The 57671-nt window shown below is 47.8% G+C and carries 35 protein-coding genes, 1 tRNA gene and 4 pseudogenes (1 of these 40 only partly in view); 18 read left to right on the top strand and 22 right to left on the bottom strand.

Features of this window, described 5'->3' with window-relative positions; all coding sequences use genetic code 11:
* Positions 1 to 31 precede the first annotated feature (31 nt).
* On the bottom strand, positions 32 to 1018 hold the full coding sequence (locus tag ACVKSX_RS13665; protein WP_242459394.1) for a hypothetical protein: 987 nt from the start codon (positions 1016 to 1018) through the stop codon (positions 32 to 34).
* Between the two features lie 135 nt (positions 1019 to 1153).
* Entirely contained in the window at positions 1154 to 2137 is a 984-nt protein-coding gene (locus ACVKSX_RS13660; protein ID WP_163762740.1) for a tyrosine-type recombinase/integrase, read from the bottom strand.
* 68 nt (positions 2138 to 2205) lie between these two features.
* Between ACVKSX_RS13660 and umuC the strand changes: the two are divergent.
* Positions 2206 to 3239 (top strand): annotated as a pseudogene (gene umuC / locus ACVKSX_RS13655) (translesion error-prone DNA polymerase V subunit UmuC); the annotation flags it as partial.
* A gap of 108 nt (positions 3240 to 3347) precedes the next feature.
* Here the strand turns inward: umuC and ACVKSX_RS13650 are convergent.
* The 5 genes from ACVKSX_RS13650 to ACVKSX_RS13630 form a co-directional block, all read right to left on the bottom strand.
* Complete coding sequence (locus ACVKSX_RS13650; protein WP_163762741.1) at positions 3348 to 3734, bottom strand: hypothetical protein; 387 nt, start codon at positions 3732 to 3734, stop codon at positions 3348 to 3350.
* Positions 3735 to 3785: 51 nt separating this feature from the next.
* Positions 3786 to 4340: a hypothetical protein gene (locus ACVKSX_RS13645; RefSeq protein ID WP_163762742.1), complete on the bottom strand. Its 555-nt coding sequence runs from the start codon at positions 4338 to 4340 to the stop codon at positions 3786 to 3788.
* A gap of 82 nt (positions 4341 to 4422) precedes the next feature.
* Positions 4423 to 5004, bottom strand: a complete 582-nt coding sequence (locus tag ACVKSX_RS13640; protein WP_242459395.1) for a DUF4145 domain-containing protein — start codon at positions 5002 to 5004, stop codon at positions 4423 to 4425.
* 234 nt (positions 5005 to 5238) lie between these two features.
* Complete coding sequence (locus ACVKSX_RS13635; RefSeq protein WP_163762743.1) at positions 5239 to 5952, bottom strand: tyrosine-type recombinase/integrase; 714 nt, start codon at positions 5950 to 5952, stop codon at positions 5239 to 5241.
* 165 nt (positions 5953 to 6117) lie between these two features.
* Complete coding sequence (locus ACVKSX_RS13630) at positions 6118 to 6399, bottom strand: hypothetical protein (protein ID WP_163762744.1); 282 nt, start codon at positions 6397 to 6399, stop codon at positions 6118 to 6120.
* Between the two features lie 811 nt (positions 6400 to 7210).
* Here ACVKSX_RS13630 and ACVKSX_RS13625 point away from each other — a divergent pair.
* The gene (locus ACVKSX_RS13625; protein WP_163763188.1) at positions 7211 to 8848 is read left to right on the top strand and encodes a hypothetical protein; all 1638 of its coding nucleotides are present in this window, start codon (positions 7211 to 7213) and stop codon (positions 8846 to 8848) included.
* A gap of 207 nt (positions 8849 to 9055) precedes the next feature.
* On the opposite strand, the gene ACVKSX_RS13620 is transcribed toward ACVKSX_RS13625, so the two are convergent.
* On the bottom strand, positions 9056 to 9349 hold the full coding sequence (locus tag ACVKSX_RS13620) for a hypothetical protein (RefSeq protein ID WP_163763189.1): 294 nt from the start codon (positions 9347 to 9349) through the stop codon (positions 9056 to 9058).
* On the bottom strand, positions 9349 to 10173 hold the full coding sequence (locus tag ACVKSX_RS13615) for a ParA family protein (RefSeq protein ID WP_163763190.1): 825 nt from the start codon (positions 10171 to 10173) through the stop codon (positions 9349 to 9351). Before ACVKSX_RS13615 ends, ACVKSX_RS13620 begins: the two co-directional genes overlap by 1 nt.
* Before the next feature lie 821 nt (positions 10174 to 10994).
* On the opposite strand from ACVKSX_RS13615, the pseudogene ACVKSX_RS13610 reads away from it, so the two are divergent.
* Positions 10995 to 12264, top strand: a pseudogene (locus ACVKSX_RS13610) (RHS repeat protein); the annotation flags it as partial.
* Positions 12265 to 12440: 176 nt separating this feature from the next.
* Here the strand turns inward: ACVKSX_RS13610 and ACVKSX_RS13605 are convergent.
* Positions 12441 to 12812 carry a type II toxin-antitoxin system RnlB family antitoxin gene (locus ACVKSX_RS13605; RefSeq protein ID WP_163763191.1) on the bottom strand — a complete coding sequence of 124 codons (372 nt, stop codon included), beginning with the start codon at positions 12810 to 12812 and terminating at the stop codon, positions 12441 to 12443.
* Between the two features lie 24 nt (positions 12813 to 12836).
* Here ACVKSX_RS13605 and ACVKSX_RS13600 point away from each other — a divergent pair, with 24 nt between their 5' ends.
* Together ACVKSX_RS13600 and ACVKSX_RS13595 are read left to right on the top strand one after the other, a co-directional pair.
* On the top strand, positions 12837 to 13379 hold the full coding sequence (locus tag ACVKSX_RS13600; protein ID WP_242459383.1) for a GNAT family N-acetyltransferase: 543 nt from the start codon (positions 12837 to 12839) through the stop codon (positions 13377 to 13379).
* A 621-nt stretch (positions 13380 to 14000) separates the two neighbouring features.
* Complete coding sequence (locus ACVKSX_RS13595) at positions 14001 to 14612, top strand: ParB/Srx family N-terminal domain-containing protein (RefSeq protein WP_163763192.1); 612 nt, start codon at positions 14001 to 14003, stop codon at positions 14610 to 14612.
* A gap of 552 nt (positions 14613 to 15164) precedes the next feature.
* On the opposite strand, the gene ACVKSX_RS13590 is transcribed toward ACVKSX_RS13595, so the two are convergent.
* From ACVKSX_RS13590 to ACVKSX_RS13580, 3 genes are all read right to left on the bottom strand, one after another.
* Positions 15165 to 16088 carry a carbon-nitrogen hydrolase family protein gene (locus ACVKSX_RS13590; protein ID WP_163763193.1) on the bottom strand — a complete coding sequence of 308 codons (924 nt, stop codon included), beginning with the start codon at positions 16086 to 16088 and terminating at the stop codon, positions 15165 to 15167.
* 70 nt (positions 16089 to 16158) lie between these two features.
* Positions 16159 to 17100 (bottom strand): LysR family transcriptional regulator, encoded by a 942-nt coding sequence (locus ACVKSX_RS13585; protein WP_163763194.1) that lies wholly within the window; start codon positions 17098 to 17100, stop codon positions 16159 to 16161.
* A gap of 739 nt (positions 17101 to 17839) precedes the next feature.
* Positions 17840 to 17968 carry a hypothetical protein gene (locus ACVKSX_RS13580; protein WP_277950705.1) on the bottom strand — a complete coding sequence of 43 codons (129 nt, stop codon included), beginning with the start codon at positions 17966 to 17968 and terminating at the stop codon, positions 17840 to 17842.
* 125 nt (positions 17969 to 18093) lie between these two features.
* Between ACVKSX_RS13580 and ACVKSX_RS13575 the strand changes: the two genes are divergently transcribed.
* The 4 genes and pseudogenes from ACVKSX_RS13575 to ACVKSX_RS13560 form a co-directional block, all read left to right on the top strand.
* The gene (locus ACVKSX_RS13575; protein WP_163763195.1) at positions 18094 to 18264 is read left to right on the top strand and encodes a hypothetical protein; all 171 of its coding nucleotides are present in this window, start codon (positions 18094 to 18096) and stop codon (positions 18262 to 18264) included.
* Positions 18265 to 18420: 156 nt separating this feature from the next.
* Positions 18421 to 18711 carry a hypothetical protein gene (locus ACVKSX_RS13570; protein ID WP_163763196.1) on the top strand — a complete coding sequence of 97 codons (291 nt, stop codon included), beginning with the start codon at positions 18421 to 18423 and terminating at the stop codon, positions 18709 to 18711.
* 563 nt (positions 18712 to 19274) lie between these two features.
* On the top strand, positions 19275 to 19646 hold the full coding sequence (locus tag ACVKSX_RS13565) for a hypothetical protein (protein WP_242459382.1): 372 nt from the start codon (positions 19275 to 19277) through the stop codon (positions 19644 to 19646).
* An 87-nt stretch (positions 19647 to 19733) separates the two neighbouring features.
* A pseudogene (locus ACVKSX_RS13560) lies at positions 19734 to 20892 on the top strand (RHS repeat protein); the annotation flags it as partial.
* A gap of 402 nt (positions 20893 to 21294) precedes the next feature.
* On the opposite strand, the gene ACVKSX_RS13555 reads toward ACVKSX_RS13560, so the two are convergent.
* The 6 genes from ACVKSX_RS13555 to ACVKSX_RS13530 all read right to left on the bottom strand — a co-directional run bounded on the left by ACVKSX_RS13555 (position 21295) and on the right by ACVKSX_RS13530 (position 37606).
* Complete coding sequence (locus tag ACVKSX_RS13555; protein WP_354439119.1) at positions 21295 to 26430, bottom strand: RHS repeat domain-containing protein; 5136 nt, start codon at positions 26428 to 26430, stop codon at positions 21295 to 21297.
* 61 nt (positions 26431 to 26491) lie between these two features.
* The gene (locus ACVKSX_RS13550) at positions 26492 to 29038 is read right to left on the bottom strand and encodes a hypothetical protein (RefSeq protein ID WP_163762688.1); all 2547 of its coding nucleotides are present in this window, start codon (positions 29036 to 29038) and stop codon (positions 26492 to 26494) included.
* A gap of 5 nt (positions 29039 to 29043) precedes the next feature.
* A complete protein-coding gene (locus ACVKSX_RS13545) occupies positions 29044 to 31929 on the bottom strand; it encodes a hypothetical protein (RefSeq protein ID WP_163762689.1) in 2886 nt (961 codons plus the stop codon).
* 14 nt (positions 31930 to 31943) lie between these two features.
* Entirely contained in the window at positions 31944 to 33338 is a 1395-nt protein-coding gene (locus ACVKSX_RS13540) for a hypothetical protein (protein WP_163762690.1), read from the bottom strand.
* A gap of 743 nt (positions 33339 to 34081) precedes the next feature.
* A complete protein-coding gene (locus tag ACVKSX_RS13535; RefSeq protein ID WP_163762691.1) occupies positions 34082 to 35542 on the bottom strand; it encodes a hypothetical protein in 1461 nt (486 codons plus the stop codon).
* Between the two features lie 75 nt (positions 35543 to 35617).
* A complete protein-coding gene (locus tag ACVKSX_RS13530) occupies positions 35618 to 37606 on the bottom strand; it encodes a hypothetical protein (RefSeq protein ID WP_163762692.1) in 1989 nt (662 codons plus the stop codon).
* 503 nt (positions 37607 to 38109) lie between these two features.
* On the opposite strand from ACVKSX_RS13530, the gene ACVKSX_RS13525 reads away from it, so the two are divergent.
* On the top strand, positions 38110 to 40485 hold the full coding sequence (locus tag ACVKSX_RS13525; RefSeq protein ID WP_242459379.1) for an autotransporter outer membrane beta-barrel domain-containing protein: 2376 nt from the start codon (positions 38110 to 38112) through the stop codon (positions 40483 to 40485).
* 246 nt (positions 40486 to 40731) lie between these two features.
* On the opposite strand, the pseudogene ACVKSX_RS13520 reads toward ACVKSX_RS13525, so the two are convergent.
* Positions 40732 to 41800: pseudogene (locus ACVKSX_RS13520) on the bottom strand (integrase core domain-containing protein).
* A 1255-nt stretch (positions 41801 to 43055) separates the two neighbouring features.
* Here ACVKSX_RS13520 and ACVKSX_RS13515 point away from each other — a divergent pair.
* The 6 genes from ACVKSX_RS13515 (at position 43056) to ACVKSX_RS13490 (ending at position 50169) form a co-directional block, all read left to right on the top strand.
* Entirely contained in the window at positions 43056 to 43673 is a 618-nt protein-coding gene (locus ACVKSX_RS13515) for a helix-turn-helix domain-containing protein (protein WP_163762694.1), read from the top strand.
* 1030 nt (positions 43674 to 44703) lie between these two features.
* Entirely contained in the window at positions 44704 to 46164 is a 1461-nt protein-coding gene (locus ACVKSX_RS13510) for a winged helix-turn-helix domain-containing protein (protein ID WP_354439115.1), read from the top strand.
* Positions 46165 to 46928: 764 nt separating this feature from the next.
* Positions 46929 to 47777 (top strand): helix-turn-helix domain-containing protein, encoded by an 849-nt coding sequence (locus tag ACVKSX_RS13505; protein ID WP_163762696.1) that lies wholly within the window; start codon positions 46929 to 46931, stop codon positions 47775 to 47777.
* A gap of 560 nt (positions 47778 to 48337) precedes the next feature.
* On the top strand, positions 48338 to 48973 hold the full coding sequence (locus ACVKSX_RS13500; protein ID WP_163762697.1) for a ProQ/FINO family protein: 636 nt from the start codon (positions 48338 to 48340) through the stop codon (positions 48971 to 48973).
* Positions 48974 to 49015: 42 nt separating this feature from the next.
* Positions 49016 to 49091 (top strand) — tRNA-Ile (locus tag ACVKSX_RS13495).
* A 622-nt stretch (positions 49092 to 49713) separates the two neighbouring features.
* Entirely contained in the window at positions 49714 to 50169 is a 456-nt protein-coding gene (locus ACVKSX_RS13490; protein WP_242459351.1) for a cupin domain-containing protein, read from the top strand.
* A 1607-nt stretch (positions 50170 to 51776) separates the two neighbouring features.
* Here ACVKSX_RS13490 and ACVKSX_RS13485 read toward each other — a convergent pair.
* Both ACVKSX_RS13485 and ACVKSX_RS13480 read right to left on the bottom strand, forming a co-directional pair.
* A complete protein-coding gene (locus tag ACVKSX_RS13485) occupies positions 51777 to 55046 on the bottom strand; it encodes an ATP-binding protein (RefSeq protein ID WP_163762698.1) in 3270 nt (1089 codons plus the stop codon).
* Positions 55047 to 55321: 275 nt separating this feature from the next.
* On the bottom strand, positions 55322 to 55945 hold the full coding sequence (locus tag ACVKSX_RS13480) for a response regulator (protein ID WP_132500118.1): 624 nt from the start codon (positions 55943 to 55945) through the stop codon (positions 55322 to 55324).
* Between the two features lie 690 nt (positions 55946 to 56635).
* On the opposite strand from ACVKSX_RS13480, the gene ACVKSX_RS13475 reads away from it, so the two are divergent.
* Together ACVKSX_RS13475 and ACVKSX_RS13470 are read left to right on the top strand one after the other, a co-directional pair.
* The gene (locus ACVKSX_RS13475; protein WP_132500119.1) at positions 56636 to 57166 is read left to right on the top strand and encodes a fimbrial protein; all 531 of its coding nucleotides are present in this window, start codon (positions 56636 to 56638) and stop codon (positions 57164 to 57166) included.
* Positions 57167 to 57412: 246 nt separating this feature from the next.
* Positions 57413 to 57671, top strand: the start of a protein-coding gene (locus ACVKSX_RS13470) for a fimbria/pilus outer membrane usher protein (protein WP_163762699.1). Its footprint extends 2303 nt past the window's final position; 259 of the gene's 2562 nt are visible here — the first part of the coding sequence; the start codon lies at positions 57413 to 57415; the stop codon falls past the right edge of the window.

Genomic DNA, 57671 nt, shown 5'->3' with positions numbered 1-57671 from the left:
CGGATCGTCGATAACACGAGGATTGAAGTCGCTACGGAGCAGGGGGCGCATCCGGTGTGGAAAGATGACGGGCAGGGCTGAATCGCAGGCGGCCCCAGCCCCAGTTGTCGTAATCAATCATAAATCGGTGCAGTGAAAAGATAAAATGCGCCCTGGAATGCGGCATCATGGGCTCACCGGATCGTACCGATTTTCGGGTGCCTCGTGCCGTGCCCAGCTGAAGTTCGTCCACGTTCATCCGGCCTACCGCCGCGATGAAGCTGGCGCAGGTTTCCATGGTCCAGTCTGTCGGTTCCCGGATCTGCGGATGCTCACTGCCAAGCCAGAGGCCAAAGCGCAGAATAAAGCTGTACTGGCTTTCACGGGTGCGCGGCCTGAGCACAGACGTTTCGCGCCAGCGCCGGCACCAGTGCACCCAGGTCGGATCGATTCCTTCCGAAGGCTTTTCGTACCATTTTGTATAGTTTCGCATCCGTATCGGGGCGCTGATAATACCCAGCGCAGCGAGGCCGTGTGAAACCCGCCCGATATACTGGGAAGTCCCTGCGTCCATGCCGGACTGGACCTGCCACAGCAGTTCCGGCGTAAATGTCTCAAGCCGCGGATCCCTGTTTACGATCATCAGCGTAGCCAGCATGCCTGATATGTGATTTTTCTGACTTGCAGGCGCATAACCCAGCGACGTCAGCGTATCGGTCAGCCGGTGCAGTTCCTGATGATAAATAAGCTGGCCAAAGATGGCGCAGGCACAAAGCGCCGGTTTCCGGATATCGGGCAGGCTTAGCGGGTCATGCAAATCTGCCAGATACCAGGTAAATGCGGCCATCAAAAGGCGGCCCTCCCTGACTTCCCGGCAGAGCGTCTGCCAGCGTTCCTGCGGCCAGCACCAGCAGGGCATGCCGGTTGCATGCATTTCGTGCAGCAACCCGGCCATTACCAGCTTGGCGATTTTGCTGCTGCATCCGCTTCCGGCGGCAATATCCTTCAGTGGCCTGATAAGGTCCGGTGCAGGTTTCATCCGCAGCATACGGGTCCGACTCTGAGCGCTGCTCAGTGCCGTCCGTTCAGTGGAGGTCAGTGACGCCTCAAGCCGGTATTCAGCAATATCGCGAATGGACGCCAGATGCTTTCAATCGGTGTGTGCGGGCTCATATTATTTCTCCGGACTGAAAATGAGGTTCGCCATCATGATATCTGCCGCTTCAATCGCACCCGCCACCCTGGCGGCAAGATCCCGACACGACAGATGAATATAAATCTGGATGGTCACCGTATCGCGGTGCCCCGCATAGGTCGCAAGCTCGTGCAGCTTCCAGCCTGTGCGGGCCAGATGCGCCAGATGAAGGTGCCGGAAGGTAAGGGTTGAGATTGACGACATCCCGGACTCAAGCGCCCATTTCCGGACCGTTTTGTTCCAGGTCCAGAATGAAAGCCGCGCGCCTGGATTCCGGTCGGACGCGGAACGAAACAGTGCACCCTGGGCGATTCCGTTCCCCTTCATGTGCATAAGGTGGGCGGCCAGCATGGGCACCATTGCCGGGCTGTAACAGACAATTGGTTCACGCCGGTTCTTGGTGGTTTCTGCCCGGATACGGATAAGCCGGTGTGCAAAGTCGAAGTCGTCGATACTGAGCGAAGTAATTTCCGACCGCCGCAACGCGCCGTAATAGGTTAATGCCAGCATCAGGCGGTCACGGAGTGGAGAAGCAGCGGCATGGAAAAGAAAGGACTGCCACTGCGCATCGTCAGGAATACACGGCAACTTTACGACGCGGGGAACCAGTCCCCGGCCGGAAATCAGCATGCCAGGTGTGCTGGAGCGGGGCAGTGGATTGACAGTAAAGAGATCGAGGTACATGAGAAAGTCATACCAGAGACTGAACGCCGACAGGCGCAACTGAAGCATGGCGCTTGCTGCAGGAAAAGGCATTCCGGGTAGCTGAGGGCTGATATAGGCTGCCAGGTCTTCAAAACTGGCCTTTTCAGGTTCGATCCTGCGCTGGCTGCAAAACGCAAAATAATGGCGGAGGGCACTGCGGTAGGCCGTGAGTGTTGCCTGCGCCTGGCCCAGATCGGACAACAGCTTCATCCAGCGCTCCGCCAGTACTAAGACATCCTCATTTGGTGTAATCATCATTGTGTCTACCTCTGACAGCAGCATTGCTGCTCAAAGTTTACTCAATCAATGTTGCATTCTACTTAACTTACTGTCTCAGTCAGCGTGTTATGATGGCTCTGGAAGAAATGACACCCCGCGTGGAACAGTATTTAATCGATGAAATGTTCCTGGACCTGACTGGTATCGATGGCTTGAACATTTTGGCCGGTGCCTGCGCACGCATGTGCTGGCTACAACCGGTCTGACAGTCGGTTTGGGTATGGGGCCGACTAAAACGCTCGCAAAGAGTGCTCAGTGGGCGAGTAAGGAATGGCCACAGTTCCGTGGTGTGCTGGCGCTGACGCCAGGAAATATCCGGCGTACCGAAACACTTCTCTCAAAACAGCCTGTGGAGGAGGTCTGGGGAGTTGGCAAACGTATCGGTAAACGGCTTAACCTGATGGGGATCAGTAATGCCCTGCAGCTGGCGCACGCGCACCCTGCCCTTATCAGGAAAAACTTCAGTGTTGTGCTTGAGCGGACTGTCCGTGAGCTGAACGGTGAATCCTGTATCCCACTTGAAGAACTGCCGCCCGCTAAGCAGCAGATTTGCTGTTCAAGGTCTTTTGGTGAGCGCATCACCTCAAAGATACTTATGCAGCAAGCGCTTTGTCAGTATGCGACCCGGGCCGCTGAGAAACTAAGAGGGGAACGTCAGTTCTGCAGGCGCATCAGCGTTTTCATCCGGACATCACCTCACGCAGAGAGTGAGATTTTCTATGGTAACAGTGCCGGCGAGAAGCTAAGCCTGCCAACACAGGATACACGTGATATTATCGAGGCCGCTATGCGATCGCTTGACCGTATCTGGTTAGAAGATCGCCGGTACATGAAAGCTGGCATTATGCTCGACGACTTCACCCCAAATAGCGTCAGTCAGCTGAGTCTCTTTGATGATGTGCAGCCGCGGGCCAACAGTGTACAACTGATGAAGGTGCTGGACGGCATCAATCAGTCCGGGCTGGGCAACATCTGGTTTGCAGGACAGGGAGTGAGTACAGAGTGGAAGATGAAACGGGAGATGCTTTCGCCGGCATGGACGACACGATGGGATGACATCCCTGTTGCCCGTGTATTGTGAGTGCTGGCAACCAGTTCCCTTTAGCTTCGTGAATGCAATGCTATTGTATTACACATGTAATACAAATGAAGATGGAAAATAAAAAACCCGCCGCAGCGGGTTATAACATTAACCGATTCGTCGCAGCCTCGGTGAACCTGCCAGCATTCCGGACTGGCGCTCAATAGCAGCCTGTGGCTTCCAGTCACTGTGATCGCGACGCTGGCGTCCCGAGCCGGTCACCATTTCCCTAAGTCGTTCTACAGGCGTGCGTTGCTGCTGGCCAACATAAACGACCCGCATAAGAGACTGCATCATCACATTGTTCACGCTGTCAGCACTCTTAAGGCCATGACGGGCCAGGCGTGAAGCAACCAGTTCATCAAGCACGGCGCGATATTCACCGGTAAAGTCACCGTATGTCAGAGAGGCAGGAACAGAACCAGGACGGCTCACATCGGGCGCTGCCGGCCCGGCATTACGCTCAATAGCAGTTTTCAGTTTCAGTATGGCCATAATCCCCCCTCAGTTATGAATAATTTAGCACAGAAGGCGCTCACAAAACACTCAGCCATCCATTCGTTTGACAAGCACCTTAGCCCGAATTTTGCAGCCACGCTTTTCTCTGTTCTCATCAGCAGCACTGAACTTATAGCCCTGCGAACGGTAAAGCGGCACAAGCGCTCTGTCAGGCTGGCTGACCATCGCCGTCCGGGCTCCGTACGCCTCCGCAAAGCTTTCCGCTACGATCATCCCCACCGGCAAAAGATAACCACTGAGCGGATTCGGGAACGGGTTAGATTCGAGGTAGCGTAAAGTGACATTGATACGGCGGCGAGATACGCGGGCAAAAAGAAGACCGCACAATTCATCACCACACCAGATACCGACATCAATTTTATCCCGATTCTGAACGCGCCTCGCCAGCCAGTTAAAATCTATGCCCAGAAAGGCACGGTCGGGATGCTGGCGCCACGCCGGATGTACAATAGCCCAGCCATCAGGGACTATCTTATCGAGATGAATAAGATTCACCGGCAACACGTGCCCAAAGTTATCGTCGATAGTCAGGATGGCCAGCGCCTGTGCCCTCTTTTGCCTGTGTTCCTGAAGAGTTGCCATTGCGACCTCAAAAGTATATCAACAACTACAATTGCAATACATTTGTATGCACAAAGAAAAACATATGCACTGCATTTTTGTATTATTTCCGCATGGTAAATGCAGTTTTAAGTCTCTGAACAATATCTGAAAGGTCCGGGGAAACATGGCAGAATTTTTTAACAATTAATTCGAGGATCAGGCAGGCTTCTTCAAGGTCTTTGTGAGTAATGGCATTTCCGTGACTGCCTACGTTCCCCACAGCCTTGAGCGCATGAATGGCCGCGCTTTCCTGCCCGAATACATGCAGTCCTTTTTCAATTCGATCGTGAAGACTGCCAACTTTGGGCACATCCATGACGTCCATAAGTATTTCCAGAAGGCTTCTGATTGCATTGGCCGCAGCAGCACAGTCAAGCGTCAGAAGGGATGAAATTACGTTCAGCTGCGCTTTAATATCTGGCGGACAGCCCTCAGGCTGAATAAACAGCGGAAGAGGAGGGATAAACACTTTTGCCCTGAACATATCGATTATATCGACCTCAACGCCCTCACGCGTCTTCAGAACCTTTTCATCGCGCCAGCCTTCACCCGAGACGGCTATCGTTTCAAAACAACCCAGCCTTGTACATTCAAGCAGCCCCCGAAAAAACATACGAGACGTCACCGTGATCAAAATCAACATGACTGACTCTTTTATTTGTCGCTGCAGACGTGTCGAAGTTAAACGAACCCGCCTGGATGCGAAGCGTCTGGTTGTAGCAGGACGGGCAAAGCCAGGCAGGACACTAATCGTGCGTAAAAGACGTAAAAAGCGAAGGAATATTTTTCATTCAGCATCCTTGTCAGCCTCAGAAGAGAAGCGGAATTAAATGTAACGTGTAATACATATGTATTTCTTTAGAAATACAAAGGCAATTCATTTTCGGGTAAGCATACCCGCATAATCCTGCGCATCCAGGCTGAACCGGATCCCCAGCTGCGGTGCCACGTCCAGCGCAAAAACCTTCAGGTACTGCTCGGTGCTTTCATAGCGCTCGTGTCCCATATAGGTCTGTACGACCTTCGGCGGCACGTGATTCAGGAACAGGTGCATTGCAAAGCTGTGCCTCAGCGTTCTCGGGCTGACCGGCGTGACCGCAAAAGCAATGCCGGCCGCATCAGCTCTGTCGATCGCCTGCTGCAGCCAGCTCCACGCCGTTTTCCGCGTAACCGCAAACAGCGGGGTGCGCCGCCCGGGCCGGAAGGTGGCCAGATAGCGATGCAGCTCCCGGACGAATGCGCCATCGAGGAGCGGCACCACGCGTGCGACCTTCTCGTCCTTTGCCGGACGTCTCCGGCCACGGCTGCGCTGCTTGAGCGTCCGCAGGCGGACGAACGGACGCGGACCGTCCAGCTGCAGATCTTCCGGGGTGACCATCAGCGCCTCGGTGATGCGCGCGCCGGTGTTCCACAGAAACGCAAAGAGCATGCGCTGGCGCTCGTCATAAAGGCAGCTGAGCAGCACGGCCACTTCCGGCGCCAGCAGGTACTTCGGCAGGTCGGGCTGCAGCAGCGCCATGCCGCGCAGGGCGAGTGCCGTTTCCCAGCTCTGCGTGGCCACACCGGTGGTGCCGGTCGCAGGCATCAGCATGACAAACTCCTGAACTGCATTTGTATTACCTCTGTATTACGGATGAACCACATAAGGAATGCAAAGGTCGTGTTATCGCAATCCGGTGCGTACCTGAATGCGTACACACATGCATGACAAATGAATTACCTTTGTCATACATAAATCACTGTCCGGCCGCATAAATCAGGGCGTAAAGCCGTCATCCTGTTCCGGTTCCTCATGGTCCCTGTAGCCGCCCGTGGCCTCCGGATACTCCTCACGCCAGCGGTCCAGCGCGGCTGCCGGCGCCGCCGGATAGTACTGCTCAGCGAGACCGCCGGCACCGCTCAGCCACAGCACCAAGGTGCTCCCGTCCCGCTGCGCGAGGGTCAGCACGCCGTGCTCCAGGAGCGTCAGGCGCTCTGCCGGGGTGAGCGTAAGCCCGCCCGGGCTCACCGCCGGGATGTCTTCAGGTGATAATGTCATTGATACCGTCCTCGTCTGAGACTGTCAGTGGCCGCAGGCACCGCGTGACAAATGTAATACACAGGTAATACAGCGGCGCGCTGGGCGAATTCTTTCCCTTTAGCAGGGGCAAACCCCGCCAGATTTCAAAATCCGTAAATCGTCCTTCTGACGCCTATTCTGCCCCCGTACAGAAGCTGCCGCCACCGAAATAAATTGCGGGTGTGCAAAGGGGAGGGTAACAAAACCCGGCGTATTCCGGTATCTGTTACGCAGGAAAACCGCAGCTCCGGCCCCGAACGGACGGGATTAATTCGCGGAAGGGCCCCGCAGGCCGCGCGGTGTGAGGGATAAGGCCGGAAAGGCGGGGCAGGGGAGGGCGGGTAACCGTATGCCTGTTTTGTTACCCTATAGGCAGTAAGTTCAGGCTTTAGCAACAAAGAAGATTATGCGAGGCAAAAAAAAAGCCACCTGAGGGGTGGCTTTCGAAAGTTTGGCCCGAATCAGTTCCGGGAATTACCCACAGACAAAAAGAAAGGGCCGTTTTTTTCGGGGATGTTCGTCGCTGTTCATGCGAGGAACACAAATGGGTTATGATGGGTAAATTATACCATGTGATTACAGGGACGCAAACATAATGAGGCTTGATAATCGGTTAGTACGTGAAGGTCTTACAACCCGGCAGATTTTTTTTATTGAGTGCTGGGCCAGTTTGTCTCATAAAGAAAGCATTGATACTGACAGGGTCAGTTACAACAATCCTCTCAATGCACTCAGAGAGCTGATGTATCTTTATCGTTTTAAAACGAAATTTTAAGCCGTTGAAAAGCGCATGCGGGCTGCAGAAGAGCTTTTTGGGCTGTTAGAATCTGATCCTGTTCTAAAAAGTAGTGCGTTTCAGGGCCTTCCTGACCAGATAAAAACACTGTTGGTTAGCACTAATGTTCTGAAGGATCCATTAAAAAGCGCCATCGAGAAAAATTACAGTCTGATGGAAAGTCTGATCGTTCAACTGACTGTAATGCTCAAAGACTTCTACATTAAAGAGTCTCTCATTCTGCTGGAAGGAAAACTTACTCCAGAAGATGAACCCACAGACCAGGATCTTAATGATATTCTCTCGATATCAAATGGAATAATGAGTTTCATGCTGACGCTCGGGATGCCTTTAGCCGAGTGTTATCTGCTTTACACGCGCATATTAATGGGTAAAAGCCTTCCTGACTTCAGTAGCAGATATGTATCATGGAAAGAAAAAATCCTTTCCCCTGAACAGAAATACACCGTAACGCTGATAATAGAAAACGATAAGTTGCACGATATGCTGTTAGCGGACTCACCCCCTGTACAGTTCAATGGGTGTACCTATACCCCCTTTACAAAACTGCAGGGAAAGAAAGCAACACGGATTGAAATTCAGACAAGCGGAATGTCAGTCCTAACGGCCAGAATGCGTGCTGACGTAATATTAATGGAATCTCTCGATGTTATGGCCTGTATGATAGGTAACAGCGTCGTTAATATTCATAATAAATTTGATGCGACTGATGAGTCAGGAAACACCATTACAATTCTGGGATTTGATAACGCGATTAATGTTAACCAAGACAGATTGACTGTTCGTGAGTTTTCGCATTTTATTAACTCCATGAGGAAGTTATACTCTAATTCATCAGAGCTCTCGGTTAAAAAGATAAGTTCAGCCTTTCATTTTTTCAAAAATGGCGTAGGAAGTCACTCTAAAGAAAGTCGCTTTACATCCTTCTGGTCCGCCCTTGAGTCGCTAACACTTGGGGTTTCTACACGGGAAAACATCAGACATGATGAACACATTATATACGCTGTTGTTCCGTGTATGGGAATGGACTATGTTTTAAAACAGATGGTTGCAATCAGAGGCATCATCCGTTATCTGAACCTGCACATCTGTGATGATAACGGTGCACGAATCAATTTTTCTACAACAGATCTCGCTGAAATTTACCTGAACATCAAAAAAGAAAGAATAAGAACTGAATTACTTTCAGCTTTGGAACCATACCTTTATGCTCGATTTATGCTTAAAAAGTTGATCCTTGTTTGTACTAACCCCCGCGAGATGGGGAAAAAAATCATCAGGCATTCAAATAAAGTCACGCTCCATATTCACAGGCTTTATCTGCTTCGTAATGGTATTGTTCATAACGCGGAATCTCATACAGACATTGATATTTTAACAGCGAACCTTGAGCATTATTTGCGTGGTGCTATAAATGCAATGTTTTATACCGCGTACGCCTTGCCAAAAGTGCGATCTCCGGAGGAAGCATTTGTTAGATATCATTTTGTGTACAATAATCTGGTAAAAGAACTGGAACCGACGTTTGGTCTGTCCTCAAGCTTAAGCAAATCAATCGAGAATGAAATTCTGAATGGCGGCACTACACCCTCGGATAGTAAGGTTATCGAATGGCTCAAATTACACGTATGATATTTATAAATATTTTATAAACTTGTTCTCATATTTATAACTGATATTGTATAAAAGAAAATATTGAGTCGGCATAATTGCCAATCAGAAATATCACTTTCCCCACATGAGATCAGCCCCTGTATGGATCAGATATTTGGGGGAAGAGATGGTGAGTTATAACTGTCAGAGCAGTCCGCTGCTCTGGCACTAGAAATTCTGTAAGTATCAGAGATACTCTTTCACCATTTTAACCAGCTTTTCAGGGCCCGCCTGGTTAGCCAGATAAAGTGCCGCACGCAGGATAGTTGAATCAGTTATGGTTTTGCTAGGCGCCAGATCCTGAACAGCTCCCGTCAGTTTTGCACACATCAGTTTTTCATCAGCTGTCAGGCGAATCGTTTTCGGCGTCTCACTGGTCGTCCTGTTACGCTTGCTTCTGACATTAGTCAGGCGGTTTTCCTGCTCTGGCTTTGCTGCTGCAGGCTTTTGTACCTGTGGACGTTCGAGTTTTCCGGCCATCAGTGGGCTCCTTCTTTAATAGAAATGATTTCTTTGGCCATCGCCCGGTAGTCGTTCAGCACCAGTGCGCCACGCTTGTAAAAATAGAGGGGTTTGCATACCACCTGAGCCTGAGCAATGTTTTCATCCGCGCGAATACGGGTTTCAAGCACGTTATTTTTGAAGCGCTCATTGCCTTCAAGCTCATCCTGCAGAAAAGTGTTCATCTTCTTCTTGGAGCTGTTGAATTCATTCCGGAACAGGCTGTAGTGCGAGAACTGTTCTTCTTTAATCTCATCCAGATAGTCCAGCACGGTCTCGGCTCCGGTCAGTGAGAAAGAACCGCCATCAATTGGAATGATAACGTGATCGGCAACATATGCGGCATTAGTTGACGACAGGTTAAGCGCTGGCGAGCAGTCAATAAGGATAAAATCGAACTCACCCATTACAGGTTTCAAGTGACGCAGCAAAATCTTCTCGCGATGTGGTCTCGCCATATTGTTTTCCATGACGCGCTCAAAAGAGGGGTCTGACGGGATCAGGAAAAGGTCCGGAATATCCTCATCCCCGTTTTTTGCAGGAATAATGACATCACGCACATCTAACTTCTGATTATTGTATAAATCGCATATTGTCGGACCAAACTGAGCATAGAATTTTCTGCCATGCGTCAGCACTTCTGTCGCGTTCGCCTGCTGATCTGCATCGATGACCAGTACACGTTTCCCCATCTGCGCCAGAGCCACTGCAGTATTAGTCGTAGAGGATGTTTTACCCGGACCGCCTTTATTACTCATTGCGGCGATGACGAATGCCTGCCGTTCATTCTCGTTGCCAGACATCTATGACCTCCTAATCGTAATGCTAAAGTAATACATCTGTAGTGCAACTATCCATACTTTTGCTGTGGCGGTCAAGTTAAATTCGAATACAAGTGTATTACATGTGAAATACATCTTGATTTATAATGAAGTTTATTCGACAGGTTGCGGGCTGTAGTGACCTGCTCCCCGTTGATTAATACACCGCGATGTTAGTAATGTCTTTATAAGCCACATGAGGACATCCACCAGAACTCGCTAATGACGCTGCTTGTTGCAGAAATTATGGTGGCTATGGCCATAAGCACACTGATTGTGCTCATGCTGTCGGAGGTATCATTTAGCCGTGCGCAGGCGGTATCAGAAAACTGCCCGCCTGAAGGCAGGCTGGTAAAGTTCAGATGTGGCTGCCGATGGAGAGACATCAGGTAAGCATCAGTACGGTCATGTCGGTAATGAGGGTGTTAACAAGACGCATGTGAACTCCTCAGAATAAAGAAACGTAGCCGCTCAGCTCAAGCGAACCCACTGCCAGACCTGCCACCATAATTGTAACGTCTCACAATCAAATCCATCCTGCTCGCAATCAACGCGATTTTGAGCTCAGATTAACTGATAATGAAAATCCTTCCGTGCTCACATTAAGTGACAATGGGCTCGCGTTTATCCTGTCCGACTCACCATCCATTTCACCGTGTTCACAATAACTGAAAATGAAAATTTACTACCATTAGTCTTTCCACATCCTGCTCTGAAAGTACCCATCCATGCGAAATTCTTTTGGTTGCAGTGTGATTTAATGTGCAGCCTGACCGACTGCATAACATAAAAAGGACAGTACCATGAGCACATCTTTTTTCAGTAAAACCCCGACGGTCACGATCCTCGACAACCGTAGTCTGACCGTGCGCGAAATCGCGTATTACCGCCATCCTGACTCGCCAGACGTCACCAGTGAGCGTATCACCCGCCACCACTATGCCTACGCAGAGCGCCGACCCGCGTCTGTATGACGCCGGCCTTGCGAACTTCACATACTTGACTGACCTGACCGTAGGCGTTCTGCGTACACAAGGGGCGGATAATGGTACCACCTTCAGCCTGAATGATGTTGCCGGCCGGCCGTTTGTCTCAGTCAGCAATATTAACACCACGTATGAAGGCATGGACGACCGAATCCAGGCGGTCATCCGCACCTGGCAGTACGAGACCGAACTGCTGTGGCGTCCGCTGAGTATTACCGAGCAGGTTACCGGTACAGTCCTCCGTATCACGGAGCGCTTCGCCTATGCCGGCAATACTGATGCGGAGAAAGCCCTGAATCTGGCCGGTAGCTGCTTCAGCCACTATGACACGGCGGGTCTGGTACAGATCCGCAGCATTTCTCTCACCGGCGTGCCGCTCTCCGTCACTCGCCGTCTGCTGAAGGATGCGGATAATCCGGATGTGGTGGCCGACTGGCAGAGCGAGGATGTCTCCGCCCGGAATGACCAGCTTGCCGGAGAGAGTGAGGGACATACCACCCTGACCACCACCGATGCCACAGGTGCTGCGCTGACCAACACGGACGCAAAAGGTAATATGCAGCGGTTGGCGTACGACGTGGCGGGTCTGCTATCAGGGAGTTGGCTTACGGTGAAGGGGGGTACAGAGCAGATTATCGTGAAGTCCCTGACGTACTCGGCCGCCGGGCAGAAGCTGCGGGAGGTGCACGGTAACGGCGTGGTGACCACGTACACGTACGAAGCGGAGACGCAGCGCCTGACCGGAATTCAAACGCAATGTCCTGCCGGGCACGCCGCAGGGGTGAGGTTGCTGCAGGACCTGCGCTATGAGTACGACCCGGTGGGCAACGTATTAAAAATTACTAACGACGCCGAAGAGACTTGCTTCTGGCGCAACCAGAAAGTGGTGCCGGAGAATACGTACGCCTACGACAGCCTTTACCAGCTGGTCAAAGCCACCAGTCGCGAGATAGCAGGTGCCGGCCAGCAGAGCAGCAGTTTGCCACCACTTTCCTCTTTTGATAATGCAGTGTATACATGCTACACCCTCACCTACGACGAAGCCGGTAACATGACGCAGATACGACATACCCCGGCAACGGGCAGCGGCAGCCACAGCAGCAACCGCAAAGCGCCCCTGGCAACTACCAGTATTTTGATGATGACATTCCGTTCTGATCGGCGCCGTAAGAGACGTTGAGGAATATATTCCCCCACTATTTATGGCGGGGGTTAACAAAGAAGATAGCGTGATTTGGCATTGAAGAAGAGGGGAAGAACGGGCTACATATTCGCTGATAGAACGTGGCGTACGTCATCCGGGGATAACACAGACTCTTCCAGGTATTCAGGGTGGTTGCGTAACGTAAAAGTCAGCTTGCTCAGGACCTGAACAGGAATATCCTGCTCATCAATAATTTTTGCCGTATGAAGCTTGATACGGCCATATTCCATCTTGAGCGAAACAAAGCGGTTCCACTCTGGTCCGTTAGCGCACAAGAGGTCGAAAAGGACATTACCAGTTTCATTGCTGCCGAGAAGGTTAGACAGTCTCGCTTCAATTTCGTTAATTGAAGACAAAGGGTTCTCGTAGCTGGTCGCCATGACGACAGCTTTGAGAGATCCTGAGACGTTAACACCAGCGATTTCAAACAATATATAGTTCCTTGATTATTACCCATGCTCTTGTGGCTATCATTTTTAGAAAGATTCAACCCCGCAAAGACTTATAAAGGGGTAAAGACCTTTGATTGTGAGGAGAAAGTCATTAATGATTTTCTCCCGCAAATGAAAAGGCAGGCTTCGCGCGATAACATTTTCGCGGAAGTTTTGGTGAATGAGAAAGAAGAGAATGTGGGCTTCTTAACAGCCACTTTGTATCAACTTTCGCGTAAATCTGTACCGGCATCCAGTTTTCCCTATGCCTTACCACCAACAATAGCTGTCATAAAAATTCCCATGGTTGGAATCGATAAAAGAATACAAGGTAAAGGATGGGGAACAAGTCTGATGGAGTCAGCTTTAGATTACAGTCTGAGAGCGGCTGAAAACGTTACGGGAATCAAGGGGATATACCTAGATGCTAAACATGATCGAGTCGATTTCTACAGGCGCTTTGGTTTTGAGGAGCTTGAAGATGACGGCTTATCCTCAATAGTTCCTATGCTTTTTAATATCGATACGCTGAGAAAGGCTGTGGCTAAACGCCGTGCCAGTGCGTAGAAAAGATATATCACGATGTATTCCAAATGTATCTGAGCCTCAGCATCAGGGGGCTCGGCTGCACCTTCCTGTCAGAAGCGCTATTTATGGCTTTCATCTCGCTACATCTTTTTGCTGCTGTGCAATAAGCGGCAACGCCGAAATAAAGCAAATTCGATTTATAGCTTCTCTTCGGCTCCCCGGCGCTGCCGGGTCGTCAAGCCCCACTGCGCTAACCGGCAGAGCCGGTTAGCTCCGCCGGACCGCGAAGCGTTCCAGGCCTGACGGCTTGGGTCTGATGGCAACGTCCAGGTCAACCCCTGCAGCTGGCTGGCGCCAGCGCATTCACTGGCCACGAAAAAACGTGGCCGCTTAGGACCGGCACCGTGCTGTGCCGTTCCGGGGCTGTGCCCTGTTCATCCTTCCGCGTTCTGTTTTGTTCCCCTGAGCCCCTTCGCCGTGCAGAAACCTGGCACCCGGGTGCCTTCACGCAAGGGGCGCGCGCTAAACGGCTGCACCCGGTCCCTTCGGGCTGCGGCTTTGCCGTTTCCCCCTGCGTTCAGCCTGATGCCCGCACGCCTGTTCTGCCCTCACGGCGAGGAACTCAGAGAAACATCACTTAAACCACACGGGAGAAACAACATGTCACAGCAGAGCGTCAACACCACGGCTTCAGAATCTAGAGAATCATCATCTCCAAAACCAAAGACCCAGCGTCGGCCCGCGAAGGCGAAAGCTGACAAAGCGGCAGTGGCGGCGGTTGAACAGGCGCTTGAAAAAATCGACATCGAGATGATCCCACTCTCACGCCTGGCGATTTCCTCCCTGAACGTACGCAGTAAAATTTACGTGCAGTCGCGTATTGAGTCGCTTGCAGCCACCATCAAAAACGTCGGCCTGATGCATAATCTGATCGCACACGACATGGCTGACGGGATGCTGGGCGTGGCCTGCGGCGGTCGTCGCTTTATCGCAATGCAGCTGCTGCTGTCACAGGGTGTTTATCAGCCCGATCAGCTGATCCCGGTTATCTGGCGGGGCTCAGCAGCTGAGTTGGCGAACAGTGGCAAGCTTGCCGTTTTTCCTGCACAGGGATGGTGGCGAACGCGTCAGGCCCGGGAGCGATACGATTCCGACGCACGCTACAGTCTGATTGTTTCAATTCATGTACCGGGTGTTGACGTGGATCTGCTGACACCTGTTGAAGTGAAAGTAGAGACGCTCATTCAAAATGCCGTCCATATAGTGACCTGATAATACCCGCGACTCCCCGCTCAGTGACGGGGAAGTCATGGGGCTTAATATACCGGGCATCTTTGACTTTAATCGGGTTACTGACGCCATCCAGGCAGGACATTGTCAAGGATCTCAGAGTCCGTAAACACGGCAACACTTGGCGTAAAAGCAAACTCGGGAGGATAGTTCAGGCTTTCATCAGATGTTTCATCCACCATCCACGCGGAATCTTCATCAATCCTTGGCACCATGTAATGAACCATCGTCCGGCAAAGCTTTGAGCGGGGCGTAAAGCGGGAGATGGCTTCCGCATTTTTCTGGCGACGTTGTTAGTCAATTGCAAATCCTTGATAAGAGTTGCTTTTTATAACTATTTTTTTTGCTTTAAGTGTCTATAGATTACGACTAAAGATGAGGGTCGCGCTGACCTGACCAATTCTCCCATAACAACGTTTCAAATGAAGGCCAGCTGAACCCGGTGGCTGGTCTGAAAAAAGCGAGTTTCACGTACCCCTTCCGCTCTATTTGTTGTCCGTCAGTCGCTCATAACAGACATGGTGCGTTCCAGTATCAACTCACGAAGTTGACGCCAGGCCTGTTACGTTCATCGACTTTCAGCTCAAATATATCTGAGCGGGAATAATGACCTACCACATCGAAGTCATATCTTGCTTTCAGCACTTCTTCACGGTTAATCTCAGCCGTTAATAGTCCTGAAATACCATTCATCGGTCCTGCCAGTATTTCGCCAAGTGGCCCAACTATTATACTGCCACCGTTAATAAGCGGACGGGTGCTGTCCCAGCCCGGGAAATCGGTACCGGTTTCTGAGGGTGAAGGCTGAACCTGGCAGGCACTGATCACGAAACAACGTCCTTCATGCGCTACATGCCGCATAGAACACTGCCACACTTCACGTTCATCCACCGTCGGAGCACACCAGATTTCCACACCTTTCGCGTACATGGCTGTACGTAGCAAAGGCATATGATTTTCCCAGCAGATAGCAGCACCAATGCGACCAGCGGGTACGTCAAAAACAGGAAGAGTAGAGCCATCCCCTTGCCCCCAGATTAATCGCTCTGTCCCCGTTGGCATGAGTTTGCGGTGTTTTCCAGTGAGGCCATTATCGGGGTCAAAAAACAGTGCTGTACAAAAAAGTGTGCTCCCCGCACGTTCGATTACGCCTACAACGAGATGTGCACCTGTCCGTGCCGAAAGTCCGGCAAGAATCTCTATTTCTTTACCGTCCAGGGAGATGGCATTACCGGCATAACGCGCGAAGTCCTCACGCCCCTCGGGAAGACGGTAACCCAGACGCGTTCCAAAAATTTCGCCTTTTGGATATCCACCCAGAATGGCCTCGGGCATAACGACCAGAGTTGCGCCCGATGCTATGATTTCTGCTTCATATGAAAGTATTCGTTCCAGTGTTTTCCGTTTTCCGCCTGGATGGGAGCCAATCTGCAATGCTGCAACCGTGGTAAGCGCCATTTTTCTCTCCTGCGTTAAAGTTCATAAGAGAGTAAGCAAGTATGGATAATGAATGAATAGCAATTGAATTCTATGTGATATGAAGGATATTCATATCATTGGGCAAACCGTTAAGCCTCTCAAAACAGATTTTTATTGCCGCTCTCACCTCATTAACCGGTGCGTCCAGTTCACGAGTGCGCCAGCTCATATCAACTGAATAACGGCGTAGCTCTACCGGACAAGGCAGCATCTGTAACCCGCTTAAACGACTGATAGCATGCGCCGCATGGTCTGGCAAAGTTGCGATTGCTTTAGTTCCTTTCAGAAGATAGGGAAGCGCTGCAAAATGTGTAGTAGATGCGATGATTCTGCGCTGAAGCCCTGCAATTTCAAGAGCCTCATCCACCACGCCAATAAATCCTCCAGAAGAAACCAAAATCTGCCCATGCTCTATAAATCTCTGCAGATTAAATATTTCGGGAGTCAGACCGGAGCTTGTGATATCTGTCAGACAACTGTAGCCCCCTTCACCAATCAACTCACGGCTCAGACTCTGGCTGGAAATTCCTCCCGAGCTGATGGCAAGGTCCACACTACGATTCAACAGGGCTTCTTCAATTACCTGGCTGTGACTTTGGCGGAAAATCACACGCAATCCAGGTGCACGCTCCGCAAGAATTTGAATGAGCTGATTACCGATGGCAATTTCAAAGTCATCTGATAATCCGATAGTTACAGCTCGTCCATCAAAGCCTGCTGGCACAGGCATCGTCATATTCAGACTCTGGCGGAATTTTCCCAGCGCATCAGATATCACCGGCTTAAGCTGACATGCGAGTAGTGTAGGTTTGAGCCCTCGCCCGGTGCGTATGAACAACGGATCCCCGTATAAAAGCCGCAGCCGTGACAGTGCTGAACTTACTGCGCTTTGGGTAACGTCAAGCAGTATGGCTGCCCGGCTGGCACTGCCTTCATTGTAAAGTGCATCAAAAACTTTAAGCAGATTCAGATCAACTGAAGTAATATTCATGGCGACCTTTCATAGAGTATTCTGTGAGGGATGCAGCACTATTAAACATTCGTAGACAATAGTATCACCCTCTAAGAATTAAATAAAATTATCGCATTATTACTATATATCATGCGTCAGTTTTATAAGGTTGGATTATTGAAATAATGCGCGGATGATTGTCAGGTTTTAAACCTGCATTTGTCTTCTATCACCGTTTAATGTTTTAAGTGTCCGCAAATTGATTAATTCCGTATTAATCGTGGTTGTTGATTTTTGTTTTTTTTATCATTGTTATTATTATGGTAGTGGTCGGCGTCCCGCTATAAATAAATGCTTAAGTTAAGGAAGTGTCTTTTTATTAATAATTTTTTACCAGGAGGGAATACAGTGCGTTGATCATGGTTATGTGTTTCTGGAAGGGGGTAAGGAAGATCCACCTGGTGCAATATGCTCATTTTCAGCGAAAAAAGAGGGGGGTAACGAAATGGAATTTATCCTTTTTAAGAACAGAAAAGTTACTTTTTTATTAAAATGACCTTCATCAGAAGGTCCTTTGTTAGTTGTATCTTCAGCTTATGATTTAACACGATCTCGGCAGCTCACAGTCTTTAATATCTGCTACAGGGCCGAGGATTTTACGATCAGATTCTGTCAGCAACGCTCCTGTTTTCACACGTTCTGGTCATTAATCATTGTCCAGCGCACCGCGACCCAGAGCAATAAGGCCTGCTCCTGCAGCCAGAAAATATTCTGTACGTTATGATTCGTGCAGGTTGCCATTTGCAATGATGACCAGCCGATGCGCATATCTGCAGGCACGCTCAACCAGTGACAGCTCACCACCTTCAAATGCGCGCTGCCACGCTTCATATTCCGTAATGTGCACGTAATCGCTTCCTGACTGCGCTAACAATGTAAAGACAGTTCGGGCATCTTCTTCCCCATTAACGCCCCGCGTTTGCCCGTCTGTCGTTGCTCCTTTGCCTTTCGCCGCGATGAACTCACCAAAACATGGTTAAACAAAACTGCGACGTACAACCTGCCGTGCGTACAAATCGCCTGTCCAGCCTGGTGAGGATAGAAGATGAGCTGATGAAGCACCGCGCTATGAAGATGCTGGATGTTGATGCTGAAGACCTTTCGAAGACCTGCACCTGGCAGCTGCGTGCATCAGCACGATGATCTTCAGGGGAGATATCGTCACACAGTCTGGGTATGAACTGGCGTCGTCCGAACGGCCGCTGACTATCAAACTGTATCCTGAAGCGCGGGCAGCCTTGGATAGTCCTGATCTACCGGAACTGGCATGCTGCAGGCTATTGCGAATGTCGGGAGGTAATGCGTCAGTCATATATCGAGAGATCCCGTCCTTTTAGCGTCACCCTATGCGGCCGCATGGAGTTCCACGAAGATGATCGACATTTCGGCACGTACTGGCAGGATGGGCAAGTCTGTCTGGGCCGTGCTGATTCCATTGTTGAGGCAATGGAATTGCTGGTTCAGGCTGACCTGAATGATGACTGGCAGCTAAGCGAGTGCGATTCATTCAGCTTTGAATTGCAAGTCGTCACAATCACTGACCAGGCGCACCGCGTTGTTCTGCCTGGCAATGCCAGTAAACCGGAATGAACTGTAACGGAATCGGCACGGATTCCGAAAAAATCCTGCCCTGCATATAAGCCGTGCTGATTTGATGGCCGCTATGTTACCCCATAATGAGCTGGAACGGTCTCTTTCGATGATAAGTCACCATCAAACGGACTACGCCAGAAGAAAGTTACTCTACAGACCCTGAGGAGAATCATTATGACCCGCTTATCATCCATTTTCGTTCTGCCAACGTCATCCGTAATGAAAGCGCGCTAACCAATGATGAATTCATGCGTTTCGTCCCTGGCTGTAACGGTCTGCAATCGAAATTCCTCCCACTTGCAATCAGCACCAATTTCAATTCACGTTAGCTGAAAATGAAAAACGCTTCCGGCTCATATTAAGTGAAGATGGGCTCGCATTTATCCTGCCCGGGTCGCCATTCAATTCGTCGGACTTAAAATAAGTGCAAATGAAATATATATCCACAGTCTTTCTCCATTCCGCCCTGAAAGTGCCTATCCAGACGAAGCTATCCTGATTGCTTTATGATTTTTTTTTTTGCATCCAGACCGGCCGCATAGCCTAAACAGGGTAATACCATGAGTACATCGTTGTTCAGTAAAACGCCAACAATCACGGTCTCCGGCAGCCGCGGCCTGGCAGTGCGTGATATCGATTTCTGCCGCCACCCCGGCGACCCGGGCGTCACCCGCACTCTGGTCACCCGCCACCGCTACGACGCCCGTGGCGTTCTGACGCAAAGCGCCGACCCGCGCCTAAACGATGCCGGCCTGGCGAACTTCAGCTACATCACGGCTCTGGCCGGCGGCGTTATCCGCGCAAGCGGTGCGGATAACGGCACCGTGATTACGCTGAATGATGTCGCTGCACAACCATTTTTCACGGTCAGTAATGTCAGCACCAACGACGACGGTACGGACGCCCAAAGTCAGGCGATGACCCGCACCTGACAGTACGAGGACGCAGCGCTGCCGGGCCGTCCGCCAGGGATTACAGAACAAGTCACTGGCGAAGCTGCCCGTGTCACGGAGCGCTTCATGTATGCAGGTGTCACTTACGAGGATAAAGCCAGGAATCTTGCGGGGCAGTGCGCACGCCATTATGACGTCGCAGGCCTTCATCAGACGGACTGCGTGGCCCTGACCGGCGCGCCACTCTCCGTCAGCCGTCGCCTGCTGAAGAATGCGGACAAACCTGACATTGTGGCCGACAGGCAAGAGGACGCATCGGCCTGGAACGACCTTCTGGACGGTAAAGCGGATACCACGGATTTGTGCTGACCACAACTTATGCAAAAGGTAATACGCAGCGGGGGGCATACGACGTGGCGGCCCTGCTCAGCGGTAGCTGGCTGACGATGAAAGACGGCGCGGAGCAGGCCACCGTACGGTTCCTGACGTACTCCGCTGCCGGACAGAAGCTGCACGAGGTGCACGGCAACGGCGTGGTGACCACGTACACGTATGAAGCGGAGACGCAGCGCCTGACCGGCATAAAAACGGAGCGGCCTGTCGGGCATACTGGCGGGGCGAAGATACTGCAGGACCTGCACTATGAGTACGATCCGGTCGGTAACGTCCTGAAAATCACCAACGACGCGGAAGAGACCCACTTCTGGCGCAACCTGAAAGTAGTACCGGTAAATACGTACTTCTACGACAGTCTTTACCAGCTGGTCACCGCCACCGGGCGCGAGATGGCCAGTACCGGACAGCAGGGCAGGAGCTTACCGTCCGCCACCGTTCCCCTTGCCACCGACAGCTCTGCGTATACAAGCTACACCCGCACCTACAGCTAAGACGAAGCCGGCAACCTGACGCAGCTACGCCATTATCCGGCAACAGGCAGCAGCTACACGACCAGAATTACAGTAAGTAACCGCGCAGCAACCGTGGTGCCTTAAGTACGCTGACGGTAAAGCCCTCAGACGTGGATGCGCTGTTCACGGCGGGCGGGGAGCAGAAACAGCTGCAGGCGGGACAGATCCTGGTCTGGACATCGCGCAACGAGCTGCTGAAGGTGACGCCGGTTGTGTGCGACGGCAGTACGGATGACAGAGAGCGCTACCGCTACGACGCGGGCAGCCAGCGACTCCTTAAGGTCAGCATACAGAAAACAGGCAGCAGCACGCAGACGCAACGGGCGCTGTACCTGCCGGGACTGGAGCTGCGCAGTACAAAATCCGGTGATACGGAAAATTCACCAGTATCGAAAGAATGATATCGTGTGCCACAACTCCTTATAGTGGAAAATTGTATGGCGACGGGTTTGGCGGGGCTGACGATCAGGACATCTGGCTTCTGGAAAATGTCGTACGAGAGGGGGTGAAATATCAGCCTGTATCTAAAAAGTAAAAATCGATATGAGAAAATTTTTATAAAAGAGGCTGATTAATTAGTATCTGATAGGTTAAAAAGGCTGGAATAAGAAAATGGAATATCAACTAATTAAAAAGGAGGGTGTTAATCTGCCTTTTATCTGCTCTGTCATTGCATTCATATTCGGAAACTTAACATCCAGGCCGAAGGTTAATGAAAAGCCCCGCTTAACAGGCGGGGCTTTATTATTGCTGACATCTGGTCGGTAATGTTCAGTTTTTTAACTGGTCTGTCGGGGCGAAGTTAGGCTCCTTTGTGTATTTAATTGCAGCTCTTTGCGTGTCTCTTCAAGTGCTGATGAAATATTTTTTACCTGCCCCCCATTTTCATCAGCGTTGGCTTTCTTCATGAATGTTTTTAGTTCTAACATGGTATCTGAAGCGGGATCTGTCAGAGCAGGTGCAGCTGATTTTGCTGAAACGGCGCGCGCAGATGTTGATGCCCGGACCGGATCAGGTGAAGACGTCACCGGCGGGGTCGCACGGGCGATTGTGGCGTGCGTGCTGACCTGAGAGCCTGGCGATGCCGGAGCTGACCGGGAGGGGCCGGACCGGTTTTGAGATCCGAATCTGTTTCTGAATACAATCACGTATTTTTCATTTGCTTCAGCCGCAGTCGCCGCCGGTGCCACTGGTGCCGCTGCCGCGTCATCCACCAGTGCGGCCGCAGGGCTTTTTTTCGGGTCTTTGAAGGCTTTCCAGGGGTTTCTCACTGCGGCGACCGTTACTCCCTTATTCATGAAGGTGGTTAAGCCGCCAAAAAACAGCGATCCAATACCGGTATAAAGCGACACCTGATCAAGCGTTTTGTTGGTACCGGTATTTTTTATTGTCTGAGAGAGTGAAAGCATTCCGGTTGTGACCGAGACTGCTCCGAGCGTAATCGCTGTAACATCAACGGCGGCGGCGGCGACGGTGGTTGCTGTAATGCCCGCTGCCGCTGCCGCCGATGCGGCACTGCTACTCATCGCCGCACCGGCTGCCGTTGCCAGTACGCCCAGGGAGGCCGGGAGACCCACTATGCTGACCGCTAACGCAACCGCGCCCAGTGCGGCACCGGCCCAGGCCAGTGCACTTTTCCACTCACCGATGTTCCCTGATGGGTCGTGTATATTGACGGGGTCGCCGAGGGCGTAGGCGTAGCGGTTGAGGCCGCCCTGACCCAGCGGGCTCTCGCTGTCCGGGCTGTGGAAGCGCATCAGCACCGGATTGTACACGCGGTATCCGTTGCCCAGCAGGTACCAGCCCGGTCCGCGCTCGCGCACCTCGCCGTTGAACCCCAGCGCGGTCTCAGGCCCGCCCTCCCCGCGGGTGCCGTACGCCCCGTAGGCGGCGTGCCGCACGCATGCGGCCTCCTGCTCGCCGGTAACGCTGCCCGCAGCATCGGTGATGAACAGGCGGCGGCGCGTGGTCAGGCCCGCCTCGCGGTGCTCCTCGCCCACCGGCTCCCGGCCGTGAAGGTAGTGCACCGACGCGTCGCCGCGGCGGCTTACCGCCAGGCGCCAGCCGTCCCACTCGCGGCGCTCCTCGTCCGCGTCGCCGCGGGTCAGGACGCCGGCCAGGTGTCCGCTGGCGTCGTAGCGGAAGCGCATCAGCTCACCGTGCCCGTCGGTGACGGTGAGCAGCCGGCCCTGTGCGTCGTAGGCCAGCGTACGGCCGCACTCGTCCCGGGTCATGTTGCCGTCCGCGTCGTAGGTGAACGTCATCTTTCCGCCGGCCGCCGGCAGCGCCCACAGCGGGTGGCTGTGCGTCAGGCTCACCAGGCGGTCGGGGTCTGCCGCATCATAGCCGAAGCGCGCGTCGTTGACCTGCTCCTCCGCGCCCGTCAGGAAGGTGGTGCGGCACAGCCGGACGTTGTCCAGCGCGTCGTAGCTTATCAGCTGCTTCACCATGGGCTGGCCGTAGGGCGTGCGCGGCAGCCGGCCGCTGTCGGTCGCCGCGCACACCCAGAGCTGCAGCCGGCCGCGGTCGTCGTAGCTGAACGACTCGGTGAGCACCGGCGCGCCGTTTTCGCGCCGCTCGCGCGTGGCCAGGCGGCCGTCGTCGTGGTAGGTCAGGCTGAAGGTGACCTCGCCCTGCGCGGTGTCCACGGTCCGGGACGCTTCGCGGCCCTGGTCGTCCCACGTGTGGCGCACCGTTACGGTCCCGTCGCCGGCGCGGCGGACGCTCTGCGCCAGGCTGCCCGCGGCGTCCCAGGTGTAGTGTTCGCTGATGCCGCCGGCGGTGATGCTGACCGGACGGCCATGCTGCCAGGTGTGCACCTCCTCCGGGCCATTACCGGCGCGGCGCGTCAGCAGGTTGCCCTCGCGCGAGTAGCGCATCCCGGTTACGGTCTGCGCGTCGCCGTCCTGGCGGACGACGCGGCAGAGGTTGCCGCGCCCGTCGCGCTCGTAGCCGCGCTGCGTCACCACCCCGCCGCGGGTGGCGGTGCCGGTCATCAGGCCGGTTTCTTTATGGTAGGTGAAGTCCGCCCCGCCGCCGCCGCTTTCGGTGACGCCCGCCGGCGCGTCGGTAAGCGCCGGCAGGTAGCTGTAGGTCAGCGCCCGCCCGGAGGGGCGCGTCAGGGTTTTCACGCGCGATGAGGCCCCTTCATAGGTCAGCGTCCCGGTGAGGGAGCCCGCGGTGACGGTGACCGGGCGCTCAAGCCCGTCGAAGGTCTGGCGGGCCAGGCACAGGGTGCCGGTCCGGGCGTTCTCCTCAAGGGTCAGCGACGCCACCAGAGGCGAGGTGCTGTGCGGCGCGTAGCCGGTCACCACCCGGGACTCATCCGGCAGCGTGGTTACGGTGGGGCGGCCCAGCGCGTCGTAGGCGTTGCGCGTCTCTTTGCCGCGCTCGCTGACGGTCAGCGTCACCTGACCGTGGCCGTCGTAGCGCCAGGCGCGGCCGGGCCGCGGCGCGGAGCCATCCGCGCTCAGCGGCGTGACGGATACCGGGTTGCCCTCCTCGTCGGTGACCGTGCGCACGCGTCCGCGCTTCAGGCTGCCGTCCGCGCTCTCCGTCCAGGCCTCCTGTGTCAGGGTGACGGGGCAGGCCGCGGTCACGCTCACCGTACCGTCCGGCGCGGTCAGCCGGTGCCGTGCGCCCCACGCGTCGTAGCTGATGCGGGTCGTCAGGACCACGTCCCGGTCCCCCTCCCAGTCCGTGAGGGTGGTTGCGGTCTCGCGGCCCAGCGCGTCCCGGCTGACCGACGCCACGTCGCGCCAGCGCCGGCCCGGCGCGTCGGCGTCCTGCCGCTCATCGCGCACGACGCGGCCGAGGCCGTCATACCAGGTGCGCGAGGCGGCCCCGTCTCCGGCGCGCCGGCGTTCGGTCCAGGTCAGGCCCCGCTCCGCGTCCACACCGTAGGCGTAGCGGCGGGTGGCCGCGCAGGGGCCGCCGGGGTCGACCGTTTCCTCCGTCAGGCGGCCCAGCGCGTCGTAGGCGTACGTTACCGCCACCTCACCGTCCGGCCAGGTGCGCGCCGGCTCGCCGTGGGAGAGAAGGTTGTCGGTGATGCTGACCGCTACCGCGTCCGGCTCCGGCTCCGGCCGCTGCGCCGTGCGGCTGAAGCGGCGGGTGGTGGTCCGGAGGGCCGGCAGCGAGCCCTGCGTCACGCGCTCATAGCTGTACGCGGTGACGAAGCCGGTGCCCGCCGGCTGACCGGCTGCGGTCTCGGTGACCTCCAGCGGCAGGCCGTGGCGGGTGAGGTCGCCGGGGTCGTTTACCCAGTGGCGCAGGGTGGTTTTGAGCAGCGTGCGGTCGCGCGCGCCGCGCGCGTCCGCCGGGCCCAGGGCGGAGAGGGTGACCGACGACTCGGCCAGCCAGTCGCTGTCGCCGCCGCCGGCCGGGGGCAGCTTCACGTAGGTGAAGCGGGTTTCCAGCGCGGGGGCGGCGTCGCGCGCCGGCAGTGCGGGGTCACGCTCCTCCGCGGGCAGCAGGCGGCGCACGGCCAGGGCGCGGGTGAAGCCCTGCGGGTCGGCGGGGCACAGCAGGGTGCCGTTTTCGCCGACGGTGTCGCGGTCGCCCGGGTACCACTCCTGCTCGGTCACCGTGCCGCTGGCGTCGCGGCGGCGGGTGAGGTTGCCGTTCTCGTCGTAGCGTGTCTCCTGCGTGGTCTGCCGTATCCGGCCCGCGTCGCCGGCCAGGTACCACTGCTGCGTGACGCACTTCGGCATCTGGTAGAAGTGCGGCTGCTGTGCGAAGGAGAGCTGCTCGTCCGCGTGATATGCGGTGAGGGTGCGGGACACCGTGACGACGGGCACGCCGCCGGCCGGGGTCAGGGTGCGGGTGACCGTTTCACCGGTCTGCAGGTGGAAGCGGTTGTAGGTGCGCGCCACCCCGACGCGGGTGTCGCCGGCCGTGCGCGTTTCGGTGACGGCGTACTCGTAGGGACCGGTGGCGCGGTAGAGGTTGTCCAGGCCGTCGTCGCTCCAGCTGACGCCGTCGGCACCGAGGCCGAGGAAGTTGCCGTGGGGGTAGGCGTATTCGGTGAGTATTCCGGGCTGGCCGCCGCCGGGGTTCACGAGGTGGCGGGTGACGCGCGGCAGGTTTTTACGTCCGCCGCCGGGGAAGGGGTGGCCGTCGTCGCCGCAGATTATGGTCTCGGTGGCGCCGGTGGGGCTCTCCACGGCGGTGATGCAGCGGACGCCGCGCAGCGTTTCGTAGGTAAAGCGCCACTGGCCGGCGCCTTCGGGCATGACCACGGCGTCGAGCTGCCGGGCGCCGCCGGAGCCGGAGAGTTGGAGGGTCCAGGCGGACGGGCCGGCGGCGGGCAGGATGCCGTGGCGCTGGCCGCCGGGGTGGAGGGTCAGGGTCATCACGTCGCCTGAGCCACCGGCGGTCATAAGCACGCGCCCCTCCCCGTCGGTGACGCGCTGCAGGAACGGTGCACCGCTGAACTGGCCCCACTCAAGGGAGACGGCGCGGCCCTCCTGAGAGGTGACGCGCACGGGCAGGAATACGCCGCTGCCGGAGACGTCGCGCAGGTGCTCGGTGACGCCGCTGCGGTGGACGATGCGCCAGCCGGGGATACCCTCATGCGACTCGCGCATGAAGCGGAAGGTTCTGAGGCGTCGCTCGGGTATGGCGGGTTCGTCGCCGGAGCCGGAGACGCGGAAGCTCTCGCCGGTGTGCAGGGAGAGGCGGCTGCCGCTGAAGCGGGAGAGGGCGAGAGCCCATCCGGAGCCGAAGCCGGAGTCGGCGGAGTTGAGGGGGCTGTAGCTGATGGCGAGGGGGAGGTCGGGGCCGCTGAGGGCGCCGGCGCAGAGGGGCGGGAGGGTCAGGGTTGCGGTATAGAGTCCGGTGCGCGGGTCGGTGCCGGAGGAGAGGAAGCTGGCGAAGCTGAAGGCGCCGGAGTGCAGGTCGGTGGAAGCAATCATGGTGTAACCTCGGACGGGTGGCGCGCGGGACGCCGGCGCACCACAGGGTTGAATAAAGGAATTAGTTAAATACTCGGCTCACTGCACGCTCTGAGGGCGGGAAGCGGACAATTTTATAGCTGTAACTTATGAACTTCCCGGCGGGTAACTTAATCTCGAAGTAATAGACGATAACGGCGCATGGACTGGTAATGATATCCGGTGCCGTGTATTCCGCCTGGTGTACCAGGACAGGCTCATCATCTTCTCCTGGTCTCTCAAAGGAGGTGTCTTTGAGGCTGCCGCCGCCGTGCAGAATGGCGAATACCGGTTTAATTTCAGCGATTATCTGCTTTCGGAAAGCATCAAACGACGCCGGCTGATTTGCCTGTTCTGCACCTCTAAGCATGTGTGACCAGGCTGCCCTGATAAGCGCTTCGGGCGAGTGGTTATGTTTGCAGCGCAGCAGAGCGCCGTCATCCAGATTCGGATTGATGGAAATGGTGGCTGTCCGGGACGGTCTGAGAAGTATGTCGCCTTTTGGCAACAGGTCTGACATACCTACGATGGTGCCGGTGGGTTTAGTGAAGTTGAGTACAGCACAGGATGCGGCCTGTCCGGTATCTGTGTTTCTGGCAGCAATCAGATCGATTGCATAGGTGCCAGAAGCCACGCGGGCAGGCGGGGTATAGACAGCCCTGCTGCCTTTTTCTTCAAGCGTGCCGCCCGCGGTATGGTCTGCAAATTCCCAGCCGATGCTGTTGCCGGATAAGGCAGCGGCGTTAAGCTCCAGCGTCGCCTGCCTGCCCTCACCGTCCAGCGCGCCAGCAGCGGTAAAATAGAACGTCGGATCAACGGTCACGGAATTTGCCACAATGGTTACCATCGCTTTGGCGGTTTTCCCGTCATGTTTTGCCACAATGAGCTCCTGCAGGGAGGCCTCATCAAAAAGCGTTTTATCCGGTGCACGGTAGAGTCCGCTGGCGATAATGCCAAGGCCTTTGGTTTTACCGTCAATATTCAGGACTTCCCACGTGGTATCGGCAATAGCCTGGGCAAAGGCGGTGTTCAGGGAGAACTGCAGCGTATTCCCTGCAGCTGCAACGCCTGCAAGCGGCGTGATTTCCATTGTAGTGGTTTTGGGGTCAAGCCTGCCCAGCGCGAGAATGTCGCCGGGCAGGTCAGCGGTAACCAGTCTGAAGGCATTTTGTTCGGGAAAAAGCAGGTTTGCTGTCGGAAAGAGCTCGAAATCTTTTATAGGCACAGCTAAGGCCTGCAGAGGGGTGCCGATTGTCTCCTCAACGCATGATGCCAGTTCGCGGGCTTCTTCCGTTCCTGCGTCAAGCTCTCTGACCACAGTAGCATCAGTAATTTCAAAATTGATATCAGGACTGGTTTCCCTGACAAAATGAAGCTTCAGCGTATGGGCATCAGCGACCAGGGCGTACTGGAAATCAAGCGTTGCCGATAATATGATAGGCCCGCTACGACAGGTAGTAGGTTCACCGTTTATATAAGGTTGAATCTCAACCTGCAGAGATGGCGTTCCGCGGTAGCTGACGTTGAGCTTGTTATCCCGCGGGGCGTAGATAATGTTCTCCAGTTTTAACACTGTTTTTTTGCTGCCTGCCGTTACTGTATTAGCATACCATTCGCAATAAGATAACCAGATTACTTTATCCCAGTATGTATAGGCTTCCGGCCCTGTCAGTGTTGTGGTGGCCTGGGCTGCAGAGAAATTGTCCTTTTTAATAACTGATGCTGATGCTGATGGCAGTTTTAACAACTGTGGCTGGATAAAATCACGACAGAGAGTATTTACAGAAACGACCAGTGCTGCATCATACAGCGCCTTACCGTCTGCATCTGTATCATCCGGAATAAGATAAGGAAACCCGGAATCAGTGGTCGGCAGAGAGCCCGGTGTGGGATTGCTTGTACGGATAAAAGCTATCACCGCGCCGTCCTTATTCTTATCGCTTGCTTCTGTACCGGAAGCCATTGTCAGCAGGCGAAACTCTTTGGGGTTTAACGGGCTGCCATTAATTTCTATAATCTCGCCAAGCTCAAATTTTTTTACAGGCAGGTTTCCGCTCCTGAACAAATCTCTGAAGTAATTGCCGATAGCATCATTAGCAATCTCATCCTCAGAGATATTAGTCGTGAATTTAAGATTGCTTTCTGTTAAATCGATGATGATTTTATCCTGGTCATTTGTGCCGTTTACGCCGGTCTTAAGATGAATCTCAACCGTCAGGACATACTGATGAACTTCATTAATTTCGATGATTTCTTTCAGGTAACGGATGTTATCATGTTCTGAAAAATACTCGACATCAATGCGGCCGGATATAAACGGAAGCACCATGCGGGCTTTAGAATTTCCCAAATCCGGAAAGTCGAAAGACAGCCGTGGCTGTCCAAGGACCAGACCTGTGATAACATAATAGGTACTTTCATTTTTTACCTCGCCGTTTTTAATAATATTGACTTTTTGATCCGCAAGGTTCGTCAGGTACTGCAACGCCAGCAGGCGATTACATTTTTCCCGGTTAAACGCAGTAATGACATCCCAGCCATGAGCAATGGTGCCTTGCTTCATTTTTTGCAGAAGTGATTGCTTATTCATTGCTCTTAAATTCCGGGAGTAATAGAAAGCTGGTTACGATTGGCTTTTGAGGCAAAGTTTATGGACATGCTGTGCATATTTCCGTATTCATCACGGAGATAGACAATCATTCCCCTGTTGAGAGGGTGTTTATGCAGGTAGCTGACTTCATCAAAACGGTCCAGGATGATGAGCAGCTCTCCCGGAACTTCCGGTTCACTGTTGTCGAGTTTTTGCGTAACGCGTTCATTTTCATCTGAAATCACATCCAGCAGGCGGTAGTCATACGAAATGTATCGTTCAGGTAATGGAGTCACACGGTCGGCCGGAAGGAAGAAATAACTGGTTGAGCTGAACATGGTTTCAGCCAGCTGCTCACTCTCCCATTGCATGATTGAGGTATTATCCTTAAATTCGATCGTCATAAATCTCGTCCAGCCCGACTGAGGAACGTATTTAATCCGCCAGTAGTCGCTGGTTTTCAGATGAAAATCAAAATCGTCATTTTCAAACTGTCCGCCCGCGCTATTATCAGAACCAGCCTCTCCTCCGCCTGCTACCCTTTTAGAAATAACTTCGTAGTCTTTGCTGATGGGATTCGCTGTGGTAAGCGGGATCAGGGTTATGGTGCTGAATTCCGTGCCGTTAAATTCTTTGTCCGTGGAATTACGCAAAAAACCGTTACTGTCTCTGAACCGGGCATAAAATGTCTGAGGGGTGGTGGCTGTGGTATGAATATAAAAGCGCCTTGACACGGTTCCCGGGGTGCTGGCCAGAGGCAGGAGAGACTTAGCTGACATGTTGTTAAAGAGGTAGCGATTTTCACGGGTATTAACGGCCCAGACGCTACCAAATTCGCTGTCTATTCCATCCATATCAGGATCGATAAACGGCACTGGATTGTTATTGCCGCCGTCAGAGACTAACTCCAGCGTGCTGAGTTCCGCAGCAGTAATAGGATAATATTCGTCATCCACGATTTTCGTGGTGATCTCAATCTGAACCGGAATCTGCTGGTATCCGTTTCGAAATGCGCGAGCCTCAGAGAACAGAGGTTTAATTTCAAACGCTGCAAGGTCTGTCCATTTTTTTGGAGCAACACAGGGTGTGATCCTGACAACTGAGGTGCCTTCAAAATTGATGGAAGGCCCGGTGACCCTGAGCCGTACGACTGTTGCTGTTTCACCTTCAGATGCATCGGGAGTATAAACTCCCTTGTCACTAATTCTGCCCGGTCCGATAAGCGACCATTTTAGGCTGACTTCACTGAGGTTAACGGTCCGCCCGGCTTTTCTTTCAGCGATGTTAAGCAGGCGCGACATTGCGTTATCCGGTAAAGAAAAGTGCACCGTTTCGTTGGTAAAACTACTGTGATAGGGAGGGTCGATTTCCAGTTCTGAGCTTTTGTCTTTCAACAGGATTGTCGCAGAAGCCAGAGATTTTCCAGCGCTGCTTGCTGAAAGGATAAGCCGGGTGGAACTGATTTTGCCGGACGGCGGGGTGTAGCGTACAGTTTTGCCGTCGGGCTGCAGTGTGCCCATCGTTACGTCTGACAGCGTCCATGTTATTGGGCCTTTCTCATCAGTATTCAGTCTGAAACAGAGCTCTCCTGCGCCGCGAAAAGCGGTGGCAAACTGGGGTGAAACTAATGAGCTGTGATTTTTAACGCGATATACCACGGCATCCTGTTGTGTTTTTCCGCTGGTAGCATCGGTTGTCGTCGCAGTCAGTACATACTGGAAAACGGGGGATGTCATTCTTCCGCTGGCAGGTGCGGTGAAGATACCTTCGCTGCTGATGGTTTCGCTTGCGGATAAGCCATTAAGGTTGTGCAGTGCCCATGCGGCCCTGTATGAAGGTTTACTGCCGAGCCAGGCACTGAACTGATGGCTTTCACCGGGAGCGAAATTCAGTTTTTGATACCGGATAGTCAGTGCATCTTTGTTCTGAGTAACGTTACCGCATAAAAAAACAATATTGCTGGCTCGATTGCCTTCAGTTTTCTCGGTTTCATCCACAGAAATGCAGGCATTTCCTGCCAGGCTGTAATAATTGACAAAAGTCAGATGGCCAGTGAGGCTGAAATATTTGTAGCAGCTTTCGGTCAGGTAATGTACTGCATCGTATCGGTAGGCATTCCCCTGTCTGTCATTCGGCAGGAGGTAAGGAAAAGGCTCCACCGGCAAGCCGCCCTGGTTTTTAGTCGCAGTCAGTTGCATTAAAACAATAAGACATCCTTCATCCGGATTTACGCCCAGGTTATCTGGTGACTTTTGTGTCACTACTCTCGCCGATTTGGGTGCCGTTGCGTCATAACCGCTGTAATCAAGCGAGGCAATCTCTATGACAACTTTCCCTTTATCGAGCGTTTTAATCTTCTCGAGAATGCGGGACCCCAGCGTACATGTTCCGGTTTCGGTCGTGGCTAAATTGCACCGGCATACAGTGGCTTCAGAAAGGTCGATGACGAGAGTGCCTTTTTTGCGGGAAGTATCGCTATTAATTTTAAATTGAATATCAAACTCAATGGAGTAGCCGCTCTCCTCTTCGATGTGGCGGCTTTCAGCCAGGTAGGGAAACGTGATATCGGTTTTTTTGATGTAATCATAGGTGCCAGCGATGACGGGAAAGATAATTGTTGCTCTGGCGTTTGGCAGTGCTGCGTTTTTAAAAGAAATTACCGGGCACCCGGTATACAAATTAAATCTGGCATCGTCTAATCCGAGCCCGGAATAATCAACATTACCGGTAATGGGGGACATGATTTTTAACTCAGACATCATTTTTTCAAAAGCTGATTTCAGTATTTTATTAACTGAATCGGTGCGAAAAGCCATTAATCCGCCCCAGTCTGTAGCTACACAATTTTTTGCCAGATAGTCATCCAGCTGGGCTTTGGACATACTGTTCATTCTGAACTCCTGCTTCAACTAGTAAGTGTAATATTCGCGCTCTGAAATGGGATGAAACTTTCACCCTGATCAAAGCTTACGCAGCTCTGGATGCTGAATGACTCATAAAGCTTCAGTTGACGGAAAAATGATTTGTTAATTGTGCCGACTACGGCTCTGCCATTTTCAGACGTTGTGACTGGATGAGCATCCATTACTACCTGAGTGACATTTTCACCTGATGAGGAGACTCCGCTGATAATAATGCTGACCAGCTGGCCTGTTGCCATGAACCCCCATTTCTGCAGGGTGATGCTGACCGACTCCCCGGATATCTGTTTGAGCGACAGCTCCTGGTTTTGTACATACTGGCATTCAGCCACCGGAAACTGTTTAGCCGGGATCTTTTTTATTCTAAGATGATAGCGGTCAGACTCCTGTACGGCAGAACCATCCGTATCCACGATGCGATAAAAAATGTCACATTCATGGTTCATGTTTGCTGCAACCATGGCAGCAGGAAATATGAATTTCCCGGATTCCTGAGTGTTGAGAACAAAAGACTGAGCTGCCACCTCACCCTCGCTGCACATCTCGACACAGTAGCTACCTGTTTCAGCACTGGCAGGTATACCAACAGGAAGACCATTGCTCAGTTTCAGAGCTTCACTGCTTCCGCTTCCCGGATTTCCGGGTGAAACATAATGTGATTCAAAAACAGGCAAAGGCAGGTCGAGCGGTTTTACTATTCTGAGATTCTGAGGCTCTGAAGAAACCGACATGCCTGTATTACTGAACTGGCAGGTGATATCAACTGTGTCGTTGATGAACTGGCTGATGGTGCTTTGTGGGATCTGAAATGTAACCTGCTTTCTGTCTGTATTACTGACGTCAAGATTCCGAGTAAGGGTGATTTTTTTTTTCAGATTTTTGCTCCTGAGATAAAGAGCAACTGTAGTCTGCGGATCTGCCTCGTCCCACCAGGGGGCTGAAACCATCAGCCCGCCAGGAAACTGTCCGGGGTTAAGTTCACATTCTGAAAGGTTATCAAATGTGACCGCAGGCAGAAGTTCGGCGGTTTCATCGTCAATGAACACGGTCTGTTTAGCTGATTCTGAACCGGCTGACAGGGTGCCGGAATAAGTGATGGTGTAGGATAGCGTTGCCTGTTCGCCATCATTCAGAGCTAGCTTTATGTATGGCAGCGTCCATTGAAGCGGTTTACCGACATCCAGATCGCTCAGGGTTTTAGTATTTGTATAGCTTTCGAATGCATCGAAGTGGAACGTTACTTTATCGCCAGCCTTCATGGCGTTATAAGGCGGAACAGTGACCAGTGCGCCGTCTGGCGCACTGGCTGGGTCAATATGCAGATTTACAGCTTCTTTGATCAAAGGGCAGGGAAGAACAGAGCTGATGATTTTTTTCACAGATCATAATCCTGAGGAAGATATGTTCAGTCCATGGTAGCGCTCTGCTTTATTTCAAAAACCTATTTTTTGCTATTTTAATCGGTCAAATTTAGAAAGCTCTGTTATATACTTCATCATCAGATGTTTGAGCGGATTACACAAATTCAATAAGGACCTGCTTTTATTTTAATGAAGGAGGTTTTTTTAAAAGCATGGCTTTATCTTATAAAGCTAGCCATTGATCTGCGTGACGAAAAGGTTGATGTATTTCTGAATTAAGCAGCTTTGCGGGATTAATGCATGATTAAATAAGTGGGATTTCTTCTCGGTAATCAATAGCTGCTATGCTAATGCTATTTAGCCCTGTATAGCAGCTAAGTCATATTTGTTAACCCTTTACATGGGTGTCATGAGAAGAGAATTTTCATTTTAATTCTTTACCACTTTTATTATCCATGTATTATTAATTTTATTGCCTAGTGCAAGTAACATAGAAAAGAAATGGCTATACTGTAACCTATAGATATCACTGAAATTGGAATGAAAATAAACAGAGGTTGTAAAAAGACACAAGGATGCTTTATGATTTATAAACAGGAGCACATCAGTTCTGCGAAAGCGCCATGAGGCAGGTATTAAAACGAGAATTCATTTCTCCTGCTGTAGTGACCATGCTGCGGTTAATGTGATGTGTTACAGTGATAAATGCATCCTGGAATAAATACCGGAGAAACACGGATTACAGGATGCATAGGTTTATTTTAAGGTACAAGTACGATTGCTAGTTTGTCAAAATTAAGCCAGCTGTAGCCGCCATCATAGCTCAGGGCAGTCTCTACCGTGAATGGTATGTACAGTTTATAGTTTGACAGCATTGTATAGGTTAGTTTTGCGCTGACGCTGATAGCATCCACGTCCTTTTGGGTGACTATGTAGTTATCCAGTAAAACTGTTTCAAGCGGAGATTCGTCATTTTTCAGGCCTGACACTTTTACTGTGAAGCGCTGCCCTGCGGCCATGAAGGGCCACATGCGATTGACTGCAAACGTCGCCCCTCCTGTATTTGAGGCCTTTTTTAGGGACATCGAATCTCCATAAATTGCGGGAGAAATACAGTTAATTGCCCCGAATTCACGAGGTGTAATTCTGGGGACAGTAAGTGAAAGCACCTCTGAGACAGCCACTATGAGTGAGTCTTCATCTGTTATCTGATAAAAAATCTCGCTGGTTTTTCCAATTTTTGCAGGAAACCATGAAAGTGGAATTGTAAAGCTGGTGATACCGCTTTCAGGAACTGTTTGTTCTGCACCTGGCGTACCGGGCGTACCCCACAATGCACTAAGCATATCGTCGTCATGGAAACTGGCGTCATCCGGGATTTTGAGAGTAATTTTTTCTCCAACAGACTGGGGATTCAGTGTCTGACTGCTGCCGCTACCGCTTGCCTCAGGAATATCGGGACATGGCAACGTGCGGGGTTTTGGTGTGGCGCTGACTTCCAAACGTGTGATGCGTGATGCAGGGCATTTGTTTCCCGCGCGATCTGTAATGTAATAAAGAGCAAAGTGCTGACCATCACCAAGATTGATGAAGTCTGCACCTTTAATAATATAACCAAGCTGTTTTGAATCAACGTCCTGACGTGTCAGGATTTTGGATCCTATTAAGTTTATTTCGGTGGCATCCCGTGAAAGGGAGTAGTGAATAGTATCTCCGGGCCAGATAGTGGCATAATCCGGTATAGTGACCCTCACCTCATTATCATGATCTTTAAGATATTTTTCTGTAATTCTGGTTTCATCAAAGCGTGGCGCACTGTCGCCCAGAAGCACAGGAGCAATAAGGTCAACTTCAAACTCTTCAAATTCAGACCAGACCGGGCCACGTAAAGAATCAACCATGTAGTTAATGCTGTATCGTTTACTGGCCTTTATGACCTCAGAGGGAAGCAGCACAAACCGCTGATCGTCAGCAATATCGGGCCCAAAATGTTTCTCAGCTTCGTGGATCTCTTTTCCATCAATAAAAAGATAAACAACTGAGTCGCCTCCTCCTGCGCTCCAGATACCTAATTCAATCCGCAAGGGGGATAAAATGGCATCGGATGGTAGCAGATTAGTCTGACCGCCATCGATACTCTCAAGCATCACTGGTATTATCGGTTTGCTCAGAGATAAAGGTTCATGAACGGAAATTGCAGACACTTTGCTGCTTTTATTCATAATTGTACCTGCATGTCACTGTTATACGATGAAAGGGCGCATCATGAGATACGCCCGCGGAAAGATTGATGTTTGTTAATAATAGTTAGACGGAACCGGGCAAATAGTGTTGTCACCTCTTCGCATAGTAAGACCAACACTCGCAAAATCCGAACTAACCAGATTTCCATCTACTATAAAGCTAAAACTTGTTTTCAGTTCAAATATTTTGTCACCAAGATTATAAATAGGGTTAACAACGCGGGAATAAGGTTTAACTTCCCAGGTGAAACCATTTTTTATCATTGTCTCATCAAGAGTAATTTTATCGATAATTGTCGCTCCTGAAACTGGAGTACCTTTATCATAGGGCTGCCATGTCAGTGTAATCTCGCTTCCCGCCTGGAGTTTATAAACTGAATTATCTAGTGACGGAATTAAAACAGGAACACCAGATTCGCCATCAGTAAACCGGCGCAAAGAGAAACAATTAATGTAAGGTTTACCCAGGAAAAACTCCTGTGTAGGGTAGGCTGGCATAGCCGGTGCAGGGATCGAAACAGCACTGACCCTGACGTCTACAGACTCACAAAATTGTTTATTATCCGGTGTTGCAGGATTGTATATACCGTAAAAAACCTTAACAGCATCATTGTTGCCTGCCGCTTCGATTACCTGCCATGGAACATCCAGCTCAATCAGTGAACCAGCAGTATCTCCCGGCTCAAGAAGGTATGTTACGGCTACAGAGTTTTGATTGCCCCAGAAGACATCCATTGCATCACCAGTGCTGGCGTTATCGTAGACCCGCACACTAAATTTTGCGTTCTGGCTATTATCGCTGATGTCCAGTTCATTAGTTTTCCCAGAGACTACACCCATTATCGCAGGAACTGGCAATCCTGGATTAACCGGATCCGGCCAGTTTGGTAAATCCGGGCCGACAATGGAAAAGTCAGTATTTATCTTCAGACTATCGGAAGCTATTTTTAAGCCGCTACTGCGGGAGAGTGTGTAAAATACACTCAATTCCTGCTGACCTCCTATGCTCTGGTCGTACTGAGATTTGAGGATTTCCTGTGGGATGGTTGTTTCCATTGGAAATGAAGTGTTTGGGTTTACGTTATAAACGCCAACTTTTTCAGACCCCCAGTATAATGTCAGGATATCTGCACCAGCTTCAGGTGAATTATAAAGCGGAATAAATGCTTTAACAGGCCCGGCAGACACATCTTTGAGACTAAGATAACCGCTGCTGGATGAAGGGACCTCTGGAGCCTCCAGATTCATGGGGATTTCACCCAGCGCAATATGCAGAGTTTTCGGGAATGAGTAGTTTCTATTGCCGGCTTTATCTTCAAGTACATAGCAAAGATAACGATCGCCGGAACCGATTTTTTCAAAAATGTCCGCACTGAGATTAAACTTCAGATCAGTCGGAAAAAGCCCCCGGTAAACAGGTGTCAGACCCACTACTTCAGATTCAACCGGCACATGATCTTCAAGAAATACAAAGATCTGATCTTTCACATCATAGTTATCGTAGCTGGTAAGCCTGAAGCTTATTTCACTGTTATTATCAAGTAAATCCTGGGTGATAGTAACAGCTGGCTCCTGAACTGCAGGCGGTGGAAGTGTACCAGGCCGATAGTATGGCGGTATACTGTCTTTGATAATGAAGAAACCTTCAGAATAAGTTAATCCGCCTGGAACCCGCGCAGCATATCGCAGCGAGAATTGGCCATCTGATGGCAGCTTATGAATAGGCACATCGAATTTGAGAGGGTATACAGTTCCCGGTGGATATTCCTTGGGATCGATTATATCAATATATTGACCTACAGTATTACCTATCACTACAGCACACTGCACCGAAATCTCAGCACCAGTATCATTAGCGCCCGCAGGAGCTTTTTCTATATAGGCTTTAATTGGTTGTCCTGCTTCAGTTATCTCGGTTTTTAGCGTACCGTCGGCTTCATCTGCAAAATAATCCGTTTCAATAACGAACTTAGGCAAAAGATAAATTCCACTTTCTGGAAAGACTTTGCCTCCGTTCTGCAGTTCATTTTTTTCATTAATCATAAGTAAACCCTTTAATCATTGCTTGAGGAGTTTTTAATGTAATCTTTTTTTCATAGTGCAAAATGCAATTTATGAAAGGATAGCTATTAAATCTAAGAAACCCTGAAAAGGTTTTAGATGATTTCTTTTGGTGGCTGCTTTTCGCAGGAGCAAATTTTTCTTATATTTTGATATAAGGAATATATGATAGTTTTGCCAGTATCTCTCTTGGTTTGACAAGTTTCATAAAAAGGATCATGGTGGTTTATCACAGCAGATTTGCATTGTAACTTATTGATATAGAAGATATTTATTTATTAATTAATTTTAATGTGCGTAAGTTAAATAAAAACAATATGGTCTTAAAGCATAGCTGACTTGCTTCATTTAAATGATGTGTGGGCGCATGGTTGAATTCGGGAACAGGATGGTATAACCATGCATGTCAGCGATGTCAAATTTTGAACTTAACAGTCAGGCGTGAATTAAAAATAATTTTAATAAATGGAAGGATGAGAATTGTGATGAAGCTTAGCTTATCTCAATCAGTTGTTAAAGGGGTCATGCTGGCAGGTCTGTGTGTCGCTGATTCAGCTAATGCAGACGTTACTCTGGTCGGAAGTTACGATATAATCGTTAAGGGGGACGGGTTTGAAAATCATATTTTTAAGACTAATGAAAATGCTTCTGATTCAAAACCTGATTTTAAATTCACAGCAATCGATACGTCTATATCTGCCTTTCACGATGGTAACAATCAGCTCCTGAACGCAGGCGACAGGGTTTTAACTTTCTCCAGAGCAAATGTTGCTAATGGAGTGAGTGTTCATACGCAGGGAGCAGCGTTAATAATCAGTGATGGTTCTTATATTGGCTCTGGAAATATAGGATACTATGACAATGACTTAAGTGCTGTCAGCGTAGGTGGGTTTCATAATGGAGTTATACCTGATAAGTCAGTGAAAGCCATCATCAGAGATTCAACACTGGAGAAGAAAAATTTATCCTCCTTGTTTTATGGAAATTCAGCCCTGAATGCGAATCTCAGGTCGGATGTCAGCGTGGAGAATTCTAAATTAGTCTCAACTGTGGGTGCTGGTATATATGCATATATGCCTGAGAGAGTATTTGTTAAGGATTCTCAGATTTTTAGTAAAGATGCTAGTTTGCGTGTAGCAATAAGCGATATGATGAATACTCCTGGAACCTATATCTTAGACAATTCGGTACTCTCCAGTAGCGATTCTGCAGCCATAGCAATTGATCGCCACAGTGACAGTGATGACTTACAAAAAAATGATTTTTTAATAATTAACGGCACTATATTAAAAGGAAAAGATAATAACCTTATTGATATCAGCGGAACCATTGATGCTGATGTTATTGTAAGTAACACCCGGCTTGCCGGTGATATTAATATGGATAATTCTGCGGGCGGGCAGGCGAGATTAAGGCTGGAAAATAACGCCTTTGTCACAGGTCAGCTCAGGGGGTTACAATCGGTAGTGCTTAAAAGTGGTGGCACCTGGGAAATGACTGAAGACAGCATGCAGCAATCACTCGTAATGAAAAATGGTGCCGTCATTTTTGGTGATGTTAATTCGGATTTCAAAACGCTACATGTGAAGACGTTGAGCGGTAACGGTGAGTTTTACATGCATACCAATATTTCTCATAGAAATGGAGACTTTTTGAATGTTACCGATAATGCTGATGGTGACTTTCTTATCAGCGTAGCTAACTCGGGTGTCGAGCCTGCAGCCAAAGATACTGACTCTTTAAAGCTGGTACATATTGCAGACGGAAATGCATCTTTTAGTCTGAAAAATAATTATGCAGATATTGGTGTCTGGCAGTATGCACTGAAAAAGCAGGGGAACAGCTGGTATTTGTCGCCTGACCGCCTAAAAGGCGAGGATGATGATAAAGAAGAAGAGGATCATAAAGAAGAAGAGGGTAATAAAGAAGAAGAAGATGATAAAAGTGATCGTCAGACCTCTTCTTCAACAGATGCCATCATGAGTATGGCAGGTGTTCCACGTGAAATTTTCACCGGGGAAATGAATACTCTGTTCGGCCATCGTCAGGAATATTCTGACCAGCAGTCATCCGGAAATCGAGCATGGGGGCAATTTTTGTCCAGTGATTCAAAGCAAAAAGTTGGCTGGGGGGCGCAGCATGATTTTAGTCAGAAAGGGATAATCATTGGCGCTGAAAAAGAGCTTGAGACAACTCTGTCTAAGACCCTGACTGGTGTTTTTGGGGTTCACTCCAGCAATGATGTCAGGCACGTCCGCGGCGGGAAAAGTCATACTGAAAGCTGGGGGGCGGGTATTTATAGCAGATTTGGCACTGATAATTCCTATATGGATGTGGTTCTTAAAGCTAACCTTCTCAGCAACAAGCTGCATACAAACATGACTGGTGGTGAGGCAGTCAATGGCAGCTTCAAACAAAAAGGCTATGGCATGGCCGCCGAGAGTGGCAAAAAGTTTACCTGGAATGAATCACTGTGGATCACACCGTACATCAGAGTAACCTGGTTTCAGGCCGAGGGAGCTAAACTCAAGCTTGACAATGGCATGCAGGCAGATATTTCCGGCATTCGTTCGCTGCAGGGTGAAGCTGGCCTGCGTGCCGGAAAAAGCCTATCAGGCAGACCTGACGTTATGCCTTACTTAACGTTAGGTACTATACAGGAGTTTATTACCTCGAATAGTGTAAAAATTAACAACTATCAATTTAATAATGATTTATCAGGAAGCAGGATAAGATCGGGTATGGGTATTAATACCAAAATTAACAATGATTTGAATGTCGATGCTGAGATTAACTATGTTAAAGGTAATAAAATATCATCCCTGGTTACGGGAATAATTGGCATATCTTATTCTTTCTGATGAAAAACTGGTGGCTCTGAAATTAGCATAATAAACATGTAGTTATGGATGCCACCAGAATTAATTTATTTTATAAATGCTGCATGGCCGATTAGTTCATAAAAAATTGGGCAAATAATTTATCAAATGGAATGGGTCAGAATCTGTGATTACTGAATTAAAATTAGCTTGTTGATTATAGGAAAAAATTCCGGCTGGCCTGCTTTCGGTATCAGATACAAGGTTTAGTCAGCCCTATTGGTTTATTTACCATTTATTTTTTCTCCAGCGCACTGCGAATTCAGATGGTATTCGTGCGTTCTGCGACGAATGTGGAGGGTACTTACTAAAGTCGTACTGTCAGTTATGAATGATATTTCTGGCGTAGAAATCTTGCGGACCAGCGCTCATTCAGGCTTTCATCACGACAGCGGCCGTTAAAACTCTCAGTAAATCCGTTCTGCGCCGGCTTCACCGGCTGGATTAAGCCCGGCTTAACACTATGCCCAAGGACTCGCTCAGCACGCGGAAGGCAAATTCGGGGTCCTCATCTTTTATTATCACCGCAGGATAGCTCCGAGTCAGCTAATGCAGTCCGGAATGCGTGTCACCTGAATGCCTGTAATTACCGGATAAAGTAGCTGTAGTCAGGAACTCCTTCATGAAGTCATCACCACAGGTAGGGTACTTATTCCTGCGGCAGCTGCAGGGTTCATCCACGACAAAACTCACCGGCCGGGCCAGGTCAGGTTCGGTGCATCCTGACGCAGAAGCGGAAGCCGCTCAGTTGCCGGCCCTTAACGACGCCGCCAGCGCTTACGCTCCGGCTATCAAGGTGACAGATACGGTAAAGCCGTTAGTGATAAACGTATAAAGCTTTCACGCCGCAGAAGCTGCCGGGTCATTAACCGACGCGGCAGCATTCAGGTGCCGGCTGAGTGGTGCGCATAGATAGCTGCGCGTGAGCAGCCGGAAGCAGCTCCGGACATCAACAGGCTGACAGGGAGCTGCCTGCCTGCAGGTGCGTAATGTGACAGGCCCGTTAACTCACACATGACTTCAACTGCACCGCTTAGGGCCTGCCGTAAGAACTTCAGCCCGAAGCCCTTCAAAGAATCTCATTATCCGGCATGGCTTAATCAGACGGCTTCCTGAGACGGGAGTTCTCCTCTTCAGGGGGGCTGTGCCGCTTCACATCAGGTACTTGCATGTCATCAGTCGTCCTGCGGCATGTGTTAAAGGTGGGGTATCAACTGGCATGCCTGCGGCAGAGTGCCCATGCCGGAACCCCGGCATGGGCCTTGCGAAAATTACTGATGATCAGTCGTCGTAAAATCGCCTCTCTATGGGGATGTCCTCATATGACTTATGGAAACCTGGCTGGCTTCGAGGTGTTTTAATTAATCGGGAGCAGGCCACATACACCCGATAGACTACAGTAAGGATACCTGAGCCAGTCATAGACTGAACCTGTGAAAATCATTTTGACGTCGCGGCAACTTAGACAGGATCTTAAAAGTCTTATGGCATACCTGATAGTTATCAGAAATCCTCCGGCGTAGAAATTTCCATCGGAATACAAAATTATCCTGACTCGGCTTGGTCTTTCTAAGTCTTGTTAGCAGCGTCGAATATGATTCTCATGAGCACTCTGGCATGACAGCTCGATTAAAGGTCTGCGGCAACTACAGAGATGTGATTAATACTTTGATGAGGGCGCGCGGCAGTGCCAGCGTTCAATACACCACCAGGAATATTCACAGGCGGGAGGATTGTCACTTCAAAAACTGACGACATTCTGTCTGCAGGGTGAGTAACTGGGTTAAAAAAACAATAATAAACGCTTATTATCTGATTAACCTCATGTGCATAGTGGTAAAATCTCCTCAAGATTTACCAGTGATTAAGGTCAGATAGAGCAATATATAAAAAATCCATACCTTTAACAGACTTATATGATAATTAATAGTATATGTACCCTGCTCTTAATGAAAAGATGTTGTGGCGAGATGTTTTTTATGTGTCTGTGGACTGAGAGTAAAAACACAGGAAAAAACAACGGCGCCACTTGCTCATAAATTTAGAGGATTTTATATTCTGAAATGTAAAGTACATCATTACTTAGTGCCAGTATGGTAGGAGTATTATGTTAATGCAAAAGTTTAACGAAGAAAAACTCATGTCGACGCGCCATAACTTTATGAAAAATTTGAATTATTTTGTATGTGTCTTCCGGGTTTCATCGGGTGGAACTAATCTAAGCTTTCTTAATGCTAAAAGTGATTCAGCATGAGATGTTTATTAATATATTTAAACAATCATAGCTATCATCATCAAGCTTTAAGTATTGGCTGGTCATTGATTTTAAAAAAATAACATTATTTATGTGGTTAAATAATGCAATCTACTTTAATTTGAATATGTTTAAAATTGGGATCATCATCGACTGGTTATAAAAAATCTATAAAAACGCATCTTTATCAATCTCAGTTAGTATAGTAATTTTCTAGCAACAAAATGCTAATATGGCAGCTTTATGTCGCTGCTCAGCATAATATTTTTTGACAGGAAATAAATAGACAGGATACGAAATGGAAGAGTTCTGGGCAGTAAGCGAAAACTACTTTTTTATGGAAGGGTTGACAGGTTTGATTAACCTTAAACGGAGGGAAAAAAACTTAAGCTCACTTGCTTTAAAACGTATAACCCCGGAAGATTGTGACCGACTAAAATTTGGTAATAAAAAACAGTACATATTCCATTTCTTCAGTAAAGATTTCGGAATGAGAGGGGTTTATTGGCGACTAAAGCGAATTAATAGTTATTCAAATTCATCTACACAGATTGTTGTTTGTGAGAATTTTTATGAGACTTTTAAAAGTTTCGAAAGCTGTTTCAAAAGCTTTAAAGTTCTGCGTCTGAATGAAGCTGTTGAAAAAATAGGTACGAGTGACGCATTCCGCCATCATTATAATAATACAACGCATGCTTGTCTTTTCAGCGCAACTTTTGGGCTTACGGGTATTCAAAAGGAAGTAATGATATATCTTGCAAAGGGTATTCCGGTCAAAGATATCGCAAGAAGGCTCAACGTTACCAGCAAAACAATTTACAGTCATAAGCATAACATTCTGGCCAAGTTAAACATTAAGTCCAGAGAAGACTATGTGAAGCTGATTACGCTTTTTCAGGATGCGTTCATGCTTTAGTTATTAGCAGTGAGAAATAGCTTATGTTAGTGTGAGCCCTATAAGTCAACAACTAATTACTAAAGCGAAATAAAGCAAAGAATCTTTCAAATAACTTCCTTTGCTTTACGCCTAGAGCATCGTAATTTAGCCTCACACCATGACAGTGTATCGTTTGCAAAAAATCCACAGTCAGGTTGTTTTTTTTAAGGAGGTGCCTGATTTGGAATATGATTTGATAGTAATTATTATCGTAACGTGAGTCGCCTACCTGTCCCCATACCTTTTCAATAATAGCCTTTTTTTCAGTTATGCCATCCATCAATACCGATAAAAATAAAAACTGTACCGGGGTTAGAGCGATTTTTATATCATTGTTTATTATGATAATTTGTTTGCGGCAGTCAAGGACGGCAGTATGGGTCGAGAAAGACAATTTCACACCTCACAGAAATTAAATATCAGATACGGGAACATCAGGATTATAACCCCGGCATTGATAATGAAAAGTTTTTTATTTTGAGAGAATTATTAATTAAAAAATCTAAATACTGTATCTTTGGCTTTTCAATCAAGTACTTCTGCTTTTTTTACACTGTTTATTGAGTGCTGTAAAGTATTTTAACTAAATGAAAATACTAATGAATTTTATGATGATATCCATCAAGAATCCTATGTTTGGGATCATTTTGTGATCATGTTCTTATGCCAGGAATTGGTATCTTAGTACATGTTAAATCGAAGTTTGAATTTGGATAGTATCAATTATTACGCGTGATAATGTTCTGATTCAGAATACAAATGCCACAGGAAGCATTCATCTTGCACTATAGATTAATCATGGCCTTATTATTAAATAACTTCCAACACAGCGGTGCGAGCCTCACTAAATTTATTATCATAGACAGTAGGTGAGTGGTAGGTGGCTTTATGAGACAAAAGTTCTTATTAGGGCAGAACATTTTTTCTTAATTGTTTTTTTATAATAATATCAAGGTTTTCACCTTTTTTATAAATCCATTCACTACAATTCCTTCAGGCTAAACGACATATGAGAAATTATATTTTCGGGCAGTATACACTTAAGCACGGGCAAACTCTTTACTATGATGAGAAAATTGTAAACCTGCCTCCAAAAGAATTAAAGGTGCTAAGACTATTGCTAGATCATGAAGGAGAAGTAGTCAATAAAGAAACAATCCTGATGGAAGTCTGGAGGTCTGATCAGGTTTCAGATGAATCATTAACCAGGTGCGTATATGTGTTACGTAAAATTTTAAGAGAATCGACATCAACTAAATACATAGAAACAGTATATGGTAAAGGATATCGTTTTGTAATGCGTGTCACGAAAAATGATTCTGTAGCAAAATCCGGGAATGAAAACAATCTAATTAAAGTTGCTATCTTCCCATTCAAAATGAGAAGTCATGAGGAATCCTTGTTAATTTTTGATTATATTCAAAATCTAGGATATGAGCGGATTTATGCTAATGTTTTTTTGATGGTTTCAGCAATGACAATCGATAATGATAAATTTATTGAAAATTATCATTTGCTGAGAGATGCTGGCGTTCACTATTTCATAACAGGCATAGAGGTTTCAACCAAGTATCGAAGCTGGATTAGAATAGAGATTACCAAAAGTGATTCCATGATAATTGTAGGTAAGAAAAAAGTTCTCTTAGATAAAGATCTTCCCGTAACTTTGTTGCAAATCAACTCAGCATTTAAAGATATAATCAGGGATTTAAGTTCTTCCGTATACCTGTCAGACAATGAATTAGAATCAAATTTTGATTGTGGCACTTGCTTGAAAGAGGCTTTGTTTAGTGAGTCAAAATTTCGAAATGATTATGAAACTGCTGAATTAAGTTACTTTGATACATCAGAGATATGTAACTCAATTGGTTTTTACTTATCACTTGAGTTGTTTGGGATAATACAAAAAGAAAAAGTTGAAGATTTTATTTCAAATCTAATAAGCGATATAAATGTAAACACTACAGAATGTGCATTAACTATGTCTTTAAATGCTCTTAGTTTAAAGCATGGAAATGTTTCAGCACAGGCGCAGTTTGAATCTGCAATGTTTATATCACCATTTTCAGTTGAAGTTTACTTTCTTTATGTTTGTTATTTAGTAAAATCTAATAGTCTTGACGAAGCAGGAAGGGTTCTAAAGATGATTGATTATATCAATCCAGATTTTTTTTCGGTGAAAATTTTATTTGTTTCTTTAAGCGCGTACTCAGGTAATTCTGAAAACGCCATACATCTGGCTGAAAGCTACAAAGGAATTAATAAATGTGGAGATAATATTTTAGACTGTCTTCTTTCAATAATATTCCATCATACTGATCAAGATACTAAAAGAGACGAACTTTTAAATGCCATCAAAAAAAATAGTGTGCATTGCTCTTTTTGTTATAACTTAACAAGCTTGATAAACATCATAAACTCTTCATATGATTCCGATAAAAAAAATGAAAAGATAAAATGTTTTGATTGACATCCCCGAAAAAAGACATTTATTTTAATTTTGAGCACATTTAAAAAACCACCTTCAAGTTATAAGAAAATGAAATGCTTATTTATTATTTATGAATTTTCTCCTATTTTATTATTAATTATTTATATAGTAATGCTGACTTATAATTAATTGGCATGTTATTTGTAAGATAGGTATTAAGCGTGGGTAAATAAAAAGCGTAACAATCTTGTGCAAAAGATTTGGAAACGGTTTTATATTCCGTCTTTGTATACAAAAACTTGGCAGCAAGTGATCAGGAGATAGATTCTGTATAAATAATCATATTTGAATTTCGTTAGTCAGCCTCTTAGCCAGAAAAAATAAGTTTTCCAGGTTCTCAATAAATTATATCTTAACCAGACTGCCCTGCTTTAGCCCTACTAGAATAAAAATATATGATGCTTATTTTAAGCAGATAACATCATTATGGCGCTAGAATCTACACTAGCTTGTTTCAGGCGCGTGTTAGTATAAGTGCTTAATAAAAAAGTTAACTTGTTTGTGATTATTATTAATTTTTAACTTAATTTTTTAAATGGGATCCCCCTGCATTAATCTTTTTTTATAAATAAAAGCAGCGAGCTTTTTTTATGCTGCCCTGTATTTTTACAATTAATAAAACCCCCTTTCTACTTTTTAGTGATTATATATTCTAAATTGGCAATTAACTTAATGGTAAATACTTTACTTTAATTTTAGCAATGCGCTCCGGCTAAAGAATATATTTTAAATATGGGGGATATATGAGTCTTATTTCAAAAAAGTTAAGGGTTTTTATGACGGTCGTTCGGTGTGGTACAGTCAGTGGTGCTGCAGAGGAGTTATCACTCACTATATCGCCGATTAGTCGCATGATTTCTGAATTTGAAAGTTATTATAACAAAAAGCTTTTCATAAGGAATGGGAAGGGCCTTAACTTAACTGATGAAGGAATTGTTATACACAATAAATTGAAACACTTATATGAAGAGCTTTGTCAAATAGAACTCGACATAAAGCCTGAAAGAACTAAAAAGAAAGAAATTTCAATATATTTTGACTGGGGTAACGAATTCATAATAAAAGAAATCCAGTCATATATGATTAAGAATGAAAAGGATTGGATTGTAAGCTGCCATTTTTTAGATAAGCAAAACGAAATTAGTGCAGCTTCTGCAAGTTCAGAATCAATGTTCTTTGTATCCAGGGATATATTTATAAATAATAAAAAAGCATATACAAAAAGTTTTACAGACCGACTTTGCCGTGTACAAGCAACCGGTGCTGTTGATACACCCGATACCTTAATTTTGTGTAAGGAACAAACTCTTAACCCCAGAGTTAGGCATGTGGCGGAGTTCTTGAGATCGGAATCTGGCTCTTCAGTACAGGTAGTAGGAACTAACGAATTGATGAGAGAGATGATACTTGACGGGGAGGGGTTTGGTATTATACCTGAGAGAAACAAAAATTTATTATCTTGGTCTGGTACTCATTTTGAAAATTCTTCTTTTTTAAATAATGAAAAAATTATAACTTGTGTTTATCACTCGTTGCCTGATTACCTTTTACGCAAAATAGATCGTTGTCTCCAGAGAATTAAGCATGACTAAATCGCTTAGTACGGCAAATCATGTTTGCATTAATTTTTATATCGAGATAAGTGATGGATATTTCTTTCGTCAGAACTCATTTAATAGCCGACGAATGAAGTTTGGTTTAAGATAACCCAAGCGGTTAACTAAATTTTGGGTTATTTTATATAAATATACTTTTTTACAAACAAGATTTGTTTTGAGAGTGCTGAAAATTCTCGAACTTTCTTGCAATTAATAGTGCACCTGGCTCGGATGACGGAGAGTAGAAGACTTTTACTATTCTTCGTCCTTTTTTATCGGTGTTTGTTTGTGTTTAAGTGAGGTTTTTAATTTCTGCTTTTGTATTTTCTTTATGTTTATGAAGTGATATGTATCATTTGAATAGGTGGTGTTTTATTTAGGATGTCAAGTTGTTATATTTCGTGGTGAATGTCTTTAATGTATAATATAAATTTGTAATTTTTTCCTTAAAAACTCTATTTCTCCCAGCATTTATAAGATTTCAAAGAACATTTTACATATCTTATTCGATAGTCCATACTTCACACTTTGTTTTCAGCTACAGATTCTTGCCTATGAATGACATCGATAAGCCTGCCAGGATGACACTCCGCCTCAAGAAGAAATCTCCTGCTGCCAAAAACGCCAAACCATCTTCCTTCGAGCATCTTAAAGCAGTTTGCGATAAAGCTACTGTTATCAGTAATACTGAGCCTGCGAGAGTGAACAGGCATGTCAAAAACAACAAGAAATTTCTACAAAAAAAACGCAGTAAATCTTTCAGGGCTCGACAAAAGTTACGTCATGGAAAATATCGAAAAAAATGTCTGAATTTCCTCATCAATGAATGGCCATTGCTGTTTAATCACGAACAAGTTCTTCCGTTAGCAATAGGAATTGAGAACGACATGTTTACTTCATTAATCCAAAAAAAAGTTCAAAATCCAGATTCTGATAACCTGCTCGCTAAAAGTCATGATGAAATACGTTCCTTTCTGCATCAATCACTTGGTTACTACACGCACAGACCCGCTTATCTTTTAGCTATGGCTCAGCAGGGGTCTTGCCGGTATGATTTGAGCGGCACAATAAAAGATGATATCTCTGAAGAGCATCGTCTTGGTGCAAAAAGAAAACTTCTTGCACAAAAAGTACTTGCTATGGATGCCTCAGAACTTGAACAATATTATTTAATATTAAATAATGCCTGATTTGTAGATTCTTTATATGGGATCAATTATAGTATGCTGCATGGCCCTTTAGCTCAGCGGTAAGAGCAGACGACTCATAATTGTTTGGTCGCTGGTTCAAATCCAGCAGGGGCTACCACCAACTCGACGTATCCATAATTTTACATTCTGTAAGGCTTTGGCTGCCCTGGGGCAGCTTTTTTTTTGTCTCTGATACGCTGTCAAAGCTAGTTAGTATTCGCAATCTTATCGCCATACCCGAGCTCGTCCCTGAACGCTATCTGTTTGAATGCTGAGTTTAATTGTTTATCGATATCATAATGGTCTGTTATACAGCTTATGGTTATCAATAGATTTAGACATCAGTCAGATTACCAATGAAACATATCAAGTGCTGCAATTCTCTGGTTTAAGTAATACTTACCGTTTTAAGCGTGCCAGGATTCTTGTGTTATGCGAGCATTTTTAACAGGAAATTAATATTTTAATAATTTAAATGACTTTTATATTGTTTTTGTTTGTGCATAATTGAATAAAGCATGCGTATGCTAAGTACGCATGTTATCCTCAACGGTTATGTATATCCCTGCATATGCATCTCCTTTTGGTGTGAGTGATGTGTAGGATCATTCACACCATTTTTTTTAAATATTCACATATTTAAAATAGCCATTTGTGTCCTTAGTAATAGGTTTTTACCTGTCCGAGTAAGATTAGCAGATGCAGCTTTCAGATTTTATTTTAACTGGAGTGTACAAACGATGAGATCGTCTGGGTTTGTCAACCATGTTCTGTTACGAGTAAGGTTTTTTTTTCCATCTTGTCTCCTTTTTTTTTCTATGATTACAAATAGTTTCGCCTCAACAGTTGATGTAGAAAAGCTCCTTGAGGCGGAGAATTCATGGGACGGGAAAAGTTATAAAAGATATCCTCTTGGCAAGCCACAACTTACCATACTTAAGATAAGTGTTGCCCCTAATAGCTATCTAGACTGGCACCAGCATCCTATCCCTCATGCAGCATATGTTCTCAACGGTAACATCACTGTGCAGAAAAAGGATGGTGGAGCGCTTCATACTGTTCATGCTGGTGAAACCATAGCTGAAGTTGTAGATACGCTACACCGCGGATACACAGATAACGAAGGAGTGACATTGATTGTATTTTATGCGGGTGAAAGAAACGTACCTTTAAGTATTCCCTACAATAATGACTGAAGATGAATTGTTTAGTTGTAGTTTTCTGCTAATAATTACTTCAGGAAGATATAAATTTTTTGGGGATATTATATAGATTTCTATTGAGCTCACCCCTGTCCTCGTCTCCAGCAGCCATGCCTGTAAAAATTGGGTGGTCAGTTTTGTTTCAAAATTCCGGGTTTTAATATTTATCTCATATATTGAAGGTGCCGATTTTACAATTTTTAACCTAAAACCTAATGAATCTTAACGATTTTTATAATTCGCTTTATCATTAATAATCGATGCCGTCACTTTCATCACTCAATGAGTAGAGAGCTATGTCTCACTTTTTTGATACCAGAATATAATCCCAGCAGTTAGTCCAGGCTTGCAAAGATTTTTTCGTTTCATTAAATATTCATTTGGTCTATCGCATACCGAACACTGCCAAGACCAAACTGTTTAATGCCATTAAGCAATATCACTAGCTGTATGCTTTTACGCCGTGGCGCACATCCTCAAACTACGGCATCTGACTCACACCACTCTTTATGAAGTAGTTAATCATCATACCGGACGGCTTTCGTGTTCCTGCAACCTTCCAGACCAGACCATCGCAGTCAGGTTACCATCTGGCAACCAGGATAATGTTTCGCATTTCATGTGCGGGATCAGTAGTGTCTCGCCGGTTTTGTATCAGTAAATCACTTTGGCCGGCGTGTACGGAGATTTTTTATTAATGCTTCTATCCCTTCAGTGGTGTTTTTCATTCCCTTTATCTTTAGCTCGTGTGACTTAATTACGTAGCCCTGCTAATGGCTATTTACAAGGTAGTGCGGTTATCAGAGCTGTGCCTGCAGAAGACTCACTTTTACGGCGCTACAACTCTTGAGGTGTGGTTCTCACGGGAAAGCTGGAGGATGTTTGTGTCCTCGCAATAGCTAGCGACTTATTAACAACCGGCAGAAGTTTAGTAGTAAGCCAGGATTTAATCGTCGATATTAATCATGAAAATAATATCAGCGGAATAACGACCGATGACAGAGGAAGATGGCGTTACCTGGCTAGTCAGGTGGGCTCATCTGGCTTTAAAGGAAGACTTACCTTTTTCACATAAAAAAAGAGCAGCACAAAATCTGGCTGCAGTCGTCTACAAACCAATTACCGTGACTAAAAGCATTGGGTACTACAGGCTTCTTTTTTGACCGGTTCCGAGCAATACAACCAGTTTTCTGCCGGCTAATGCCACTGCTGCTTCCGCTCTGAGAGGATTAACAGCTGTAGCATCAGCAACAGGGACTTTTAGTTTTGCAGCCTTTCAGCATGCAAAGTGAGATGCGGAGAGCTGGAGTAGTGCTATTAGTTAGTTCTTTTTAAAACGGGTGCAGGAATATCCGGAAAAGATACAGCTAATGAGGCTAATTTGAGAGTTACAAGCCATTGTAGGTGGTTTTTAACGATAATCTTGCCGGAGCGTTTAGCAGGTCACCGAAGTTGTAAAGGCAACGACTGTTCTACATGCAGCCGCTGCCGGTGTCCGTATGATGAGAACCGAGCTGTTCGCTACTGACTAGATAGTATTCTTCTTAATTAGCATATTTTTTTCCAGCTGACAGCATTGAAGCTGACAAATACAAACAGCCTTATGATGCTAATGAGGTGTGGCAACACTGCCGTACAGTTGGAAATGTATGATAATAATCCAGCCTGAATTTTCTCAGCAATGCCTCTGTATCACTGATATGGGAAATTATCACAGCTTCTTCTTCTTCCATCTCAGCCAGTTCCTCAAGCAGCTCACATTGTTCGGTCAGTTCTTCCATGCCTGTGACAGCCAGTGTGCCAGCCATCCTATGAAAATTCCGCCTTGCAGAAAGATAATCATTTGCTTCTAACGCCAGTCGGGCCTGTGTCAGATCTTTCTCTGTTTCTTCAATTACCATTGAGATAAAGTCATTGCTGACATGAGGAGAGAAAGGCAAGGGGTTGTTCATATTCTCTGGGTTAAACCATTGGCCTGGCTGGCTCTGAGATAATGCGTCTCTTATATTTCTGGCTTTTTGAAGTGCCTCTGAAAGCACTGCCAGTTTTACCGGGCGAAACAAGCAATCATTCATACCGGCACGAATGCAGCGTTGTCTTTCTGACTCCTGAGCATTGGCTGTAATTCCTATGATATGGATTTGTGCGCATTTTGCCCGTATACGTTTTGCCATTTCAGGTCCATCCATAACCGGCATACTGCAGTCAGTAATGATGACGTCAAACAATCCTTTGTTCCATTTTTCAAGCCCATCGGCACCATCAAATGCTTCTGTAACATGCTGACCCATCAGAGCAAGCTGTCGGGAAATCAAAAGACGGTTAGCAGGATGATCGTCTACCACCAGTATATGAAGCGGTGTTCTCTGATGTAGTGTTTCTGCCGGTAAAGCTGCGTACTGATTCAGTGCAGTATCTGCTGTCGATGGAGTTCTGAATGTTACAGGAAGGGTTATGCAGACAAGCGTGCCCTTACCCGGTTCGCTTTGAAGTGTCAGCCCGCCGCCCATGAGCTCAATGATTTCCCGGCTGATAAACAGGCCTAGTCCGCTGCCTGATCCTCCTGACGGAATGCCCTGTTCAAAAGGGGAAAACAGCTTCTTATGTTGCTCAGGAGTAATACCAAGCCCGCTGTCACGCACCTGAAGATTAAGACCATCATTATTAAGGCTGGCTGTTAGTCTCACATAACCATTGTTGGTAAATTTTATCGCATTTCCGACCAGATTAGCCAGAACCTGTCGCAGGCGTCCCCCGTCAATAAGCAGCTCGTAGTTCTCCTGACAATACAGCGTTAATGTTATCCCTTTCAGGCGCGCAAGGGCACCAAATGCAGACATTACCGAATTCATCAGGTGGTCGAGATGACACCACCGGGGTGCCAGTGTCATTTTGCCTGACTCGATGCGTGCAATATCCAGTATATCCCCAATCAGCGACATCAGACTGTTTGAGGTTTCATATGCAATATCTGTCAGATGTGTGTCGGTTCGGCCTTCCTGTTTATGCAATTCAAGTAAACCAATAATAGCGCTCAGGGGAGTACGTATCTCATGACTCATCACCGCGAGAAAGCGGCTTTTACTCTGACTGGCCTGTTCTGCACATGCTCGGGCATCCATCAGTTCGTTTTGCATGTTGATGTATTCTGTAACATCCTGCCAGCCGCCGATAAATCCGTCTGCAGAGTTATCTGGCTGTTCACAACGTGTTATCCAGTGACGGATGCATCGGAAATTTCCGGCGTTTTGCTCAATCTGAAACTCACACTCTATAACAGAATTGCCTTCTGGAGGTGCCTTAATAATCTCAATCCAGACCGGATAAAGAGGATGCCTTATATCAAATAGTGAAAGGGACAGGCGCATTGCCGTTGTGTCATCAAAATATTTACTAAAAGCCAGATTGGTGTGGATGATATTGCCTTCACATGTGACAACATAAACGGGGCGTGGCGGTCCGTTTATGAGGCGACTTAGAAACATGTTCTCGCGCTGTAGATGTTCCTTACGGCACTGTGCATATTCCTTCTTTCGCCAGAGCAGCCCGGCCCATATTATCGCAGCCGCAAGTGCACAGAACGCCACTGCTGTTCCGGTATAAAATTCAACCCTGTAAATTTTCCAGGTATCAAACCCGGCTGCCGGGGTACTTTTCCAGCGTGTAAGAATATCGGTAATCATATCTGCAGGGATAAGCGGAATAGTTTTATTAAGTAAAGAGCGCAGTTCGGGGTCGCTGTGTCTGACTGCAAATGCTATAGCTGCATCGGGTAGTGAAAGTTCCTGTTGTATGCGAAGTGTGTGGCTGTGAACCCTTTCGACGAAATAGCGTGCACTAATCAGCGTATCCAGAAAAACATCTGCTCTGCCTTCTGCGACCCACTGCATTGCAAGGCCTGGATTATCTGTCAGGGTTAATCTGGCCGACGGATATTGTGCGGTCAGCCATGACGCCAAATCATGTTCAGGAGGGAGTACGACGTGTTTCATTTCATCACGGCCAGAAAACGTATTTCGGGTCACAAGTACCTGTGGCATAAACATAAAGGGGACTGTCATCAGATACTGGCGGCTACGTTGCGCACTCCAAGTCATCGGTGCTACCATATGAATGTTATTTTTTTGCATAATACCCTGCATGTCCCTGCTGTCATCAACGTGGATGAAACGAAATTCAAGTCCTGTCTTGAGCGTGACCAGTTCCAGAATCTCAGGCGCTATACCTGCATCATGGCCTTCGGCTGAAAGGAAATAAGGGGGATTAAAGACAGATGCTGCAACCCGTACCTCACGCTGTCGTTTTACCCAGGCTTTTTCTTCATCTGTCAGTTCAAGGGGCGCGGTGAGATAGCGAATAAGCCCGGTCGGCTGCCATCTGCCCGAAATAAATCCGGCGGATGAATGAGAGCCTAAATGTTTTAAGGCTTTACTCATTGTTCTGAAGAGAGCTGGGTCACTGTGGCTGAATACAAACTGATAAGGCGTAATGGTCCGTGATGAAAGCCGGCTGATGCCAATCAGATTAGTGTATTTACGTTGAGTGAGAAAATAAGCTTCTACAGCGGGTAAAATGCTCATGTGAACAGTTCCCTGAGCCAACTCAGCAAGTTGCTTCCCGGGTTCTGAGCCTGGAGATGGCATGGAAACATGTTTGTCAGTTACCGGGTAAAAGGGAGCTCCTCCTCTGACAGGATTACCCTTTCTTTTCATTTCGACAGGGTAGGCCGGTGCAATATCAATCGTCTGCACCTGATCAGGAAGTAATCGTGGTTTATCGCCGGCAGGCGAGAAGATGAAATCAATTTCCTTTTTTTCCAGTGCAGAATAGGCTTCTTCAGGATTGTCATACTGAATAAATTCCAGTGTCATGCCCAGGCTTCGGGTTAAGGTCCATGCCAGGTCCGGTAAATACCCCTGCAGCCTGTGCTCAGGATCGCTGCGGTATAATGGCGGTCGACTCGGACCATACAAAGCCAGCCTGACAACCCTGCGTTGTCCGAGCCATCTCCATTCAGTATCTGACAGGACGGGGGCTGAAACGTCTGGCATAGCAGGCAGCATATACTGTAACTGACGGGACGCAGCCTTGACATTCAATGGCAGGCTCAGCAGGGTTATGGAGATTAGAAGATAATGGCAGAGCTTCAATTGATATTATTCCTGCGGGTGAAATCCAGCAAGTGGTAATGGTTTTTCAGAGCAAGCTTTTGCATCAGGCGGGCCTTATAAGTACTAACTGTTTTCGTGCTGATTTTTAATTGATTGGCAATGCTTATCAATTCTCGTCCACCTCCCAGGAAGTGCAGTATTTCAAATTCACGACGCGATAAAGTCTGAAGTCGTTCAGCGTCTGTTTTTAAATGTGAGCTGTTATAAATCTCATTTTTAGGAAACGGAAAGTAGCCATAGCCTGATATTGCTGCATTTACAGCACTCAGTAATACGTCGAGGCCGTTTTTTTTACTAATAAAGCCATTTGCTCCTGATTTTATAGTCAGCGGAGCGTAATAGCTGGCGTTTTTTCCACTAATAACTATTATCGGAATGTGTATTCCTGCCTGACGAATGTCACAAATGATTTCGATCCCGTCAGGGCCTGGCATATCGATATCAAGAATCAGAATATCAGTTTTACTGTTTAGCAATAGTTTAACCAAACCGTTTCCATCCGATGCCTCAGCCAGAACACTGTGGTTTTCTTTTTCCAGGATATTTCTTACGGCCAGCCTTAGCAGTGGATGATCATCAACGATAATAAATGAAGCCATAATAACTCCGGATGAATGATAGCAAACCTTACATACAGAATACAGATAAAACAACATAAGATAATTTATTAATGATAATTTTTTTGTTGACGTTATGGTTGAGTTCATAAGTAAATTAGTTTGTATAAATATTATTTTTTTTACGCAAAGTAAAGTAAGGTAAACCAAAGCCTGAGTGCAGTAAATAAATCGAGGTCGTTCACCTTTAATCTTTAGAGTGTATTCACACATTGCGCATCAGAATGTATTGAAACCGGTTTTTTGTAAGCGGCGGCTACTTTTGTAGAATTTTTTTCCTGAAACGTGAGGTTTTTTATTAAGTCAGCTATTAACCAGAGATGCCTTTTTAATTAGCTACAGCAAAAAAATGAGATGTGTCCCGTTATCATCCGTTTTAACTGCACAATCCGTTGGCAACATCGAGAACAGGTTACATAAACAAATTAAAAGTACGACTCGGAAAAGACCGTAAATTTGTTATCAATTTAAAGTTTTACTTGTAGTCCAAAACTTACAAAGTGATTCAGGTTGTCTGATTTCCATTCGGCTGAAAACAGTCATAATTTGAATGCGAGTGTAAAGGCTTCTGTATGCCACACTCAGATTAACATTCAACAGTCATTATCTTGTTTGCAGACTGACTGTAAGGTAATTTCGTTTTAATTTAACTAATAAATTAAGGGTTTAGTTATGATAAAAAAAGAGACTATACTGGCTCTGGCGACCAGTACGATATTAGTTTCTGGTACTGTTAATGCAGCCAGTCCTGGCCATGGCACCGTGACATTTACAGGTTCTATCATTAATGCGCCTTGCTCTATAACACCTGATACGATTGACCAGACTGTTAATCTTGGGCAGATTTCATATAAAATGCTGGCATCTGATGGCATGTCTCCTCCCCGTTCTTTTCAAATCAAGCTTGAAAACTGTGATGTGACGGCTCTCGCTGATAAAACTGTAACTGCCATGTTTACCGGAACGGAGTCTACGCTGCGTCCTGGATATCTGGCAATACAAGGGACAGCTTCCGGTGCCTCCATTGCCATTACTGCAGATAATGGAAAAAACATTACGCTTGGTCAGATAGCGCCAGCTACAGTAATTCAGGATAACAACAATACTTTACGTTTCGCAGCATATCTGCACGGCAGTCGCAAAGAGCGGGTTTTACCGGGAGAGTTTACGTCTGTTGCCAATTTCACACTGGCTTATCAATGAAAAAAACCGCTCCTGAAGCTGGCTAAATAAAATCATTTTTTACTGAGGCACCTCTGACTATTGTGAGGGTTTATTTATAGGGGAATTTATATCAGGGATGATTTTTCATAAGTTAAGGGTACAGGACAGTTATTCGCCTTTAATGCTTATTTTATAGTTGCTTGCGATTCTTAATTGAGGCAGTTTCGTAAAAGCAGGGCGTAAGATACTTATGAATAATTTTCCGTAGTTGGGAAATAAAATCGCATGTTATTATTCGATTTTTTATATAAAAGAAAGAAGCTTTTCCTCTTTTTTGTTCGCCCGACACTTGCAGGAGTATTACTGGGTGTGGTGGCTGAGCCGGCGTCAGCCTCAGAGGATATTGAATTTAACAGTGATGTGCTTGATGTAAATGACCGTGCTCATGTCAATCTTGAGCAATTCTCTCGCCCGGGTTATATCATGCCAGGCGAATACAGGATGGCTGTCCGGGTTAATGATAAAGAACTATCCGAGCAGACAG

The organism is Pantoea sp. PvP021 (assembly GCF_054056055.1).
The sequence above is the reverse complement of the archived record's forward strand: the minus strand, read 5'-3'. Positions and strand labels throughout refer to the sequence as shown.

What these genes read in the sequence shown, in the direction of transcription:
- ACVKSX_RS13665 (WP_242459394.1), bottom strand. Translation starts at nt 1,018, where the DNA reads ATGAAACCTGCACCGGACCTTATCAGGCCACTGAAGGATATTGCCGCC.
- ACVKSX_RS13660 (WP_163762740.1), bottom strand. Translation starts at nt 2,137, where the DNA reads ATGATGATTACACCAAATGAGGATGTCTTAGTACTGGCGGAGCGCTGG.
- ACVKSX_RS13650 (WP_163762741.1), bottom strand. Translation starts at nt 3,734, where the DNA reads ATGGCCATACTGAAACTGAAAACTGCTATTGAGCGTAATGCCGGGCCG.
- ACVKSX_RS13645 (WP_163762742.1), bottom strand. Translation starts at nt 4,340, where the DNA reads ATGGCAACTCTTCAGGAACACAGGCAAAAGAGGGCACAGGCGCTGGCC.
- ACVKSX_RS13640 (WP_242459395.1), bottom strand. Translation starts at nt 5,004, where the DNA reads ATGTTGATTTTGATCACGGTGACGTCTCGTATGTTTTTTCGGGGGCTG.
- ACVKSX_RS13635 (WP_163762743.1), bottom strand. Translation starts at nt 5,952, where the DNA reads ATGCTGATGCCTGCGACCGGCACCACCGGTGTGGCCACGCAGAGCTGG.
- ACVKSX_RS13630 (WP_163762744.1), bottom strand. Translation starts at nt 6,399, where the DNA reads ATGACATTATCACCTGAAGACATCCCGGCGGTGAGCCCGGGCGGGCTT.
- ACVKSX_RS13625 (WP_163763188.1), top strand. Translation starts at nt 7,211, where the DNA reads ATGCGGGCTGCAGAAGAGCTTTTTGGGCTGTTAGAATCTGATCCTGTT.
- ACVKSX_RS13620 (WP_163763189.1), bottom strand. Translation starts at nt 9,349, where the DNA reads ATGGCCGGAAAACTCGAACGTCCACAGGTACAAAAGCCTGCAGCAGCA.
- ACVKSX_RS13615 (WP_163763190.1), bottom strand. Translation starts at nt 10,173, where the DNA reads ATGTCTGGCAACGAGAATGAACGGCAGGCATTCGTCATCGCCGCAATG.
- ACVKSX_RS13600 (WP_242459383.1), top strand. Translation starts at nt 12,837, where the DNA reads ATGCTCTTGTGGCTATCATTTTTAGAAAGATTCAACCCCGCAAAGACT.
- ACVKSX_RS13595 (WP_163763192.1), top strand. Translation starts at nt 14,001, where the DNA reads ATGTCACAGCAGAGCGTCAACACCACGGCTTCAGAATCTAGAGAATCA.
- ACVKSX_RS13590 (WP_163763193.1), bottom strand. Translation starts at nt 16,088, where the DNA reads ATGGCGCTTACCACGGTTGCAGCATTGCAGATTGGCTCCCATCCAGGC.
- ACVKSX_RS13585 (WP_163763194.1), bottom strand. Translation starts at nt 17,100, where the DNA reads ATGAATATTACTTCAGTTGATCTGAATCTGCTTAAAGTTTTTGATGCA.
- ACVKSX_RS13575 (WP_163763195.1), top strand. Translation starts at nt 18,094, where the DNA reads ATGGTTAAACAAAACTGCGACGTACAACCTGCCGTGCGTACAAATCGC.
- ACVKSX_RS13570 (WP_163763196.1), top strand. Translation starts at nt 18,421, where the DNA reads ATGCGTCAGTCATATATCGAGAGATCCCGTCCTTTTAGCGTCACCCTA.
- ACVKSX_RS13565 (WP_242459382.1), top strand. Translation starts at nt 19,275, where the DNA reads ATGAGTACATCGTTGTTCAGTAAAACGCCAACAATCACGGTCTCCGGC.
- ACVKSX_RS13555 (WP_354439119.1), bottom strand. Translation starts at nt 26,430, where the DNA reads ATGATTGCTTCCACCGACCTGCACTCCGGCGCCTTCAGCTTCGCCAGC.
- ACVKSX_RS13550 (WP_163762688.1), bottom strand. Translation starts at nt 29,038, where the DNA reads ATGAATAAGCAATCACTTCTGCAAAAAATGAAGCAAGGCACCATTGCT.
- ACVKSX_RS13545 (WP_163762689.1), bottom strand. Translation starts at nt 31,929, where the DNA reads ATGAACAGTATGTCCAAAGCCCAGCTGGATGACTATCTGGCAAAAAAT.
- ACVKSX_RS13535 (WP_163762691.1), bottom strand. Translation starts at nt 35,542, where the DNA reads ATGAATAAAAGCAGCAAAGTGTCTGCAATTTCCGTTCATGAACCTTTA.
- ACVKSX_RS13530 (WP_163762692.1), bottom strand. Translation starts at nt 37,606, where the DNA reads ATGATTAATGAAAAAAATGAACTGCAGAACGGAGGCAAAGTCTTTCCA.
- ACVKSX_RS13525 (WP_242459379.1), top strand. Translation starts at nt 38,110, where the DNA reads ATGAAGCTTAGCTTATCTCAATCAGTTGTTAAAGGGGTCATGCTGGCA.
- ACVKSX_RS13515 (WP_163762694.1), top strand. Translation starts at nt 43,056, where the DNA reads ATGGAAGAGTTCTGGGCAGTAAGCGAAAACTACTTTTTTATGGAAGGG.
- ACVKSX_RS13510 (WP_354439115.1), top strand. Translation starts at nt 44,704, where the DNA reads ATGAGAAATTATATTTTCGGGCAGTATACACTTAAGCACGGGCAAACT.
- ACVKSX_RS13505 (WP_163762696.1), top strand. Translation starts at nt 46,929, where the DNA reads ATGAGTCTTATTTCAAAAAAGTTAAGGGTTTTTATGACGGTCGTTCGG.
- ACVKSX_RS13500 (WP_163762697.1), top strand. Translation starts at nt 48,338, where the DNA reads ATGAATGACATCGATAAGCCTGCCAGGATGACACTCCGCCTCAAGAAG.
- ACVKSX_RS13490 (WP_242459351.1), top strand. Translation starts at nt 49,714, where the DNA reads ATGAGATCGTCTGGGTTTGTCAACCATGTTCTGTTACGAGTAAGGTTT.
- ACVKSX_RS13485 (WP_163762698.1), bottom strand. Translation starts at nt 55,046, where the DNA reads ATGACACTGGAATTTATTCAGTATGACAATCCTGAAGAAGCCTATTCT.
- ACVKSX_RS13480 (WP_132500118.1), bottom strand. Translation starts at nt 55,945, where the DNA reads ATGGCTTCATTTATTATCGTTGATGATCATCCACTGCTAAGGCTGGCC.
- ACVKSX_RS13475 (WP_132500119.1), top strand. Translation starts at nt 56,636, where the DNA reads ATGATAAAAAAAGAGACTATACTGGCTCTGGCGACCAGTACGATATTA.